The organism is Streptomyces anulatus (assembly GCF_014650675.1).
Classification (GTDB): domain Bacteria; phylum Actinomycetota; class Actinomycetes; order Streptomycetales; family Streptomycetaceae; genus Streptomyces; species Streptomyces anulatus.
Window position 1 is genome coordinate 401,323 of record NZ_BMVK01000003.1, and the last position, 56,625, is coordinate 457,947.

Below are 56,625 nucleotides of genomic sequence, written 5' to 3' on the forward strand. Positions count from 1 at the left end.
AGCAGGCGTCAGCCGTTCTTGATGCGGTTGGTCAACTCGGTGACCTGGTTGTAGATGGAGCGGCGCTCCGCCATCAGCGCCCGGATCTTCCGGTCCGCGTGCATCACCGTCGTATGGTCGCGGCCGCCGAACTGCGCACCGATCTTCGGCAGCGAGAGGTCGGTCAGCTCGCGGCACAGATACATGGCGATCTGGCGCGCCGTCACCAGGACCCGGCTGCGCGAGGATCCGCAGAGGTCGTCCACGGTGAGGCCGAAGTAGTCCGCGGTCGCCGCCATGATGGCCGGCGCGGTGATCTCCGGCGCCGACTCCTCGCCGCCCGGGATCAGGTCCTTCAGAACGATCTCGGTCAGCCCGAGGTCCACCGGCTGCCGGTTCAGGGAGGCGAAGGCGGTCACCCGGATCAGGGCGCCCTCCAGCTCACGGATGTTGCGCGAGATCCGCGAGGCGATGAACTCCAGGACCTCCGGCGGGGCGTTGAGCTGCTCCTGCACCGCCTTCTTCCTGAGGATCGCGATCCGGGTCTCCAGCTCGGGCGGCTGGACGTCGGTCGTCAGACCCCACTCGAAGCGGTTGCGCAGCCGGTCCTCCAGCGTCACCAGCTGCTTGGGCGGCCGGTCCGAGGAGAGCACGATCTGCTTGTTCGCGTTGTGCAGCGTATTGAAGGTGTGGAAGAACTCCTCCTGCGTCGACTCCTTGCTCGCCAGGAACTGGATGTCGTCGACCAGCAGGATGTCCACGTCGCGGTAGCGCTTGCGGAAGGTGTCGCCCTTGCCGTCGCGGATCGAGTTGATGAACTCGTTGGTGAACTCCTCCGAGCTCACGTACCGCACCCGGGTCCCCGGGTAGAGGCTCCGCGCGTAGTGCCCGATGGCGTGCAGCAGGTGGGTCTTGCCGAGCCCCGACTCCCCGTAGATGAAGAGGGGGTTGTACGCCTTCGCGGGCGCCTCGGCGACGGCGACCGCCGCGGCGTGCGCGAACCGGTTGGACGCCCCGATGACGAAGGTGTCGAAGAGGTACTTCGGGTTCAGCCGGGCGTGCGGCTCACCGGGACCCGGCGCGGGAGCCGGCTGGGCGCCCATCGGGCCGGGGACCGAACCACCGGTCCGGCCGGGACCGTGGCCGCCCTGGCGGGGCCCCTGGTCCTGGCGGTCGGGGCGCTGCTGCTCGTACCCCTGGTGCTCGGGAGGCCCCGACCGGTAGTCGTGCTGCGGCTGCTGGGGGCGCCCGGTGCCGTACGGCTCGCGCCACTGCTCCGGGGCCTGCTCCCGGTACTGCTCGTTCTCACGCTCCCGGTACGACTCGCTCTCGCGGTACGGCTCGCCGGAGGGCTGCTCGCGGTCCTGGTAGCCGCCGTGCCTCGGCTGCTGCCAGGAGAGGTCCTCCTGGGTGCGCGGCCAGGCGCCGGGCTCCGGGCGCTGCTGCTGGTAGTCGGGGTAGGCCGGCCGGGCCGTCGGCATCCCGTCGTCGGAGGGCCGGTGACCGTAACCGTCGTACGCGTCGCCCCGCGGAGCGTCGTCACGCTGCTGCGCCGGGTAGCGGTGGCCCTGCTGGCTCTGATGCGACTGGTGCATCGGGGGCGCCGGCGGGGAGGGCGGTTCGCCCGCGGAGTCGTCGACGGTGATCGCGATCCGGATGGGGCGGCCGCACTCGCGGGTCAGGGTCTCGCTGATGAGCGGCGCGAGCCGGCCCTCCAGGACGCGCTTGCCCCATTCATTGGGGACGGCCAGCAGTGCGGTGTCGGCGACGAGTGCCAGGGGCTGGCAGCGCTCGATCCACTGCTTGTCCTTCGGCTCGATGCCCTGCTGACCCTCCCCGAGGAGTTGTTCCAGCACTCGCGGCCACACTGCGGCAAGATCGGCAGGTACGTCAGCCACAAGGCACGCTCTCTCGCATGTCCCACGAATGTGTGGTTCTCGGGACGGGATGGGTCGGGTCGGGTGAGGCCCGGCAGTCGGGAAGGAAAAGAACCGGAGTTCAGCCACGGTAGTCAGGCCGACCCGCGTGGTTCAAGTTGTTGTCCACAGGCTGTGCACAATGAGGGGTCACGCACAGCCGGTTTGACCGGATGGCGTAGCCGCGCGTACCGTGACCAGGTCGAGTTGTCGATGGCTGCTGCCGCCTGCCTCCGATGGGCAAAGATCACGATCTGTGATTGTGAAGCGGTGCACTAAGGCGTTTACGCGAGTTCCTCGTGGGCGCACGGTGACAGCCAGGCGATGTCCCGCCAACACACGAATCATTTCTGGAGCCCCCGAGTGAGCAAGCGCACCTTCCAGCCGAACAACCGTCGTCGCGCCAAGACCCATGGCTTCCGGCTGCGCATGCGTACCCGTGCCGGCCGTGCGATTCTCGCGAACCGCCGTGGCAAGGGCCGCAGCAGCCTGTCCGCCTGATCGCTAACAGGTCCATGACGTGCTGCCTACCGAGAATCGGCTGAGGCGGCGCGAGGACTTCGCGACCGCGGTACGACGAGGACGTCGAGCCGGACGTCCACTGCTCGTCGTCCATCTACGCAGCGGTGATACGGACCCGCACGTGACGGGGGAGACTGTTCCCCCGCCGCGTGCGGGTTTCGTTGTCAGCAAGGCCGTGGGGGGCGCAGTCGTCCGTACCGCGGTGAAGCGGAAGCTTCGCCACCTGGTCCGCGACCGGCTGGCTCAGCTGCCCCCCGGTAGCCTTGTTGTCGTACGGGCGCTGCCCGGTGCGGGCGACGCCGACCATGCACAGCTGGCCCGAGACCTGGACGCCGCCCTTCAGCGGCTGCTGGGAGGGGGCGCGCGATGAAGTACCCGCTGCTTGCTCTCATCAAGCTGTACCAGTGGACGATCAGTCCACTCCTCGGGCCTGTCTGCCGCTACTACCCGTCGTGTTCCCACTATGGATATACGTCGATCGACAGGCACGGTGCCATCAAGGGAACAGCGCTGACGGCCTGGCGCATCCTGCGGTGCAATCCGTGGTCACCCGGCGGTGTGGATCATGTCCCGCCACGCAAGCGTCCGCGGTGGCACGAGCTGCTGCGTAACGCCCTGCGCGGCGAAAAGGGCGGGGAGTCCGCCGCTGATGTGCCGTCCGGGGGGTCGGTCTCCGAACCTCCGAGCCCGGCCGCAGAGACCTCGCCCAATGCTCAAGGAGCCTGATTAGTGGACACGATTGCCAGTCTGTTCAGCTTTATCACCACACCCGTCTCATGGGTCATCGTTCAGTTCCACAAGGTCTACGGGGCGCTCTTCGGCGACGACTCCGGCTGGGCCTGGGGCCTGTCGATCGTGTCCCTGGTGGTGCTGATCCGGATCTGCCTGATCCCGCTCTTCGTGAAGCAGATCAAGTCGACCCGCAATATGCAGGTGCTCCAGCCGAAGATGAAGGCGATCCAGGAGCGCTACAAGAACGACAAGCAGCGTCAGTCCGAAGAGATGATGAAGCTGTACAAGGAGACGGGCACCAACCCGCTCTCCTCGTGCCTTCCCATCCTGGCGCAGTCCCCGTTCTTCTTCGCCCTGTATCACGTGCTGTCGTCCATCGCCTCGGGCAAGAAGATCGGGGCGATCAACCAGGACCTGCTGGACAGCGCGCGTCAGGCGCACATTTTCGGCGCCCCGCTCGCCGCGAAGTTCACGGACAGTGTCGAGAAGGTCACCTCGCTCGACGCTTCTCTGATGGACGTCCGGATCGTCACCGCGATCATGATCGTGCTGATGTCGGCGTCGCAGTTCTTCACCCAGCGCCAGCTGATGACGAAGAACGTCGACCTGACGGTGAAGACCCCGTACATGCAGCAGCAGAAGATGCTGATGTACATCTTCCCGGTCATCTTCGCCGTGATGGGCATCAACTTCCCCGTCGGTGTCCTCGTCTACTGGCTGACCACGAACGTCTGGACCATGGGTCAGCAGATGTACGTGATCAACCAGAACCCGACGCCGGGCAGCAAGGCGCAGGACGCCTACCTCCAGCGGGTCCTCAAGAGCGTGACCGCCCACGAGCAGGTGCGCGGCCGCACCCGGCGCAACACCGTCAAGGCCATCGTCGCCAAGGGTCCCGACCGCAACGACATCGAGCGCAAGTTCATCACCGGCCTCGGCAAGCTGGGTCTCGCGGCCCAGGAGGACGGCACGGTGCAGAAGAGCGAGACCGCCGTCGCCGACGCCGAGGGCAGCCAGACGCACAAGCGCCAGCAGCCCAAGCGCCAGACTAAGGCGAAGCGCCAGACGACCGGTGCCACGGCCGGTGGAGCCAAGGAGACGGAGTCCTCGGACACCGGCTCCAAGACCTCGCTCGAGAAGCAGGACGCACCGCAGGACGACAAGCCGAAGTCGGCGGGCAAGCCCGCCTCCGGCTCCTCACGCCAAGCCAAGTCCGGACAGCGCAAGGGCCCGCAGCGGCCCAAGCACCCGTCCAAGAAGTAAGAAGGAGTCCATCCGTGACGGAAGGCACCACTTCCACGGCCGCCGCTGAGGCCGGCAGCGACACCCTGACCCGCCTGGAGCAGGAGGGCGAGATCGCGGCCGACTACCTCGAGGGACTGCTCGACATCGCCGACCTCGACGGCGACATCGACATGGACGTCGAGGCGGACCGGGCCGCGGTGTCGATCATCAGCGAATCGGCACGCGACCTCCAGAAGCTCGTGGGCCGCGACGGTGAGGTCCTGGAGGCGCTCCAGGAGCTGACGCGGCTGGCCGTCCACCGGGAAACGGGCGACCGCAGCCGCCTGATGCTGGACATCGGTGGCTTCCGGGCCCAGAAGCGCGAGATCCTCGCGGCGCTGGGCGCCAAGGCCGCGGACGAGGTCAAGAGCTCGGGCGAGCCGGTGAAGCTGGACCCGATGACGCCGTTCGAGCGCAAGGTCGTGCACGACGCGATCGCCGCGGCCGGTCTCCGGAGCGAGTCGGAGGGCGAGGAGCCGCAGCGCTTCGTCGTCGTACTCCCGGCCTGACCGGATCCTTGTACTGTCGGCCCCGTCTGTTCGCAGGCGGGGCCGATCTTTGTCAGCCTGATAGTCAGCCACCCACAGTGCGCTAGTGCGGTATGGAAGGACGGTCCCCGTGACGGAGGCAGCAGAGCTCCCCCAGGCACCTGCGGAGGCGCAGGCGGTGTTCGGAGAGCTCTTCCCGGAGGCTGTCCGGTACGCGGAGCTTCTTGCGGATGCCGGGGTCAAGCGAGGCCTGATCGGGCCGCGTGAGGTCCCCCGGCTGTGGGAGCGGCACCTGCTGAACTGTGCGGTGCTCTCCGAGGTCGTACCCGAGGGCGTCACCGTCTGCGATGTGGGATCCGGCGCGGGTCTGCCCGGCATCCCGCTGGCTCTGGTGCGCCCCGATCTCAAGATCACCCTGCTGGAGCCGCTGCTCCGGCGGACGAACTTCCTCCAGGAAGTCGTCGAACTGCTCGGCCTGGACCATGTGACGGTCGTGCGCGGCCGGGCCGAGGAGGTCCTCGGGACGCTTCAGCCCGTTCACGTGGTGACCGCCCGTGCGGTGGCCCCGCTGGACCGGCTGGCGGGCTGGGGCGTGCCCCTGCTCAAGCCTTACGGGGAGATGCTCGCGCTCAAGGGCGACACTGCCGAGGAGGAGCTCAACGGCGCCAGGGCCGCGCTCAGCAAGCTCGGTGTCCTGGAGACCGAGGTGCTCCACGTCGGCGAAGGCGTGGTCGATCCGCTCTCCACCGTGGTCCGTGTCGTGGTGGGAGAGAGCCCCGGCGGTGTGAGGTTCGCCGCAAAGAGGGCCAAGGCCGCTCGGACGGGGCGGACGCGCAGGCGTCGCTGAGGGCACTACGGGACCGCATCACCGTCCGGCCGGGAGTCCTGTGTGGTCGGGCGGTATGCGGAGTCTGTTGGTTCTCGCGCCGCTTAGCAGTGGTTGTACCGGAAAGTAGCGATACGCACCCCGTGCGGAGTGTCGTGGCCTGGTAGTTGCCCCGCGGGGGCATCGTGTTTCACGTGAAACGTCGCTCTCTGCTGCAGGGAATCATCGGCCGCGGTCGTGCGGCTGCCACGCCGCGCGACCGCAAGCCCGGACGGGTTGCCGAGTTGTCCACACGCACGGATTCATCCACAGAACAGCGGGCCTCGCTGGTTCACGACCCCGAAAGCATGGCAGGCTCTGTTCATTGCGAGCCTGAAGTCGAGGAGAGTGAATCCTTGCGGTCCGACGCCAACATCGCGGGACCGATGACCGACCCGGTCCCCGGTCCCCGAACCGAGTCCGTGGGTGAGGGTGTTTCACGTGAAACACCGCCGCCGATGGACGACACACCCATCGGCCGAGCCGCTCAGCTGGCGGTCGAGGCCCTCGGCCGCGCCGGCGAAGGGCTGCCCCGTCCTGACCACACCCGCGTCATGGTGGTGGCCAACCAGAAGGGCGGGGTCGGGAAGACGACCACGACGGTCAACCTTGCCGCTTCCCTGGCCCTGCACGGTGCGCGCGTTCTGGTGGTCGACCTCGACCCGCAGGGCAACGCCTCCACGGCTCTGGGCATCGATCACCACGCCGATGTCCCCTCGATCTACGACGTCCTGGTGGAGAGCCGCCCGCTCTCCGAGGTGGTCCAGCCCGTTCCGGACGTCGAAGGTCTCTTCTGTGCCCCCGCCACCATCGATCTCGCCGGTGCGGAGATCGAGCTGGTCTCGCTGGTGGCACGGGAGAGCCGACTCCAGCGGGCCATCCAGGCGTACGAGCAGCCGCTGGACTACATCCTCATCGACTGCCCGCCCTCGCTGGGCCTGTTGACGGTGAACGCGATGGTGGCCGGGGCCGAGGTGCTGATCCCTATCCAGTGCGAGTACTACGCGCTGGAAGGCCTGGGGCAGCTCCTGCGGAACGTCGACCTGGTGCGGGGCCATCTCAATCCGGACCTGCACGTCTCGACGATTCTGTTGACGATGTACGACGGCCGGACGAGGCTCGCCTCCCAGGTCGCCGAGGAGGTCCGTACCCACTTCGGCAAGGAAGTACTGCGGACGAGCATTCCGCGCTCGGTACGCATCTCTGAGGCGCCGAGCTACGGTCAGACCGTGCTGACCTACGACCCGGGATCCAGCGGTTCGCTCTCGTATCTCGAAGCAGCCCGGGAGATCGCCCTGCGGGGCGCCGGGGTGCACTACGAGGCTCAGCACGCCCACACGAGCAGTCAGAACAGCCAGCAGAACGTTTCGGAGGGCATTCAGTGAGTGAGCGTCGTAGAGGACTGGGACGTGGGCTCGGTGCGCTGATCCCCGCCGCTCCTCAGGAGAAGCAGGTGTCGGCACCCGGAGGCGGTGCGGCGTCGTCCGGCGCTGGTCCGGTTCTGACGGCGGAGCGCGGGGTGGCCGCTGCGAAGGTGACCGCGCTGCCGTCCGTCCCGGTGGTGCCGGAGCCGGCGTCCACGCCGGAGGGCCGGTCGGAGCAGGATGCCGGGACGTCCGGTGCGTACTTCGCCGAGCTGCCGATCGGGACGATCACCCCGAACCCTCGCCAGCCCCGTGAGGTGTTCGACGAGGACGCGCTGGCCGAGCTGGTCGTCTCCATCAAGGAAGTCGGCCTTCTCCAGCCGGTCGTCGTCCGCAAGGTGGGCCCGGACAGCTACGAGCTCATCATGGGTGAGCGTCGGTGGAGGGCCTGCCGTGAAGCGGGCCTGGAGCGGATTCCCACCATCGTCCGCGCCACGGACGACGAGAAGCTGCTGCTGGACGCGCTGCTGGAGAACCTCCACCGGGCTCAGCTGAACCCGTTGGAAGAGGCCGCTGCGTACGACCAGCTGCTCAAGGACTTCAAGTGCACCCATGACCAGCTGGCCGACCGGATCGGCCGCTCGCGGCCGCAGGTGACGAACACGCTGAGGCTCCTGCGGCTTTCGCCGCCGGTGCAGCGCCGGGTCGCCGCGGGTGTTCTTTCGGCCGGCCATGCCCGTGCCCTGCTGTCGGTGGACGATTCCGAGGAGCAGGACCGGCTGGCCCACCGCATCGTGGCCGAAGGGCTTTCGGTGCGCGCGGTCGAGGAGATCGTGACGCTCATGGGCTCGCACCCCACGAGTTCCGCGAAGCCCAAGGGCCCGAGGGCCGGCGGCCGTCTGTCTCCCGCTCTGACCGACCTGGCGACCCGTCTGTCCGACCGCTTCGAGACCCGGGTGAAGGTCGACCTGGGGCAGAAGAAGGGCAAGATCGTCGTCGAGTTCGCCTCGATGGAGGACCTGGACCGGATTCTCGGCAGTCTCGCCCCGGGCGAGGGCCGTGTGCTGGAGCGCCGGCTCGCCGAGACGTCCGAGGAGGACGACGAGGGCTGAGCAGCGGGACCTGGAGGAAGGGCGGGCTGTGCGCCGGTGCATACCGGAACACGGCCCGCCCTTTGCCCTCTCTCGGTGTCCGCATCACCTCTGGGTGGATACGATGCGTTCTGGGACGGCGCATCCACGGTGATCGACCTCAGAGGAGGGCGGAGGCCTTGCGAAGAGTGAGCCGCAGTCGGCTCGTCACGGTCGGGCTGGGCCTGGGCGCCGTCGGGGGGTTCGTCGGCAGTCTGTTCCATGAACGGAGCACACTGGCAGCCGCACGCGGTGCGGCGGGCGAAGGAAGTGAGGGATCGCCGTCATGGGGCGTCGGCTCGTGCCACTCACCTTGGACAACCTTCCGGACCTCCCCGAACGTTGCCGCTCGTGCGTCTTCTGGGAGCTTGACCCGGTCAGTGGGGAAGCCGCAGTAAGGGCGGGCAAGCCGGAGCTGGAGAAAGAAGCCTGGATCTCCGCGGTCCTCCTGGAGTGGGGCTCCTGCGGCCGGGTGGTCTATGTGGACGACGTGCCGGTGGGTTTCGTGCTCTACGCCCCGCCCGCGTACGTCCCCCGCTCGACGGCCTTCCCGACCAGCCCGGTCTCCCCCGATGCCGTTCAGCTCATCACTGGGCTGATCATCCCCGAGTACCAGGGCCAGGGGTTGGGCCGAGTCATGGTGCAGACGGTGGCGAAGGACGTTCTGCGCCGGGGCTTCAAGGCGATCGAGGCGTTCGGAGACGCGCGGTCCGAGCAAGCCACCTGCGTACTCCCCGCGGATCATCTTCTGGCCGTCGGCTTCAAGACGGTGCGGCCGCATCCCGTGTACCCACGGCTGAGGCTGGATCTGCGGACGACGCTCTCCTGGAAGGAAGACGTGGAGATGGCGCTCGACCGGCTTCTGGGGGCGGTGCAGAAGGAACCGGTGCTGCGGCCGCTGTGAGGCCGGGCCGCTGTCGGCCGCCATGTGAAAACGGGTCCACCCCCCGCAGGGGATGGACCCGTTTCACGTGAAACATTGCGCCGGGGCGCTGCTGTGCGGTTACGCGGTGATGAAGCCTTCGAGGTCGCGGAGGATCGCGGCCTTCGGCTTGGCGCCGACGATGGTCTTGGCGACCTCGCCGCCCTGGTACACGTTCAGGGTCGGAATGGACATCACGCCGTACTTGGCGGCGGTGGCCGGGTTCTCGTCGATGTTGAGCTTGACGATCTCGATCTGGTCGCCGTGCTCTGCTGCGATCGCCTCCAGCGACGGGGCGATCTGGCGGCACGGGCCGCACCAGGCGGCCCAGAAGTCCACCAGAACAGGCTTGTCGCTCTTGAGGACGACCTCGTCGAAGGTGTCATCCGTAACGTGCTTCAGGTCGCCGGCCACGGCGGCCTCCTTAGTCTCTCGGGGTGGTGGGGTGTGGTGCGGACGTTCAGACGGCCGGGGTCTTCTCCGGCTCGGCGGGCTCCGCGTCGGCCAGGGCCGCGAGGAAGCGCTCGGCGTCCAGGGCGGCGGAGCAGCCGGTGCCCGCTGCCGTGATGGCCTGACGGTAGGTGTGGTCGACCACGTCTCCGGCGCCGAAGACGCCGGTCAGGTTGGTGCGGGTGGAGGGGGCCTCGACCTTCAGGTAACCCTCGTCGTCGAGCTCCAGCTGGCCCTTGAAGAGCTCGGTGCGCGGGTCGTGGCCGACGGCGATGAACAGTCCGGTCACGGGGAGCTCGGACGTCTCGCCGGTCTTGGTGTTGCGCAGGGTCAGACCGGAGAGCTTCTGGTCGCCCTTGACCTCGGCGACCTCGCTGTCCCAGGCGAACTTGATCTTCGGGTCGGCGAAGGCCCGGTCCTGCATGGCCTTGGAGGCACGCAGGGTGTCGCGGCGGTGGACGATCGTGACGGACTTGGCGAAGCGGGAGAGGAAGGTCGCCTCCTCCATCGCGGTGTCGCCGCCGCCGATCACGGCGATGTCGTGGTCCTTGAAGAAGAAGCCGTCGCAGGTGGCGCACCAGGAGACGCCGCGTCCGGAGAGGGCGTCCTCGTTGGGCAGTCCGAGCTTGCGGTGCTGGGAGCCGGTCGTGACGATGACGGCCTTGGCGCGGTGGACGGTGCCCGCGGTGTCGGTGACGGTCTTGACGTCACCGGTGAGGTCGACCGCGACCACGTCGTCGGGGATCAGCTCGGCGCCGAAGCGCTCGGCCTGGGCCCGCATGTTGTCCATGAGCTCGGGGCCCATGATGCCGTCCTGGAAGCCGGGGAAGTTCTCCACGTCGGTGGTGTTCATCAGCGCACCGCCGGCCGTGACGGCGCCCTCGAAGACCAACGGGTTCAGCGAGGCGCGGGCGGTGTACAGCGCGGCGGTGTACCCGGCCGGTCCGGAGCCGATGATGATCACATTACGGACGTCGCTCACGGGTTTCTTCCTCGTTTCTGCAGACTGCCTAACTGCCTACGGGGTCGGTTCAACGACTCACACCCCACCCAACGGATCCTACGGCTGATGCATTCCCGAACGTGCCGCAGCGGTCGCGGACGGTTCTCAGGGGCGGTCGTAGGAGCGGGTGAGCAGCAGCTGCCCGGTGGACTCCGGGGCGGTGTCCACGCAGGAGGCGGCCACCACATAGGCCTGCACGCGTGAGGGGTCGCTCCGGTGCGGAAGGACGACGAGATAGGCGTCCGTTCCCTGGTACGTCCCCTCGTCGAGAGCGAGGGCCGGCGTGGTGCGGCCGGTGGCCTGCTGGACGCAGGGAGGAACGACGACGGCAGGGGCCTTCAGGGGGCTCCTGGTCGCCGCGGTGTCGGGGGTGACGGCCTCGCTCGTCGACTTGGTGTCCGCGCCCGGCGGCACCTTCTTGGCTCCGGGGCTCTCTTGGCTCGCCCTGCCGCCGAGGAGGTCCTGCACCTGGGATTCGAGCGTGCCGTCGGCGTAGGCGTGCGCGCTGCTTTCCGCGGCGCTGACTCCGCTGTCGGCCGCGGTCTTGGAGGAGTCGCCGGACGGGGCGATGGACTGGAGGAAGAAGACGCTCATCCCGATGACCGCCGCGCCGAACGCGGTGCCGAGGACCACAGCGCGCCGTCGCCGGCGGGTGGGACGGCGGCCCGGCCCGGTGGCGGCGGCGGACCGGCCCGCAGGGCGACTCGGGGCGGGCGCGCCGATGCTCCTGGAAGCGGACTCGCTCGTCGCACGGTCGGTCGTGGTGTCTTCGCCGGTCGTTGTTTCACGTGAAACAACGACCGGCTCGTCCGCGACGGGAGCGGTGGGCCGGACTTCCGCCGCGAGGGCCGCGTCGATGCGGGCGGCGATGTCTTCGGGCATCGGCTCGGGGGTGGGCATCGTTCCGAGCAGGTCTCGGATCTCTTCCAGGGAGTCCCGCACCTCTGAGCAGAGGTCGCAGCCTGCGACGTGCTGCTGTACTTCCGCCGCCCGGGAAGGGGAGAGCAGTCCCTCGGTGAGATCGGAGATCTCGGAGACCTCCGGGTGCTGAGCCGTGTCGGCCGTGGATGTCACGGGCGCCCACCTCCTCCCTTCGTAGCGGCAGGATCGCTTGCTCCTGCGTCTTTGGGTCCTGACGCAGATGGGACGGATGCTCCGGGCGTCCGGTTCCTTCCGACCGCGCCGTTCTCCCCGTCGGGGGCCCGCCCCCCGGTTTCCGCGCGCAGATGGCGGACCAGGGGGGCCAGTCTCGCCCGGCCCCGGGCACATCGGCTTTTCACGGTGCCGGTCGGCACCTCGAGGATGCTGGCTGCCTCCGCGACGGGGTAGCCCTGCATGTCGACGAGGACGAGGGCCGCCCGCTGCTCGGCGGGCAGCGTGGCCAGGGCTTCCTGGAGCTGGCGGTGGAGGTCCTGCCGTACGGCGGGCGCCTCGGCCGATTCGTGGGGTTCCAGGAGCTGATCGAGCCGTTCGGCGTCGTCCACCGGGGACGTCTTGCGGGAGGCGGCCTTGCGGACCCGGTCGAGGCAGGCGTTGACGGTGATCCGGTGCAGCCAGGTGGTGACCGCCGACTGGCCGCGGAAGGTGTGAGCGGCGCGGAAGGCGTTGACGAGGGCGTCCTGGACGGCGTCGGCCGCTTCCTCCCTGTCCCCCAGCGTGCGCACCGCCACGGCCCAGAGCCGGTCGCGGTGGCGGCGTACGAGTTCGCCGAAGGCGTCGGGGTCGCCCGCCACATGCTGGGCGAGCAGGTCCGAGTCGCTCGGTGCCTCTGGTGGAACAGAATCCACCGTGCTCCCCCTCCGAACCGGATCCGATGTCACATACGGGCCGCGCCCGGCGGAGCGGTGCGACGGGGAGAAGCCTGCCGTCACGGGTGTGACGGCCGCAACCCTTGTCGTCGAAGGCGCTCGGTGGTGCGGGCGGTCGGCCCCACAGTAACGGGCGGGTGGGACCGGTGATCACGGGCCGGTACGGGTGGGCCGCACCGGCCCGTGCATCAGCCGAGCACGGAGATGTCGGTGATGCCGCCCCGGTAGCCGCCCGTGCCGTCCGAGGGGAGTTCCGTGATGTGGATCAGGACGTACCGCGTGCGGACGGGCTCGTCGAGCTTCTCCTTGAGCGTCGACCCCGCGACCGTCCGCTTGACGATCGGCTGGTCGAAGTCGGCCGTCGTGGACGGGGACGAGGCGTCGGGGGGCGCGGCGAGGACGGTCGTCGTCTGTCCGCTGCGGTACATGGACACATCGACGCCGGAGACGTCCCGCACCTTTCCGAGGTCGACGATGATTCCGCTGCCCTGCTTGCGCTGGGGGAGGTTCCCGAAGTTGGCGAAGCCCTCGTACCGCGGGGTGACCCAGGATGTGCCCGGGCTGCCGTCGACGGAGTTCGCCACGTCCCGCTGCTTTATCCCGGAGCCGTCGGGCATGAACTCCGTGGCCCCCGCGATGTCCAGGGGTTCGGCGGACGGCGCGGGCTTCTCACCCTTGTTCTTGTCGTCCTCGTTCGGTTCGGTGACGCCGGTGTCGTCCGAGCCCTTGGTGCGGTCGAGCAACGCCTCCGCGAGCTGCCAGCTGCCGAGGCCCAGCGCGGCGATGAGGAGCGCCGAGACGGTCCACTTGAGCGCTCGGCCGGCACGGCTCTGCAACGGGGCCGGAGGGGCCGCCATCACGGGCTGGGTGACGGCGGACGGGTGGGACGACGGGCGCCCGTACGTGCCCTGCTGATAGGTCGTGCGCTGGTACGCCGGCGGCGCGGTGAAGGTGGGTTCCGGAGGAAGGATGCGCGGCATGGCCGCGACGGCCTTGGCCAGCTCGTCCGGGGTGGTGCAGGGCGGTTCCTGCCGGGATGCGGTGGCGCCGTCGTTGGCGAGCGCCCGCATGGCGAGCTCGGAGAGGCCGCGGTGGACGCCGGCCCGGACCTGGTCCGGGGCGATGAGCCCCATGTTCTTGGGAAGCCCGGCGAGCCCGTGGGCGTCGTCCCCGTACGGCCAGCGGTGGGTCAGTGCGGCGTACAGGAGGGCGCCGATGGCTTCGGTGTCCGTCCGGAGGGGGCGCTCGGCGGTGATGCCGCGCAGGGCGGCGTTCACGGCGAGGCCGCGGATGCGGTACTGCCCGGTGGAGCTGCGCAGGACCGCGCCGGGGGTGAGGCGCAGATGGGACAGGCCCTCGCGGTGGGCGGCGGCCATCGCCTGGGAGAGCTGGCTGACGAGCTGGTAGGCGTCGTGGGCCTCCATCGGCCCGGTGGCCAGCAGAGCGGTGAGCTCGGTGGCGTCCGGCAGCCATTCGTGGACCACGTAGACGAGGTCGTTCTCCTCGACGGCGTCCAGGACCTGGACGAAGCGGGGGTCGCCGAGCAGGGCCGAGGAGCGGGCTGCGGCGAGCACCGAGCGGGCCCGCGGGTGGTCCGCGGGCAGCAGGTGCACGCCCACCGCCCGGCGGAGCTTCTCGTCGACAGCACGCCAGCTGCTGAAGCCGTCCAGACGGGTGACGCACTCCTCCAGGCGGTAGCGCCCGGCGAGTTTGTGGCCGCTGTGCAGATCGGGTGACGCCGGAACGGCCTCGGAACGCTCCCCCCCACCGTCCGTGTTCTCGGTGTCCTTGGGGCTCGCGCCCTCGGTGTCCTCGGCTTGCGCCGTCCCGTCGGTCGTGGCCTCGTCCGCCTTGGCGGTCAGCGGCTCGTCGCCGCTGTTGTCAGCCACGTCGACGGCAGCCGTGCTACGTTCCGCCACCGTCGTTCCTGCCTCCCCATCCGTTGCGCGATGCCAGCCAGCTCTGCACAGTCACGCCAATTGTGCCCACACTCCGGCGCTATGCACGACACGCGGAGTGCGGCGATGGTTGTGCGGGCGGGTGCTCATTCAGCGTCCGAGCCGTCCACGGACCATGCCGACCAGGCCGTTGACCTCTTCGATGCGCATCTTCTTCGCCGCGACGAAGAAGATGCCCAGGAGGAGGACGCCGCCGCAGATCAGCGCGGCCAGCGAGCCGAGAGCACCGGTGCCGACGAGTTCCAGGATCCCGAACCCGACGGCGCCGCCGACCAGGGCGGCGGGCACCGCGGCCATGCAGAGGCGGGCGTAGGTCCGCACGATGTGCGCGCCGTCCAGATCGCCGCCCAGCCGGTTGCGCAGCCTGCGCCAGGCGACGCCGACGCCGACCGCGTAGGCCAGACCGTAGGAGAAGGCCATGCCGACGACGGCCCAGCGGGCCGGCAGGACGACGTAACAGAGCGCGGAGGCGGCGGCGTTGACGGCGGCCACGATGACCGTGTTGTAGAAGGGAGTGCGGGTGTCCTCGTAGGCGTAGAACCCGCGGAGGACGACGTACTGCACGGAGTACGGGATCAGGCCGAGCGCGAAGGCCATGAGGATGAAGCCCATGGAGCGGGCGGCCTCGGTGCCGCTGGAGGCGTACAGCAGGGTGGCCATCGGCAGGCCGAGCGCGAGGAAGGCGAAGGCCACCGGCACGATGGCGACGGCCGAGTTGCGCAGTCCCTGCGAGATGTCGTCGCGGACCGCACCCGGGTCGTTGTCATGGGCCGCCCGGGAGATGCGGGGCAGCAGCGCGGCCATGACCGAGACGGTGATGATGGCCTGCGGCATGCCCCAGATCAGCTGGGCGTTGGAGTAGGCCAGGAACCCGGTGCCGTCGTGGCCCGAGGCCGTGCCGGCCGCGGTGGCGAGCTGGGTGACGACCAGGACGCCCGCCTGGTTGGCCAGGACGAACAGCACGGTCCACTTGGCGAGCTTGACGGTCTTGCCGAGCCCGTGGCCCTTCCAGTCGAACCGGGGGCGGAAGCGGAAGCCCGTCTCGCGCAGGTAGGGAATCATCGCCAGGGACTGGACGACGAGGCCGAGCAGGGTGCCGATGCCCAGCAGCCGGACGCCCTCCGGCGGGATGGTGTCGACACCCATCCGCGACTCGGCGGAGGTGCCGTAGACCCAGATGAACAGCCCGAACGTGATGATCATGACGATGTTGTTGAGGACCGGGGTCCACATCATCGCGCCGAACTTGCCACGGGCGTTGAGGATCTGGCCCATCACCACGTGCACGCCCATGAAGAAGATGGTGGGCAGGCAGTAGCGGGCGAAGGTGACGGCGACGCTGTTGGCGGCCACGTCGTCGGCGATCGTGCTGGACATCAGCTTGATCAGCACCGGTGCGACAAGGACCGCTGCGGCGACGATCAGACCGAGCGCGACCATCACCAGGGTCAGGAGCCGGTTGGCGAAGGCCTCGCCACCGTCCTCGTCGTCCTTCATGGCGCGGACGAGCTGGGGGACGAAGACCGAGTTCAGGCCGCCGCCGACGGTGAGGATGTAGATCATCGTCGGCAGGGTGTACGCGATGGTGAAGCTGTCGCCGAGCAGCGCGGCGCCGAGTGCGGCGGTGATCACCAGGGACCGAACGAAGCCGGTGAGCCGGGAGACGAGCGTGCCGGCGGCCATGAGCGCGCTGGACTTGAGGAGTCCGGAGACCTTGCCGCCGCCGCCCTTGGCGGGTGCGGGTGCGGGAGCCGGTTCGGGCTGGGGCGGCACCGGGGGCTTCCCCGATCCCTCCTGGTCCCGGAAGAGATGGGCGAAGGCGTCCGGCTCCTGCCGGTCGTCCGACGCCTGGGTGACGAGGGCGTCGACGCCGACGAACTGCGTGGTCGCCGGGCGGTCCCCGTACGGCAGGTGCCGGGAGGGCCCCGCCGGCTCGGGGGGCGGGGTCTGGGCCCAGATGCGCGGGTCGGGAGCGTAGGGAGCGGCGGGCGGCTGCTGGTAGAGCGGCCCCGGCTCCTGGTACGTGCCGGGAGGCGGCGGCGGGTGCGCGGCGCGGTCGTACAGCGCCTCACCCACCGGGTCCTGGGAGGCCAGGTCCTGCGCCCGGTAGGGGTCGTCCTCGTAGGCGTGCTGGAGGTACGGGTCGGGCGGCACGGAGCCGTCCTGGCCCGCGCCCGGAGGAACCGGAGGCCCGCCCGGAGACGCTGCTCCGCCCGCGCCCTGCCCGCGGTCACCGTCGTACGGCGCGTTCATCGAAACCCCTACCTCATCGTCCCCGGCCGACCGGCCACGACAGACATCGCTCAACGGTCCACTTTCTCACCCGTTCCCGACGGGGCCCCGCTTTCCGGACCGGTGTCCGGGGTCGGGTCACTCGGCTGCTCGGGTCCGTCGCCGTTGCCGTCCGCCGTGTCGCTTGCCACGGTGCGCTTGCGGTGGCTGTACATCCTGATGCCCGCCAGCACCAGGAGCAGCAGGCCGCCGGCGATGACGAGCAGCACGGTGGGCGTCACCTCGGAGACCTTCACGGTGAAGGTCATCTCCTCGCCGTACTGGGTGCCGTCCTCCGTGTACAGCCGGGCGGTCACCTGGGCGCGGCCGTTGGCGCTGGTCGCCGTGTCGAACTTCACCGACTGGCTGTGCCCGCCGGCGATCCTGACCGGCAGCTCGGCCATGCTCCCGTCGTCGTTGAACTTGAGCCGGATGTTGTCCGAGGTGAGCCGGAGGACCAGTCGGTCCACGCCCTGCACCAGCTTGTTCTGCACGGTGACCGGGATCGTCGCGCTGCGCCCGGAGAGGGTGACATCGGACTTCTCGATGAGCTGCACCTCGGAGGTGAGGCTCTGCAGGTAGTCGCGGACCGCGTCCCGGTACTGCTGCGCCTCCAGGGACCGTCCGCGCCAGGACGTCGACATCGAGCGGTTGACGGCGTTGCCGAAGGGGGTCACCACGCGCTCGGGCTGCGTCAGGATCGTCTCGAAGCTGTCGAGCGAGCCCTGGGTGGTGCGGATGTCCTGGAACGCCTGCGTGGGCAGTTCCTGGGCCCGCAGCTTCTTCGGGTAGGCGGCGGCCCGGGGGACCTTGGACGTGGCCCTCGGGTCGGGCTTCACCTCGGCGGCGGCGACGAGGTCCAGGGGCTGCGTCCAGCGGTTGCCCGCCAGGCCCTCCAGAGCGCGGGCCATCGTCTGGGCCTGTGCGGCGGTGGGCATCCGTGGCGGGGCCACGACGATGCTGCGCTCGTTGTCCGGCGTCTGCTCGGTCAGAGCGAGGGTCTGGGCGAGGAACTTCTGGACCGCACGGGTGGAGGAGCCCGCCCTCGACATGTCGCCGTCGAACAAGGTCGACAGCCGGGCGTCCGCGACGACCGCGGTGGTGCCCCCACCGATCGGCCGCGCCGCGGTCGGCGTGTACGGAAGTTCCGTGGTCTCCCGGAAGCTGTCGCTGCGGGCGATCACGTTGTGGGCCCCCGCCGAGGTCGCCACATCGACGATGGAGGAGTCCACGGCGCCGTTCACGGGCCAGGCGAAGTCGGTGGACGGCTTCACGTGGAGGATGGTCTCCACGGTGGTCGCGGCCACCGCGGAGGCGTTCTGCAGATGGCTGAGCGTCCCGGAGACGTTCTTGCCGCGATGCGCGATGGAGGCCAGATCGGGGTCGGCGAACGGCAGCGCGATCACCTTGCCGTCCTCCACCACCTTCTCCAGAGCGGTGAGCCACTGCTTGGCGACGGCCTGGTTCTTGCCCGGGACGGTCGTGTCACCCGACTCGACCTCGTACTTCCCGGCCATCGCCGCGACGCTCGCCAGGAGGTCCGGGTCGACGACCCAGGTCACGGGGAGCCGGCTGCCCAGGGACACCATCTGCTCCAGCCGACCGCCGGGCGCCAGCTCCTTGGCCAGTTCGTCGTCGGTGAACACGGGGGTCTGCTGTTCGTCCGAGCGGGTCTCCGCCGTGACGTGGGGAGACGCGATCAGCGGCCAGAGGAAGGTGAGCTTCGTCCTGCTGTCGCTCGCCTCGGGCTGCCAGGGCAGGAACGAGCGCTCGATGCCCAGCACCTGCTCGTAGGGGGCGGTGGTCGTACGGCCGGAGACCGAGACACCGAGCTGGTAGACGCCCGGGTCGTCCAGGCCGAGCTTGTCGACGGGCACGGTGAGCGTGAAGTCCTGGCTGATCCCCTTGGCGAGCTTGGGGAACTTCACCGTGTACTTGTCCCCGACGGTGACCGGGTCGACGCCGGGAACGTACGCGGAGCGCTTCGAGGCGTCGTCGACCTCTCCGCGGCCGGAGAGCCGGGGGCCGACCCGCAGATCGACCTCGGCGCTGCTGATCGTCTCCTTGCCCTTGTTGGTGAGCGTTCCGGAGACGGTCAGGGTGTCGTCCTCCGCGGGAACGCTCGGGGAGAGCGTGTTCAGGGACACAGCGACCGTACGGGAGCCCGTGGGGGCCTTGGCGGGCTCGGCGGCCGGGGCGGCACCGGCGGCCGGAACGGCCAGGAGACCGGCCAGCAGCGGTGCTCCGAGCACCGCTGAGGCCGTGCGCCGGAGCCACCGGCGGGCAGGAGAGGGACGAGTCCCCTGAAAGTCTGCCGCCTCGGCCACGCGCCTACCCGTCCCTCGTCGTCGTCAGATGCTGTCGATCGTTCGGTCCTGCGTCCCCGCATGGTAACGAGGTGCGGCGGGCCGAAGTGCTGGGGTCCATCGCACATGATCGCGGGTATCCCGCAGGGTCCCCGTAAACGATGACGCCGCGACCGGTCCGTGCACGTACCCTTTTCTGTTGTGCCGAACGCCAACGAAGAGAACGCCAGTGCACTGAGCCAGGTGCAGCACCGCGCGGTGAGTGAGCTGCTGCGGGTGTCCCCGGTCGCCGACGACCTCGCCCGCCGATTCCAGGAGGCCGGATTCGGCCTCGCGCTGGTCGGCGGCTCGGTCCGGGACGCACTGCTGGGCAGGCTCGGGAACGACTTGGACTTCACCACCGATGCCCGCCCCGAGGACGTGCTCAAGATCGTCCGCCCCTGGGCCGACTCGGTGTGGGAGGTCGGGATCGCCTTCGGCACCGTCGGTTCCCAGAAGGACGGCTATCAGATCGAGGTCACGACCTACCGGTCCGAGGCCTACGACCGGACCTCGCGCAAGCCGGAGGTCTCCTACGGCGACTCCATCGAGGACGACCTCGTGCGCCGCGACTTCACGGTCAACGCGATGGCCGTGGCGCTGCCGCAGAAGGAGTTCGTCGATCCGTACGGAGGTCTGAAGGACCTCGCCGAGCGAGTGCTGCGCACCCCGGGCACGCCCGAGGCGTCCTTCTCCGACGACCCGCTGCGCATGCTGCGCGCGGCCCGCTTCGCCGCGCAGCTCGACTTCGAGGTCGCCCCCGACGTCGTGACCGCCATGACGGAGATGGCCTCGCGGATCGGCATCGTCTCCGCCGAGCGGGTCCGCGACGAACTCAACAAGCTGCTGCTCTCCCAGCACCCGCGCAAGGGTCTGGGGCTCCTGGTCGACACAGGACTCGCCGAGCAGGTGCTGCCCGAGCTTCCCGCGCTGCGCCTGGAGAGTGACGAGCATCACCGTCACAAGGACGTCTACGAGCACTCGCTGACCGTCCTGGAACAGGCCATCGACCTGGAGGAGGACGGGCCCGACCTCGTACTGCGGCTGGCCGCGCTGCTCCATGACATCGGCAAGCCGAGGACCCGCCGCTTCGAGAAGGACGGCAGGGTCTCCTTCCACCACCACGAGGTGGTGGGCGCGAAGATGACGAAGAAGCGCATGACCGAGCTCAAGTACTCCAACGAGCTGGTCAAGGACGTGTCGAAACTGGTGGAGCTGCACCTGCGCTTCCACGGGTACGGCGACGGCGAGTGGACCGACTCCGCAGTGCGTCGATATGTGCGTGACGCCGGGCCGCTGCTCGAACGTCTCCACAAGCTGACCCGGTCGGACTGCACGACCCGGAACAAGCGCAAGGCGAACGCGCTCTCCCGCACCTATGACGGGCTGGAGGAACGCATCGCCCTGCTGCAGGAGCAGGAGGAGCTCGACTCGATCCGCCCCGATCTGGACGGCAACGAGATCATGCAGATCCTCGACGTCGGACCCGGCCCGGTGATCGGCAAGGCGTACGGGTTCCTGCTGGAGCTGCGCCTGGAGCACGGACCGATGGAGAGAGAGGCCGCGGTGGCAGCGCTCAAGGAGTGGTGGGCGCAGCAGGACTGAGCCCGGCGGCTGATGTTTCACGTGAAACATCAGCCGCCGGATGTGCCGAGGGGCGTTGTTTCACGTGAAACAACGCCCCTCGGCACATCCGTGACCGGCTACCGGTAGGCATCGGTGCGTCGCCGGCGGAACATCGTGACCGCGACCACCGCGTACAGCACCGACACGACCGCCACGACGGCGACGGATCTACCGTCCGGCGGGAGCATCAGGGCTGCCACCCCTGCGGCGCTCACGAACGCGACGTTGAAGAGCACGTCGTAGAGCGAGAAGACCCGGCCGCGGAAGGAATCGTCGACCGAGGTCTGGACGACCGTGTCGGTCGCGATCTTCGACCCCTGGGTCACGATGCCGAGCACGAACGCGGCGATCAGCATCGGGACGGGAGCGAAGGAGAGGCCCAGGGCGGGCACCAGGACCGCCGCCGCGCCGGCACAGCCGACGATCCACCCGTACCGGCCGAGCTGCCCCACCGCCCACGGGGTGAGGACGGCGGCGACGAAGAAGCCCGCACCGGACATCCCGACCGCCAGGCCGAGCAGGGCCAGCCCGTCGGACTCGGTGTCCGACCACGCGTAGCGGCACAGCATGAGCACCATCACCGTGAGCGCGCCGTAGCAGAAGCGGATCACGGTCATCGCGGCCAGCGCCCCGGCCGCATGACGCCGCTGCGCCAGATGGCGCAGCCCGGCGACGAGTCCGCGCGCGGTGACGGCCAGAGCGGCCCGCACCCGCAGGGGGCTCTCGTCGGTATCCGGTCCCAGCAACGCGCGGGGCAGGCTCAGCGACGCCAGCGCGGAGAGCAGGTAGAGCATCGACCCCAACAGCACGACCGCCGCGTCGGACTCGTCGGCCACCAGCCGTACGACGAAGGCGAGGCCGCCTCCCGCGGTGGCCGCCAGGGTCCCTGCGGTGGGGGAGAGGGAGTTGGCGACGACGAGACGATCGGTGTCGACCACCCGGGGCAGGGCGGCGGAGAGACCGGCCAGCACGAAACGGTTGACGGCGGTGACACAGAGGGCCGAGGCGTAGAAGAGCCAGTCGGGCACCGAGGCGAGAATCAGCAGGGCCGTGGAACAGGCCAGAGCGGCCCGCAGGAGGTTCCCGTAGAGGAAGACCTGACGTCGGGGCCAGCGGTCCAGCAGAACCCCTGCGAAGGGCCCGATCAGGGAGTAGGGCAGGAGGAGCACGGCCATCGCCGAAGCGATGGCGGCGGCCGACGTCTGCTTCTCGGGTGAGAAGACGACGTACGCGGCGAGGGCCACCTGGTAGACGCCGTCGGCGGACTGGGACAGCAGCCGCACGGTGAGCAGGCGGCGGAAGTTCCGCAGGCGCAACAGGGTGCGCAGATCACGCGCGACAGACATGGGAGCAAGCGTCACACACGTCGGGGGTCCGCGGGCGGATTGCCCGGGGACCCCCGACGTGCGGCAGGAAGAGGTGAGCGTCTCCGCTCAGCGCTCCGGTGAGGCTGTCGACCGAGAAGGCCGGTTCAGCTCTCGGTGTCGCCGTTGATGAACTTCTCGACGTTCTCGCGGGCCTCGTCGTCGAAGTACTGCACCGGCGGGCTCTTCATGAAGTAGCTCGAGGCCGACAGGATCGGGCCGCCGATGCCGCGGTCCTTGGCGATCTTCGCCGCACGGACGGCGTCGATGATGACACCGGCCGAGTTCGGGGAGTCCCACACCTCGAGCTTGTACTCGAGGTTCAGCGGAACGTCGCCGAACGCGCGGCCCTCGAGGCGCACGTACGCCCACTTGCGGTCGTCCAGCCAGGCCACGTAGTCCGAGGGGCCGATGTGGACGTTGTCCGCACCGAGCTCACGGTCACGGATCTGCGAGGTGACGGCCTGCGTCTTCGAGATCTTCTTGGACTCCAGGCGCTCACGCTCGAGCATGTTCTTGAAGTCCATGTTGCCGCCGACGTTCAGCTGCATCGTGCGGTCCAGGATGACACCGCGGTCCTCGAAGAGCTTCGCCATCACGCGGTGCGTGATGGTGGCGCCCACCTGGGACTTGATGTCGTCTCCGACGATCGGGACACCGGCCTCGGTGAACTTGTCCGCCCACTCCTTGGTGCCGGCGATGAACACCGGGAGAGCGTTGACGAACGCGACCTTGGCGTCGATGGCGCACTGCGCGTAGAACTTCGCAGCGACCTCGGAACCGACGGGCAGGTAGCAGACGAGAACGTCGACCTGCTTGTCCTTGAGGACCTGGACGACGTCGACCGGGGCGTCCGCGGACTCCTCGATCGTCTCGCGGTAGTACTTGCCCAGGCCGTCGTGGGTGTGGCCGCGCTGGACGGTCACGCCCGTGTTCGGCACGTCCGCGATCTTGATGGTGTTGTTCTCGCTGGCGCCGATGGCGTCCGCGAGGTCGAGGCCGACCTTCTTCGCGTCGACGTCGAAGGCGGCGACGAACTCGACGTCACTGACGTGGTACTCGCCGAACTGGACGTGCATCAGACCGGGCACCTTGCCGGCCGGATCGGCGTCCTTGTAGTACTCGACGCCCTGCACCAGCGAGGCGGCGCAGTTGCCCACGCCTACGATGGCTACGCGAACCGAACCCATTCCGGTTGCTCCCTGTGTAATCGATGTTTCCGATGAAGTCGCCGCGGAGTGCGGTGACTTCACTTGGCGGTGTCGTCGGACGGATCCGGCGGGGTGTTGTCCCGATGCCGGGGCAGGCCGCCCGTCTCTCCAGGTGTTTCCTGCTGAGCAGAGCCCTCGGGCGAGGATCGTCGTCGATCCCGTCCCGACCGCTCGCTCTCGATGAGCTCGTTCAGCCAGCGCACTTCGCGCTCCACGGACTCCATGCCGTGTCGCTGCAGCTCAAGTGTGTAGTCGTCGAGTCGTTCACGGGTGCGGGCGAGAGAGGCACGCATCTTCTCCAGGCGCTCCTCCAGCCGGCTGCGCCGGCCTTCGAGCACCCGCATCCGCACCTCGCGCTCGGTCTGGCCGAAGAAGGCGAAGCGCGCTGCGAAGTGCTCGTCCTCCCAGGCGTCCGGACCGGTGTGCGACAGCAGCTCCTCGAAGTGCTCCTTACCTTCTGCCGTCAAGCGGTAGACGATCTTCGCCCGGCGCCCCGTCAGCGACGAGGAGGAAGCGGCCGAGCGCCCGGCGACCGGAGCGGTGTCCGCGGGGACACCGGCGGGCTCCTCGATCAACCAGCCGCTGGCGACCAGCGTCTTGAGGCAGGGATAGAGCGTTCCGTAGCTGAACGCACGGAAGATTCCCAGCGAGGTGTTGAGGCGTTTGCGCAGCTCATAGCCGTGCATCGGCGACTCGCGGAGCAGGCCGAGAACAGCGAACTCGAGGATGCCGGAGCGTCTGCTCACCGGTGCCTCCCTCCTCTTCCGCTGCTTCCGTCGGCACGGTCCACCGGGACCACCGGTGTACTTATGCCGTACTGATGTATCGACTCGATACATCAGCACGATAGATCGGTCTGTCCGGTTCGACAAGGGTGACCTTCGTGAACGGCGTCACATCAGCAATTCCCAGGGTTCGACTTGCGTAATTTGGGGTGAAGTTCGGCCCTAGGCGGGTTTTGACCGTGCGTAGTCTGTGCGGCATGCAGACCACCGGGAACCGCGAGGCGCTTTCGCGCGTCAGTCATCGCGGACTGCCGGATGTACTGCGGATGAGCCTTCCGCAGTGGCTTGTCCGTAATTCGGGGGGACCGGATCTCAACTGCCGCTTCCAGGCGCTCTCGCCTGCCCGAGGAGTAGTCGTTCCATGAGCGAGCACCGTCGCAAAACGCCTCAGCCACAAGGTGGCGGGCGTGCAGCGGCCAGACGAGCCGCCCAGCAGTCGACCGGACGCCGAGCAGTCCCGTCACGCAGAGCCACTTCGGCATCACCTTCCGAATCGCCGTCCGAGTCGCCCGGCGAGGAGCGCCAGTACGGCAGCCGCGCCGAGGCCCGTCGCGCGGCCCAGAGGGGCGGTCGACGCCGGGGCGCCGACGCCGGGGGCCACGGCGCGAACGGCGGTGGCCGCCGCCGCGGTGGCGGTGGTGGGTCCGACGGCCCGGGGGGCCGGGGGCGCGACCACGGCGACCCCGGCGAGAAGCGTTTTATCGACTACCCGCGCCACGGCAGGTACGGGTTCCGCCGCTGGCTGCCCTCGTGGAAGCTGGTTTCGGGGCTCTGTCTGGGGTTCCTCGGAGTGCTGATGGGCGTCGGGGGCATCTCGTACGCCTTGGTGAGCACCCCCAAGGTCAATGAGACGGCTGAGGCGCAGAACAACGTCTACTACTGGGCCGACGGTTCGCAGATGGTGGCGACCGGTGGTGCGGTGAACCGCCAGATCCTCAAGTACGAGCAGATCCCGGTCGAGATGCGCAACGCCGTCATCTCGGCCGAGAACAAGAGCTTCGAGACGGACAAGGGCATCGACCCGAAGGGCATCGGCCGTGCGCTGTTCAACATGGCCACCGGTGGTGAGACCCAGGGCGGCTCGACCATCACGCAGCAGTACGTGAAGAACTCCATGCTCACCCAGGACCAGACGCTCAAGCGGAAGTTCCAGGAACTCTTCATCACGCTCAAGGTCGCCGGTGAGGAGGACAAGGAAGACGTGATGGCGGGCTACCTCAACGTCTCCTACTACGGGCGTGGAGCCTCGGGGCTGCAGGCGGCAGCCCGCACGTACTACAACAAGGACGCCAGCGAACTGGACGCGAGCGAGTGCGCCTTCCTGGCCACCCTGCTCAAGGGCGCGAGCTACTACGACCCCGCCGGCGCCCCCGACATCGACAAGAAGAACGCGACCAAGGCGAAGAACACGGAGCGGGCCAAGGAGCGTTGGGAGTGGATCCTTGACGAGCAGGTCAAGGACAAGCGGATGACGGCGGAGGAGCGCGCCAAGTTCACGAAGTTCCCCATGCCGCGACCGCCGAAGAAGGACGCCAAGCTGGGCGGCCAGACCGGCTACCTGGTGGAGCTCGCCAAGAAGTACTTCCTCGCCAACAACACGCAAGGCATCGACGCCAAGCAGCTCGAGCTGGGCGGCTACGAGATCCACACCACCTTCCAGAAGAAGAGGGTGCAGGAGCTCGAAGCAGCGGTGAACAAGGTCTACAAGGCCAAGATCCGTCCCAAGGAGCGCCCCAAGACGGACACGCACGTCGAGTTCGGCGGAGCCTCCGTGGACGCGAAGACCGGCGCGATCATCGCCACGTACGGTGGCCAGGACGCCACCACGCACTTCACGAACAACGCGGACGCCACGGGTGCCCAGGTCGGTTCGACGTGGAAGCCGTTCGTTCTGGCCGCTGCCATGCAGTACGGCGTGCGCGACCCGTCCGGCGGGCCGGAGCAGAGCAATTCCGAGCGCACCCAGGTCTCGCAGAAGAGCATCTACAACGGTGACGACGGCCTGCGGATCAGGGACTACACGGGCAAGATCTGGCTGAACGAGAACGACGAGGAGTGGCGTCAGACCAACGACGGCAACTACGACTACGGCGAGATCGACCTCCGTACGGCCATGGAGAAGTCCGCCAACTCCCCGTTCGTGCAGCTCGGCATGGACGTCGGTACGGACAAGGTCAAGGACGTCGCCGTCGCCTCCGGTCTGAAGGACGACACCTTCATGGCGGACGCGACCGTCCCCTCGTTCTCCATCGGCACCTCGTCGCCCAGCGCCATCCGCATGGCGGGCTCCTACGCCACCTTCGCCACGAGCGGCCAGCAGAACGACACGTACTCGGTGACCGAGGTGAAGAAGGGGGGCGCGGTCGTCTTCCAGCACAAGAAGAAGCCCAAGCGCGCCCTCAGCCCCGACATCGCCGACAACGTGACCGATGTGCTGAAGAACGTCGTGGAGAACGGAACGGGTGAGCCCGCCCGTCTGGAGGGCCGTGAGGCCGCGGGCAAGACCGGCACGACGGACGGCAACCGCTCTGCCTGGTTCGTCGGGTACACGCCGCAGATCTCGACCGCGATCAGCATGTTCCGGCTCGACGACGACGAGACGAACACGAAGCGCGAGTTCGAGAAGATGTTCGGCACTGGTGGCGAGGAGAAGATCCACGGAAACTCGTTCCCGGCCTCCATCTGGCACGACTACATGACCGGGGCGATGAAGGGCAAGAAGGCCATCTCCTTCCCGGAACCGAAGGACCTCGGTGATGTCGTGTGGGGCGGTGGCGCGGTCAGCCCCAGCCCGACGCCCAGTCCCACGCCTTCGCCGACGCCCACCGAGGAGTCGTCGCCGACCCCGACGCCGACCCAGACCACTCCGACTCCTCCGACGCCGACCCCGACCAAGACCTGCGGCATCTTCGACCCGAACTGCCAGGAGGCCAACGGCGGGGCGAACGCCGGAGCGGACGGCGGGGGCGACAACGGCGGAGCCGACGGTGGGGCCGACGGTGGAGCGGACGGCGGAGCCGACGGTGGAGCGACCGACGGCAGTGACAACGGCGGAGCCCAGGGAGCCAGCGGCAACCCGGGCGGGACCGGCTCCATCTGGGGCAACTCCGGGTAGCCGGACCGCCGGCCGGGCCCCTCGCGGGCCTGCCCGGCACAGCGGCGAGGGCCGCCGTACCCACCCGGGTACGGCGGCCCTCGCCGTGTTCCCGGCGGCTGTGTGCGGCATCCCGGCTCTGTGCCCGTGTCCCCCGGGCGGTCCTTGCCCCGGGCACAGCCCCGTACGGCAGGATGTGCGGCATGCCAAGCCCCAGCGCAGAAGACACGAGCGTGCACCAGGAGCGGCCCGTCGTGCGGCCCACCGATCAGGATGAGGTCGCGGCGGCCGGCAGCGAGCTGTTCGGTGGCCGGGTGGGACGCTGGGCGCGGCTCGGCGACGGCCCGCTCACGCCTGTCCGCGTCGTCGCGCTGGTCATGATCGGGATGTTCGCCCTCGGCATGGTGCAGAAGATCCCCTGCTACGAATGGGCCTGGTTCCGCGGGGCCACCTCGCAGTACACGCACGCCTGCTACTCCGACATTCCGCACCTCTTCATGGGACGCGGCTTCGCCGACGGCCTCGTACCGTACTTCGACCGGCTGAGCGGCGATATGCAGTACCTGGAGTACCCCGTGCTGACCGGGGTGTTCATGCAGGTGGCTGCCTGGTTGACGCTGACGCCCGACAGCGACCCCATCCAGCAGCGCGAGCAGATGTACTGGATGGTCAACGCGGGCATGCTGATGATCTGCGCGGTGGTCATCGCCGTGTGCACCGTCCGCACGCACCGCCGCCGCCCCTGGGACGGCCTCCTGGTCGCGCTGGCCCCCGCGTTCGTCCTCACCGCGACCATCAACTGGGACCTGCTGGCCGTCGCGCTGACGGCCGCGGCGATGCTCATGTGGTCCCGGGGCCGGGTGCTCGCGTTCGGCATCCTCATCGGCCTGGCGACGGCCGCCAAGCTCTATCCTGTTCTGCTGCTCGGCCCGCTCCTGGTGCTCTGCTGGCGGGCGGGCAGGTATCGCGAGTTCGGGACGGCCCTGCTGGGCGCGGGGGCGGCCTGGCTGGTGGTGAACCTGCCGGTGATGATCTTCGCCCCCGAGGGATGGCGGAAGTTCTACACCTTCAGCCAGGAACGGCCCATCGACTTCGGCTCGTTCTGGCTGATCATCACCCAGCGCACCGGCAAGCCCATCGACGTGGAGACGGTCAACACCGCGTCGGTCGTCCTGATGGCCGTGTTCTGCGCGGGCATCGCGGGCCTGGCGCTCTCCGCGGCCCGCCGACCGCGCTTCGCCCAGCTGGCGTTCCTGGTGGTGGCCGCGTTCATCCTGACGAACAAGGTCTACTCACCGCAGTACGTGCTCTGGCTGATCCCGCTGGCCGTCCTGGCCCGGCCGCGCTGGCGCGACTTCCTCATCTGGCAGGCCTGCGAGGTCATGTACTTCCTCGGTATCTGGTTCTACCTCGCCTACACCAGCAACGGCGACAAGCACCAAGGGCTGCCGCAGGAGGGCTACCAGGTCGCGATCGCCCTGCACCTGCTGGGCACGCTGTACGTGTGCGCGCTGATCGTCCGGGACATCCTGCTGCCGGAGAAGGACCCGGTGCGCGGGGACGGGTCGGACGACCCGTCGGGCGGGGTCCTCGACGGGGCTCCGGACGCGTTCGTGCTGGCGCCCGAGGGCCGTTCGTCCGAGTACCGGGCTCCGGCGGTCACGGGGCCTCAGGTGGAGTGGGGCGCGGCGCCCACCCGGGAGGGCTGACCCGGGGCCCGGCGCGGCCGTTCAGGGCCGCGCCGGGGCGCCTCAGCGGTCGACGAGCCGGTCGTACTGCGTGGTGGTGTGGCGCAGGTGGGCGACCAGCTCGTCGCCGACCCGCGGCTCCTGGGCGTCCGAGGGCACGAACAGGATCGACACCTGCATGTGCGGCGGCTCGGCGAACCACCGCTGCTTGCCCGCCCAGACGAACGGCGACAGATTGCGGTTGACCGTGGCCAGGCCCGCGCGGGCGACGCCCTTGGCCCGCGGCATCACTCCGTGCAGCGCCTTGGGCGCCTCCAGACCGACCCCGTGGGACGTACCGCCGGCCACGACGACCAGCCAGCCGTCCGACGCGGCCTTCTGCTGGCGGTAGCCGAACCGGTCGCCCTTGACCACGGGGGTGACGTCCAGGACGGCCCCCCGGTACTCGGTGGCCTCGTGGTCGCCGAGCCAGAGCCGGGTGCCGATGCGGGCGCGGAAGCGGGTCTGCGGGAACTGCTGCTGGAGACGGGCCAGCTCCTCGGCGCGCAGATGGCTGACGAACATGGTGTGCAGCGGGAGCCGGGCCGCGCGCAACCGGTCCATCCAGCCGATGACCTCCTCGACGGCGTCGGAACCGTCGGTACGGTCCAGCGGCAGGTGCAGGGCGAAGCCTTCGAGCCGTACGTCCTCGATCGCCGCGTGCAGCTGCCCGAGCTCCTCCTCCTTGACGCCGTGGCGCTTCATCGAGCTCATGCACTCGATGACGACACGGGCGCCCACCAGCGCGTGCACCCCGTCGACGGAGGAGACGGACCGGATGACGCGGTCCGGAAGCGGTACGGGCTCCTCACCGCGCCGGAACGGGGTCAGGACGAGCAGGTCGCCGCTGAACCAGTCCTTGATCCGGGCCGCCTCGTAGGTCGTCCCGACGGCGAGGGTGTCGGATCCGAAGCGGATCGTCTCGTCGGCGAGGCGCTCGTGGCCGAAGCCGTAGCCGTTGCCCTTGCAGACGGGTACGAGACCGGGGAACTGGTCGATCACGGACTTCTGGTGCGCCCGCCAGCGCGCGGTGTCGACGTAGAGGGAGAGCGCCATGGCCGGCCCGGAACCTTTCTGGTGGCTGCGGTGGATCAGGAACGAACGGTGTGTGCCCGGATGTGCGGTGGAGCGGTGGAGCGGATCAGCGACGCGACATATAGATGTCGAGTGCCTTGTGGAGCAGCTTGTTGAGCGGGAAGTCCCACTCGCCGACGTACTCGACGGCCTCGCCGCCGGTGCCGACCTTGAACTGGATCAGGCCGAAGAGGTGGTCCGTCTCGTCCAGCGAGTCGCTGATCCCGCGCAGGTCGTAGACGGTCGCGCCCATCGCGTAGCTGTCGCGCAGCATGCGCCACTGCATCGCGTTCGACGGCCGGACCTCGCGCCCGATGTTGTCGGAGGCGCCGTAGGAATACCAGACGTGTCCGCCGACGACGAGCATCGTGGCCGCGGAGAGGTTCACGCCGTTGTGCCGGGCGAAGTAGAGCCGCATCCGGTTGGGGTCCTCGGAGTTGAGGACGGTCCACATGCGCTGGAAGTACGAGAGCGGGCGAGGCCGGAAGTGGTCGCGCACGGCGGTGATCTCGTAGAGCCGCTGCCACTCGGCCAGGTCCTCGTAGCCGCCCTGGACGACCTCGACGCCGGCCTTGTCGGCCTTCTTGATGTTGCGGCGCCACAGCTGGTTGAAGCCCTTGAGGACGTCCTCGAGCGAGCGGTTGGCCAGCGGCACCTGGAAGACATAGCGGGGCTGTACGTCACCGAATCCGGCGCCGCCGTCCTCGCCCTGCTGCCAGCCCATCTTCCGCAGCCGGTCCGCGACCTCGAAGGCGCGCGGCTCGATGTGCGTGGCCTCGACGTCGCGCAGGCGCTTCACGTCCGGGTCCTGGATGCCGGACTTGATGGCCGCCGAGTCCCAGCGGCGGATGACCACCGGCGGGCCCATCTTCACGGAGAAGGCGCCCTGCTGCTTGAGGTGCGCGAGCATCGGCTGGAGCCAGTCGTCCAGGTTCGGTGCGTACCAGTTGATGACCGGGCCCTCGGGGAGGTACGCCAGGTAGCGCTTGATCTTGGGCAGCTGGCGGTACAGGACCAGGCCGGCGCCGACGATCTCGCCGTTCTTGTCGAACCAGCCCAGGTTCTCCGAGCGCCATTCGGTCTTCACATCAGCCCACGCCGGGACCTGGCAGTGACTGGCCGAGGGCAGGCTCTGGATGTACGCCAGATGCTGCTCTCGGCTGATGGTCCTCAGGGTCAGGCTCATGCGGGGCGCTCCTCGGCAGGTGTGTCCCCATCGGTCAGGGGCTCCGGCTCTCGCGCCGAAGCCTACTGTGACCGAGGGGCGCCCGGCCTGGCCCCGGGGGCCCGGAACGCACGGCGGACCGGCGCGGGCGCCCGGGCACCCGCGCCGGCCGGTGCCCCGGCCGGTGCTCCGGCCGGTGCTCCGGTCAGGTGATCACGCCGCCGAAGAGACCTCCGTGGGCCATGCCGAGGAAGAAGCCGACGGCGGACGCGCCGAGTCCGATGATCAGGCCGAACCGTTCTCCTGTGGTCCTGGAGACGTACATGCCGTACCCACCGGTCAGGATGCCGACGAGCCCGGCCCACGAGCTGATCAGGTGCAGGTGGTGGAACATCGCCGTCACGAAGGCGAGCGCGCCCAGCACGAGGGTCACGGCGAGCAGGGTGTCCTGGAGCGGGTGCGGCCTGCCGTCCGACGCGAAGAGCGAGCCGGTGGCGGGTCGGATGGTCTGTGCCATGGAGTACCTCCTGGCCGGACGGATGGGCGGGTGGTGCCGGCGCCATTCGCACCGCGGCGGGTGTAGCGCCTCTCACACCGCATCTGTCTCGATTGTGCCCTCTGAGCTCCTGATTTCAACCGGAAGCCGGTCTACGGGTAGTCTGTACGGTCTGCACCGGTGTCTGCCCAGGCCAGCACGGCGAGCCTCCCCCCGAACCCCGTATCCGGGATCGTTCGGGAGCGGATTGTCAGTGCTGGGTGTTCTCCTCGGGAACACCGTTGCAATACGCATCACGACCCTCCTGCCACGGAACGACCGTGGCCGCTGAGTCCAAAGGAGGTGGGTTCCACATGCGTCACTACGAGGTGATGGTCATCCTCGACCCCGATCTCGAGGAGCGAGCAGTCTCCCCGCTGATCGAGAACTTCCTCTCCGTCGTCCGTGAGGGCGACGGAAAGGTGGAGAAGGTCGACACCTGGGGCCGTCGTCGGCTCGCCTACGAGATCAAGAAGAAGCCCGAGGGCATCTACTCGGTCATCGACCTGCAGGCCGAGCCTGCGGTCGTCAAGGAGCTCGACCGCCAGATGAACCTGAACGAGTCGGTCCTCCGGACCAAGGTCCTCCGTCCCGAGATCCACTGAGCATCTAGCTCAGCGGTTTTCGGGTCCGAGTAGCAGCAAGCAGCCAGAAGCAATCCCCGCCGAGAGGTTCACCCATGGCAGGCGAGACCGTCATCACGGTCGTCGGCAATCTCGTCGACGACCCCGAGCTGCGCTTCACCCCGTCCGGTGCGGCGGTCGCGAAGTTCCGTGTCGCGTCCACTCCCCGCATCTTCGACCGGCAGACCAATGAGTGGAAGGACGGCGAAGGCCTGTTCCTCACCTGCTCGGTCTGGCGTCAGGCGGCGGAGAACGTCGCGGAGTCGCTTCAGCGAGGCATGCGCGTCGTCGTGCAGGGCCGGCTGAAGCAGCGGTCCTACGAGGACCGTGAGGGCGTCAAGCGCACGGTCTACGAGCTGGACGTCGAGGAAGTCGGCCCCAGCCTCAAGAACGCCACGGCCAAGGTCACCAAGACCACCGGTCGCGGTGGTCAGGGCGGCCAGGGTGGATACGGCGGCGGCCAGCAGGGCGGCGGCAACTGGGGCGGCGGTCCCGGTGGCGGTGGCCAGCAGGGCGGCGGCGGTGCACCCGCCGACGACCCGTGGGCGACCGGCGCGCCGGCAGGCGGCCAGGGCGGCGGGGGACAGCAGGGCGGCGGAGGCGGCTGGGGCGGAAGCTCCGGCGGTTCCGGCGGTTCCGGCGGTGCCTCTGGCGGCGGCTACTCGGACGAGCCTCCCTTCTAGGGCTGCTCGTACCCCCACTTCTTGATCACACAGGAGAAACACCATGGCGAAGCCGCCTGTGCGCAAGCCTAAGAAGAAGGTCTGCGCGTTCTGCAAGGACAAGACCCAGTACGTGGACTACAAGGACACGAACATGCTGCGGAAGTTCATTTCCGACCGCGGCAAGATCCGTGCCCGCCGCGTCACCGGCAACTGCACGCAGCACCAGCGTGACGTCGCCACGGCTGTCAAGAACAGCCGTGAGATGGCGCTGCTGCCCTACACGTCCACCGCGCGATAAGGGAAGGGTGACAAGAGCATGAAGATCATCCTCACCCACGAGGTCTCCGGCCTCGGCACCGCCGGCGACGTCGTCGACGTCAAGGACGGGTACGCCCGTAACTACCTGGTTCCGCGTGGCTTCGCCATTCGCTGGACCAAGGGCGGCGAGAAGGACGTGGCGCAGATCCGCCGCGCCCGCAAGATCCACGAGATCGCGACGATCGAGCAGGCCAACGAGATCAAGGCCAAGCTCGAGGGCGTGAAGGTCCGTCTGGCTGTTCGCTCCGGCGACGCCGGCCGTCTCTTCGGCTCGGTCACCCCGGCCGACGTCGCTGCGGCGATCAAGGCTGCCGGTGGTCCCGACGTCGACAAGCGTCGCGTCGAGCTCGGCTCGCCGATCAAGACGCTCGGCGGACACCAGGTGTCCGTCCGTCTGCACCCCGAGGTCGCAGCGAAGCTCGGCGTCGAGGTCGTTGCTGCCTAAGGGCAGAGCTCAGCTGAGTCAGTGAAGGGCCGCACCCGTTGGGTGCGGCCCTTCCTGTCTTTCGGGGCTTGTCTTTCGGGATGCGCGGTGTTTCACGTGAAACAGGCAGCCTGTTTCACGTGAAACACGCCGTGCAGCGTGCGGATCAGCGCGTGGCTCCGGTGACGATCCACCGGCCCGACCGGGTACGCAGCCAGAGCGTGACGAGGCGGACGGCCATCATCAGCGTCATCGCCCACCAGAGCGCGGTGAGCCCGCCGCCGAGGGAGGGCACAAGGAGGGCGACGGGCGCGAAGACGGCGAGCGTCACCAGCATCGCCCAGGCGAGATAGCGCCCGTCACCGGCTCCCATCAGGACGCCGTCCAGGACGAAGACCACGCCGGCGATCGGCTGGGAGACCGCCACGACCAGGAGCGCGGGCAGCAGGGTGTCCTTCACCGAGGGGTCGCTGGTGAAGAGCGGGATGAACAGGGGCCGGGCGAGCACGATCAGGATGCCGAGGGCGATGCCGCAACCGAGGCCCCACTCGACCATGCGGCGGCAGGCCTCGCGCGCGCCCTTCTCGTCGTTCGCCCCCAGATAGCGGCCGATGATCGCCTGCCCGGCGATGGCGATGGCGTCCAGAGCGAAGGCGGTCAGGCTCCAGAGGGAGAGGATGATCTGGTGCGCGGCGATGTCGACGTCCCCGAGCCGTGCGGCCACGGCGGTGGCGATCATCAGGACGGCGCGCAGGGACAGGGTTCGGATCAGCAGCGGTACGCCTGCCTGCGCGCTGGCCCTGATGCCGGCCGCGTCCGGGCGGAGGGAGGCGCCGTGCCTTCGGGCCCCGCGGATCACCACGACGAGATAGGCGGCGGCCATACCGACCTGGGCGATCACCGTTCCCCACGCGGATCCGGCGATGCCGAGCCCGGCGCCGTAGACGAGGGTCACATTGAGGGCGGCGTTCACCGTGAAACCGCCGATGGCGACGTACAGCGGGGTGCGGGTGTCCTGGAGGCCGCGCAGTACGCCGGTGGCGGCGAGCACGACGAGCATGGCCGGGATGCCGAGGATGGAGATCCTCAGATAGGTGATGGCGTACGGGGCTGCCGTGTCGGACGCGCCGAAGACGTCGACGAGCCAGGGAGCCGTCGGGACCGCGAGGGCGACGACGGCTGCTCCGAGCAGTAGGGCGAGCCAGATGCCGTCCATGCCCTGGCGGATGGCGGCGGGCAGATCGCCCGCCCCGACGCGGCGGGCGACGGCCGCCGTGGTCGCGTAGGCGAGGAAGACGAAGATGCTCACGGCCGTCATCAGGAGGGCTGCGGCGATGCCGAGGCCGGCCAGTTGCGGGGTGCCGAGGTGGCCGACGACGGCACTGTCGACCATCACGAACAGGGGCTCGGCGACGAGGGCGCCGAATGCCGGGACGGCTAGGGCGATGATCTCGCGGTCGTGCCGTCGGCGGCCGTTCTTCGGGGTCGCGGGGGCCTTGGTCATGGGGGTCAATCTAATCTTCCACAGGTAAGAGATGCAATTGGTCTACGGCCCTTACTTTCGTCCCCGTGGGGCGTTCCTCTCCGCGCCGTTTGCGGTGATCTTGAAATGAGTGCGAAAGTTTTTCTCCCCCACAGTCAGTGGATGGAGAATGCCCAGGTCAGAGTGGTCACGCCGCAGTCGCTATGAGTTTGTCCACAGTGCTGTCCCCCGGTCCGTGCACAGGTTCGGCAGGGTTCTCCACAGCATCTGGTCCGTCGTCCACATGCCCTGTGGATAACCAGATTGGCTGACGGTGCGGAGGGGCCTACCGTGGTGCGGCGCCCGCACTCCGTTCCGGCACCGGAATCCACCGAACCAGATGCTCCGGAAGTGGAGTCGGGCGACCTGTTTGTCGGTGCCGTGCCGTAAGAAAGAGTGGCACGGCTAGGTCCGCGATGCGGACGGGAGGAGGCGGCCCGGTGAGCATTCCCGAGCCTTTGGACGACCCCTGGACCGAGACCGGCCCCGGGGACCGTCTGCCTGTCTCCCGGCAGCGTCGCGGGGACCGCAAGGGGCGTGAGGACCGCCACGACCGCGGCTCGGACGAGGCCTGGGAGGGCGGCTCCCCCGGGTTCGAGCGGGTGCCGCCCCAGGATCTCGACGCCGAGCAGTCGGTCCTCGGCGGCATGCTGCTGTCCAAGGACGCCATCGCGGACGTCGTGGAGATCATCAAGGGGCACGACTTCTACCGCCCCGCCCACGAGACCGTCTACACGGCGATCCTCGACCTCTACGCCAAGGGCGAGCCGGCCGACCCGATCACGGTCGCCGCCGAGCTGGTCAAACGCGGAGAGATCACCAAGGTCGGCGGAGCGCCGTATCTGCACACCCTGGTGCAGTCCGTGCCCACCGCGGCCAACGCCTCGTACTACGCGGAGATCGTCCACGAGCGGGCGGTGCTCCGGCGGCTGGTCGAGGCGGGCACGAAGATCACGCAGATGGGATACGCGGCCGACGGGGACGTCGACGAGATCGTCAACTCCGCGCAGGCCGAGATCTACGCGGTCACCGAGCAGCGCACCAGCGAGGACTACCTCCCCCTCGGCGACATCATGGAGGGCGCGCTCGACGAGATCGAGGCCATCGGTTCGCGCAGCGGTGAGATGACCGGTGTGCCGACGGGCTTCACGGACCTCGACGCCCTGACGAACGGCATGCACCCCGGCCAGATGATCGTCATCGCGGCCCGTCCGGCCATGGGTAAGTCCACGCTGGCGCTGGACTTCGCGCGCGCCGCGTCGATCAAGAACAACCTGCCCAGCGTCATCTTCTCCCTCGAAATGGGGCGCAACGAGATCGCGATGCGTCTGCTGTCGGCCGAGGCGCGGGTCGCCCTGCACCACATGCGGTCCGGCACGATGACGGACGAGGACTGGACGCGGCTAGCGCGCCGGATGCCCGAGGTCTCGGCCGCCCCGCTCTACATCGACGACTCCCCCAACCTGTCGATGATGGAGATCCGTGCGAAGTGCCGCCGGCTCAAGCAGCGCAACGACATCAAGCTCGTGATCATCGACTATCTGCAGCTGATGCAGGCCGGTGGGTCGAAGCGGTCCGAGAGTCGTCAGCAGGAGGTCTCGGACATGTCCCGAAACCTGAAGCTGCTGGCCAAGGAGCTGGAAGTCCCGGTGATCGCGCTCTCGCAGCTGAACCGTGGTCCCGAGCAGCGCACGGACAAGAAGCCGATGGTGTCCGACCTGCGTGAGTCCGGCTCCATCGAGCAGGACGCCGACATGGTCATCCTGCTCCACCGCGAGGACGCGTACGAGAAGGAGTCACCGCGCGCCGGCGAGGCCGACATCATCGTCGGCAAGCACCGTAACGGCCCGACGGCCACCATCACCGTGGCGTTCCAGGGCCACTACTCGCGCTTCGTGGACATGGCGCAGACCTGACGGATGCCCGTGCCCGCGGTTGGACGTCGCCCGCCGGACGGCGAAAACTCGTTCGACAGGCCGGGGCCGAGTCGTCATGATCCGCACTTGTGACGACTCCGAAGCAGCTCCTGGTCCTGGCCGCCGCCCGCAACAACGCGGAGTGGTGCACGGCGATGAGCCGAACGCACGGCTCGACGGGTGAGTTCGGGGCACATGCCTGGGCCGCTGCGTCTCGCACGCCGCTGTACTACCCCGACGCGGTGACGCTGGCGCCGGGCGCCGACCGGGCCGCGCTGGTGTCCCGGATCGACACCGACGCACCCGGCGCCTCCGTCAAGGACAGCTTCGCCGATCTCGACCTGACGGAAGCCGGCTTCGAGGTGTTGTTCGAGGCGCAGTGGATCCATCGCCCGGCAGGTGCGCCCGTCCCGGCGCCGGACCTTTCCTGGGATGTGGCGGGCGATCCGGACGCGCTGCGCGCCTGGGCGCTCGCCTGGGACGACGGGGACGGCCACGCGGACCTCTTCCGGCCCGGACTTCTCGACGACCCGGCCACCTTCGTGCTCGCTGGACGCTCCGCCGACGGGCGGGTGGTCGCCGGAGCGGTGGCGAGCCGCAGTGACCAGGTGGTCGGAATCTCCAACGTCTTCGCGCCGGACGGCGGCCCCGACACGGCCTGGCCGGTCGTGCTGGACGCCGTGAACAAGCTGTTCCCCACCCTGCCGGTGGTCGGCTACGAGCAGGGGGAGGACCTGGCTGCCGCCCTCCGCCACGGCTTCGAGCCGGTCGGGCCCCTGAGGGTCTGGCTGCACGGCCGGTAGCCACACCGGAACAGAACACTCCGACTGCCGGACGCGCAGCCCGGTCGAGGGGCATCGGTCGGAAGCGTTCCGGACTCTCAGCCGTTCGCCAGGGTGCGGGCGAGGAGAGGGAGCAGCCGGTCCCAGTGGAGCCGCAGTCCGGCCGGGTCGAAGGCGTCGGTGTCGGACATGGTGAAGCCGTGGACCGTGCCGGGGTAGATCTCGGAGGTGTAGCCGACCCTCGCGGCGTCCAGCGACCGGTTGAGTCCGCCGAGTGCCTCGGGCGTGATGTCCGTCGCCGCGTGGCCGAAGTGGATCTCGGCGGTGAGACGGCGCAGGCTGTCGGGCCCGTCGGCCGCGACGGGGGCGTGGAACGCGGCGAGGGCGGCCACCTGCCCGGGGTGGGCCGCGGCGGTGCGTGTCGCCAGGAGGCCGCCGATGCAGTAGCCGGTCACCGCGACCGGTCCGGTGCTCACCTCGGGCTGGGCCGTGAGGAACGTGAGGTAGGAGTCGGCGTCACGCAGGACGCGTTCGGCTGTGAGTGCCTCGATCAAGGGCATCAGCCGGCCGACGAGCGCGGGCCGGTCCTCTTCTCCGATGTGCTCGGGAAGGTCGATGAGCGGTGTCGGCCCGTCCCTGTAGAAGAAGTTGGGGACGAGCACGTAGTACCCGTGCCCGGCGAGTTCGCGGGCCATCTCCCGCAGTGCGGGCCGGATGCCGAAGGCGTCCGCGTACATCAGCACCCCGGGGTGCCGCTCGCCGTCTTCGGGGAAGGCGGCGAAGGCGTCCGCCGAACCGTCCGTCGTGGGGATCTGCATGGTCTTGGTGGGAATGGCGGATCGTCCTTCCTGAGGGAGTTCGCCGGGCCGACGTCTGTGGGGCCCACGCTTTCAGCGTGATCGTCCGCACGCAAGTGGTCTTCGCCGTAGCGGGACTTCGCCGTACCCGCCTCGCTGCTGGAGTACGGGCGGGGCCTTAGCCGGCGGGGATGATCCGGGTGACGACGGCCTCCACCAGGTGGTCGAGGCCGTCGTCACCGAGCATGTCCGGGAGAGTGAAGTGCTCCAGGAGGACCCCGGTCATGGCCAGGTAGAGGACCAGAACGGCGTCGGGGTCGCCCGGAAGGCCGCGGTCGCGGTGGAAGGAGAGGCTCTCCTCGAAGCCGGCGCGCACGGTTCGGGTCAGCTGGGTGCGCAGGTCGGGGCGGCGGGTCGCCTCCAGGCGGAGTTCCAGCATGGCCAGATAGCCGGTCCGGTCGTCGGTCATCCGCCGGATCAGCCAGTGCATCAGCTCGGCGACCAGCTCCCGGGAGGGGGCGGCGAGCATGATCTGCTCGACCTGGGCCGGATCCGGTGTCATCCGGCTGCTGATGCGGGCGCCGGTCTGCATCATGAGGTCGTCGCGGCTGCTGAAGTAGTTCGACGCGGTGCCCACCGGTACGCCGGCCCGGGCGTCCACGGCGCGGAAGGTGAGCCCGCGGGCGCCTTCGTGTGCGAGGACGTCGACCGCCGCGTCCGTGAGCATGACCCTGCGTTCGGGGTTCTTCGCCATCAGCGTTCTTCCTGCTTGTCCGGCGTCGGAAAGCGGCTTGCGCAACCACTACATGTGAAGCACTATACGTGACGTGGTTGAGGTGCGGCACCGAGCAGTCGTGGTGGTCGCGCCGCCCGGGCCGTCCGGCCCGTGCCCATCGACGGAACGGGGAACTCATGCGCAAGCTCACCTACTTCATCGCCTGCTCGATCGACGGCTTCATCGGGGATTCCAGTGGCGACGCCTCGGCGATGATGGCCTTCGTCAGCGAGGAGTTCCTCGGTTTCCTGAAGTCGGAGTACCCGGAGACCATCTCGGTCGAGGGCCGCGACATGCTCGGGTTCCACGACGCCGAGAACCAGCACTTCGACACCGTGGTCCAGGGGCGGCGGAGCTATCAGCTGGCGTTGGACGCGGACATCACCAGCCCGTACGGCCACCTTCGGGAGGTCGTGGCCTCCCGGACGCTCGCGGAGTCCCCGCACCCGAATGTCGAGCTGATCGGCGAGGACCCGGTTGCCCGGATCAGGGAGCTCAAGGCCGAGGACAGCGAGCTGGACATCTGGCTCTGCGGCGGATCCCAGTTGGCGGGGGAGCTGCTCGACGAGATCGACGAGCTCGTGATCAAGACCTACCCGGTGGTGTACGGGGTCGGCATGCCGATGTTCGGGTCCGGTTCCGGGGTCCCCGAGTTCACCCTTGAGGGAGTGCGGACCTTCGAGAACGGCGCACTGGTCCGGACGTACCGCCGCAAGCGCTGAACCGCGGAAAAGGGTTCGTCACGCGGTGGCCCGTCGGGTAGGGGTTGGACCATGACTTCCATCGACGAAGACCTGCTTCCCAGTACCCGACGCGCCCTGTTGCACCGCATCGCCGTCGCGCAACGGGACGGCCGCGCGCCGTCCCTGGTGGCCGCGGTGCGGCGACAGGGGCGTACGGCCTGGAGCGGGGCGCGTACGTGCGTCGAGGGGCATGCTCCCGACGCCGATACGCAGTACCGGATCGGTTCGATCACCAAGACGTTCACGGCCGTTCTGGTTCTGCGGCTGCGGGACGAGGGCCTGATCGACCTGGACGATCCTCTGGAGAAGCACCTCCCCGGCACAGGGGCGGGCGGGGCGACCGTCTTTCAGCTGCTGGGCCACAGCGCGGGGCTGGGCGCCGAAGCACCCGCCCCTTGGTGGGAGCGGACGCCCGGCAGCCTGCGGCCCGAGATCGCCGACGTGCTGGGCGACCGGCCGCAGCCGCACCCTGCCGGGCATCGCCATCACTACTCCAACCCCGGTTACACCCTGCTCGGTTCCCTGGTGGAAGCGGTACGCGGCGTCTCCTGGGAGGAGGCGCTGCGCCGCGAGATCCTGGAGCCGCTGGGCATGCACCGGACGACGAGCGGGCCCGTGGCGCCGCACGCGGGCGGCTGGGCCGTCCACCCCTGGGCCGACGTCATGCTGAGCGAACCCGCCGAGGACCTCGGGATCATGGCGCCCGCCGGTCAGCTCTGGTCCACCGCGGCGGACCTGCTGCGGTTCGCCGGCTTCCTGACCGAGGGCGACGACCGGGTCCTGTCGGCCTCCTCCGTGCGGGAGATGCGGACGCCCGCCGCACCGGCCGAGACGGGCGCCAGCGGCTACGGTCTCGGACTCCAGATCGTCGGGGGCGAAGAGCGCGTGCTCTTCGGGCATTCGGGATCGCTTCCCGGGTTCGTCGCCGGCCTCTGGGTCAGCGAGGAGGACGACGTGGCCGCGGTCGTTCTCGCCAATGTCACCTCGGGGCTGCCCGCCGCGATGGTGGCCGCCGAACTCCTGGGGATCGTGGCCGAAGCCGAGCCACGGATCCCGGCGCCCTGGCGTCCGCTGCCCGAGGTGGACGACGACCTGCTCGCGCTGACCGGGATCTGGCACTGGGGCACCCACCCGGTCACGCTGAGGCTGACGGAGGACCGGGGCCTGCAGCTCACGCCGCTGGGAGGCAAGGGACGCGGCGCGGCCTTCACGTACCGTCCGGACGGCACCTGGACGGGCCAGAACGACTACTACGCGGGGGAGACCCTGCGCGTCGTACGCAAGGCCGACGGCTCGGTGGACCACCTCGACCTCGGCTCGTTCGTCTTCACCCGGGAGCCGTACGAGGCGGGAGCGGCCGTGCCCGGAGGTGTGGACGCGGAGGGCTGGCGCGGGCTCGGCAACTGAGCTTCTCGCCGGATGGCGGGTGGGTGTTTCACGTGAAACACCCACCCGCCCACGTTCGTCAGAGCGCCAGTTTGAAGCCCACATGGCTGGCCGTGAAGCCGAGCCGCTCGTAGAAGCGGTGCGCGTCCTCCCGGGTGATATCCGAGGTCAGCTGCACCAACTGGCAGTTCTGGCGGCGGGATTCGTCCACCGCCCACTGGATGAGCTGGGTACCGAGGCCACTGCCGCGTTCGTCGCCGTGGATGCGGACGCCCTCGATGATCGAGCGGGTCGAGCCGCGGCGGGACAGTCCCGGGACGATGGTCAGCTGCAGCGTGCCGACGACGCGGTCCTCGCGAACGGCGACTACCACGTGCTGGTTCGGGTCGTCGGCCAGCCGCTGGAACGCCTCCTGGTAGGGGGTGAGGTCGTCCGGCGACTCGCGCTGTGCGCCCAGTGGGTCGTCGGCGAGCATCGCGACCACCGCGGCCAGGTCGTCCGGGAGGGCGGGTCGTATGGCGAGATCACTCATGATCAGCATCCTAGGACGGCTCCAGGGGACGTCTCGTCGAGCAGGGAAGGTCAGACCGGGACCTTCAGCTCTTCGACGGCCCTGACCAGAGGAGCGAGCTCCGGGTTCTCCGCAGCCTCGTCCAGGGCCGCCCGCAGCGCGCTGTCGTTCGTCGGCCGGGCGGCCTCCAGCAGCGTGAGCCCGGCCTCGGTGACGTCGGTGTAGATGCCCCGGCGATCCGTGTCGCACAGATAGCGGGTGAGCAGCCCACGGTCCTCGAGCCGGGTGACGAGCCGGGTGGTGGCGCTCTGGCTGAGAACGACGGCGTCGGCGACCTGCTTCATCTGGAGATGCCCGCCGGTGCCGTTGTGCTGCCGGCTCAACACGTCGAGCAGCGAGTACTCGCGTGCGCTGAGTCCGTGGCCGGCCTGGAGGGCCCGTTCGACGCGGGCCTCGATCTTCCCGTGGAGCAGGGAGAGTGCGCACCAGCTCTGGGCGATGGCGGTCAGGGCGGGGTCGGTCGCTGTCATGTCTCTCTCCTCCGTACGGGAGCTGCGTGACTCCAGGATAGGGGACGTCTGCAATAGCCCGCGCTTGCAATTAGTCGGCGTCTGCAATTATTGTGGACGCTCGTAAGGCGCAGACGCAACCTTTAGGGAAGGTGGAACCCATGCCGCTCGCGCTCCTCGCCCTCGCCATCGGGGCATTCGGGATCGGAACGACCGAGTTCGTGATCATGGGGTTGCTCCCCGAGGTCGCCGGTGACTTCCAGGTCTCGATCCCGACCGCGGGCTTCCTGGTGACCGGCTACGCGCTCGGTGTGGTTCTCGGCGCCCCGCTGATGACGCTGCTCGGCACCCGTGTCACCCGCAAGCGCATGCTGATGCTCCTCATGGGGCTGTTCATCGTGGGCAACGTGGTGTCCGCGCTCGCCCCGGTCTTCGGCGTCATGCTCGCCGGACGGGTGATCGCCTCCCTCGCGCACGGCGCCTTCTTCGGCATCGGTTCGGTGGTCGCGGCCGATCTGGTCGCCCCGCAGAAGAAGGCCGGGGCGATCGCCATGATGTTCACCGGGCTCACCGTCGCCAACGTCGTCGGCGTACCGCTCGGCACCCTCATCGGACAGACCGCGGGCTGGCGGACCACGTTCCTTCTCGTCGCCGTTCTGGGCGTCGTGGGACTGCTCGGCGTCGCGAAGCTCGTACCGGACCAGCCCAGGCCGGAAGGTGTGCGCATCCGCCACGAGCTGGCCGCGTTCCGCAACGTCCAGGTCCTGCTGGCGATGGCCATGACCGTCCTGGGCTTCGGCGGAGTCTTCGCCGCGATCACCTACATCACCCCGATGATGACCGGGATCGCCGGTTACTCGGCCTCGTCGGTCACCTGGCTGCTCGTCCTCTTCGGCCTCGGCATGGTGGCGGGCAACCTGATCGGCGGCAGGTTCGCCGACCGCCACCTGATGCCCATGCTGTACGTCTCGCTCGGCGCGCTCTCCGTGGTCCTCGGCCTGTTCACCGTGACCGCCCACAACAAGATCGCCGCAGCCGTCACCATCGTCCTGATCGGCGCCCTGGGCTTCGCGACCGTGCCGCCCCTGCAGAAGCGGGTCCTCGACCAGGCGGCGGGTGCGCCGACACTGGCTTCCGCGGTCAACATCGGGGCCTTCAACCTCGGCAACGCCCTCTCCGCCTGGCTCGGCGGTCTCGTGATCGCGGCCGGGCTCGGCTACACCGCCCCCAACTGGGTCGGCGCCGCGCTCGCCGCGTCGGCCCTGGTCCTGGCCGTGTTCTCCAGCCTGCTGGAGCGCCGGGAGACCGGCAAGGGCCGGATCGTCGCCGGGAGCAGTCCCGAGCCGGCCTCCGTGGTGGCGGCCCGGCACTGAGCCACCGCTCCCCAGGGGCCTCGTATCACGAAGCAGCCGCACCGCCCTCGTGGCGGTGCGGCTGCTTCGCGTCAGCCCGTCGCGAGGGTGAGCGGGGCGAACCTGCGGGCGGCGTCGCCGGGCAGGTCCGGGATGCCGTACGTCATCACGGTGGTCCCGGGGGAGGACTTCAGCCCGCTTTCCAGCAGCCAGCCGAGCAGTTCCTTGTGCCGGGAGTCGACATCCGCCCGCAGCGGCCGGTCCGTCGTGGCGGCCAGGGCCGCGATCAGGGCCTGTGCGGTGACCGTGTCCCGGGCGATCAGCGGCCCGACCACCTCGGTCTGCCCGCTCGGCCAGAGCGCCGCGTAGCCGACCAGCTCGCCGTCCTCCTCGGCGACCTGGAGCCGGTCGGAGAAGGCGGGCAGCCGGGCGAGCAGATGCGTCCGGTCGGCGCCGAACACGGGGAGGTCGAGCCGGACCAACGCCTGCAGGTCGTCCGCCGCGGCCGGGCGTGTGGTCACGGACGGGCGGGTGGTCGTGTTCGGGCGGGAGGGGGAGCCGTCGGGGCCGCCCGCTCCGAAACGGCCGCCGACACGTTCGGCCCGGCCCACGGGGGAGAAGCCGAGGTCCTCGTAGAGCGGCTGCCCCAGCTCGGTGGCGTACAGGGCGAGCGGGGTGTCCCCCACTGCTTCCATCACGTGCAGCATGAGCCGGCGGGCGAGCCCTCGACGTCCGTAGCGTTCGGCGACGAGCAGCATGCCGACCGCGATGAGGTCGGATCCGTACGGCATGGTCAGGCAGGTCGCCGCCAGGCCCTTGCCGTCCGGGGCGTCGATCCCGTACCCGGTGCCGGCCGAGAGGAGCAGCCCCCACCGGTGTTCGTCGCGCGGCCAGCCGCGGTCCTCGCAGAGATCGGCGCAGGGGACCAGGTCTCCCCGGTCCAGGCGCCGGATCGGCAGGTCGACAAGGGAGTGGGGTGATGGGCTGTGCATGGGGTCAGGCTGTCTGACGGGGTGATCGCGCGTCCACCGATTTCGCGGAACTGGCCGAGATCCGCAGCCGCCTGCCGCGCCGGGTGAGCCCCCAGGGCTTGAGCACCGAGATCGCGGTGATGAAGAGATAGGTGGCCGTGGCCACCGACGGCGCGATCACGAGGTCGATGTCCACCACTCCGTCGGCGGCCGCTGCGTTGATGCCGGGGCGCAGGGAGAAGATCGACAGGCCCGTCGTGACCAGAGTCAGCCAGAACTTGGTCCACACCCAGCGGTGCCGGGCCAGACCCCACGGAGTGCCCAACGACAGCACCAGGCCGCTCACCAGGGAGAGCAGGGCCACCGGGACCACCAGCCAGTCGCCGAAGATCTTCATGGACCGGGTGGCGGCCTCCGCGGTGGCCGGATCTCCGGAGACGAACGCGGTGATACCGAGCGTCAGCAGGCCGACGGTCAGGCCGAGCCAGCTGACGGAGACGGCGACATGGGCGACGAGGATCCCTCGGCGTACGGGGCGCATGAGTGGTTTCACGTGAAACACGATGCCGAGCGGGACGCCCCGGAGCGTCCCGCGGCGGGAGTATCCACGGGTACCCGCTGGGGAGTACGCCCGCCTGCGGGGCCGGGGCGTCTGCCCGCCGCGGGGGACGTCAGCCCAGGTCGGGGGCGTGCATCGCCCGTACGCCTTCGATGTTGCCGTCGAGGTAGTGCCGCAGGGACAGCGGAACGAGGTGCACGGCCGCGATCCCGACCCGGCTGAACGGCACCCGGACGATCTCGTACTCCCCGGTGGGTTCGTCGATCTCCGGGCCGTGCCGCAGGGAGACGTCCATCGACACCAGTCGGCAGACGAAGAAGTGCTGGACCTTCACTCCCGTCACGCCGCCGTCCGCGATGTGCTCCACGGTGTCGACGAAGCACGGGACCACGTCGACGATCTTGGCGCCCAGCTCCTCGTCGATCTCGCGGTGGAGCGCTTCGACGACGGTGGCGTCCTCCGGCTCGACCCCGCCGCCGGGCGTGAGCCAGTACGGATCGACTCCCGGCTTCGTGCGCTTGATCAGGATGAGATCGTCGCCGTCGAGCAGGACGGCGCGTGCGGTGCGCTTGACCACAGGACGTTCGGTCATGGCAAGAGAGTGGCCCGTGGAGGGCCGTCTGAAACTCCCCCGGCCTACCGGACCACCGTGTCCAGTGCCTGTTCGACGTCGGCGAGCAGGTCCTCGGGGTCCTCCGCGCCGACCGAGAAGCGGATGAATCCCTCCGCCACGGCGTCGCCGCCCCAGCGTCCCCGGCGCTCCGCGGTGGACCGGACACCGCCGAAGCTCGTCGCGTCGTCGACCAGGCGCAGCGCGGACAGGAAGCGCTCCGCGGTCTCCCGGTCGGCCAGCTCGAAGGACACCACGGACCCGAAGCGCCGCATCTGGCGCCCCGCGACGACGTGTGACGGGTCGGTGGGCAACCCCGGATACCGCAGCCCGGTGACCTCCGCGCGCCTCGCCAGCGCCTCGGCGAGAGCGAGGGCGGTGGTGCACTGCCGGTCGACCCGTAGCTGAAGAGTGGCCAGCGAACGGTGTGCGAGCCAGGCCTCCATCGGCCCCGGAATCGCCCCGACGACCTTGCGCCAGCGCCGTACGTCCGCTGTCAGACGCGGATCGCGGCAGGTCACATGGCCGAGCAGGATGTCGCCGTGCCCGGTCATGCCCTTGGTGTCGCTGGCGACCGAGAAATCGGCGCCCAGCTCCAGCGGGCGCTGGCCGATCGGGGTGGCCAGGGTGTTGTCGACGGCGACCAGCGCGCCCGCCGCGTGTGCCGCCCCGACCAGCCGCCGGATGTCGCAGACGTCCAGACCCGGGTTGGACGGGCTCTCGATCCACAGCAGTTTCGCCCCGGTCAGCAGGGCCAGCTGGGCATCGCCGCCGGTCGGCGCGGTCCGGACCTCGACCCCGTACGCCTCCAGTTGCTCCCGTACGAGCGGCAGCGCCTGGTAGCCGTCGTCGGGCAGGACCACGGCGTCGCCCGAGCGGACCTGGGAGAGCAGCACCGCGGTGATCGCCGCCATGCCCGAGGCGAACACGGTCGTGCCCACCTCCTCACCGGGAGCCTCCAGCTCGCCGATGGCCCGCTCCAGGTGGGTCCAGGTCGGGTTGCCGTCCCGGCCGTAGGTATAGGGGCCCACCGGCTCGCCGGAGAGGTGGAAGTGGGCGGCGAACACCGGGCCGGGCAGGGTGGCCCCGAACTGCTCCGGTTCGGGAAGCCCGGCGCGTACCGCACGCGTTCCGTCGCCCATGGTGCTCATGCCTGCTCCTTCGCTGCTCTCCCCGGTGGTGGACCGGTGTCCTCCGCACTCTTCCAGAGGCCCGGGGCAGCGTTCCCGGAGGTCCGGAATCTGGAATGCCGGAATCAGTTCTCGTCGGGCAGGACGACATTGAGCGCCCAGGACACGACCGAGATGATCAGCCCGCCGAGCACCGCCGTCCAGAACCCCTCGACATGGAAGCTGAGATCGAACACGCCGGCCAGCCAGGAGGTCAGCATCAGCATCAGGGCGTTGACCACCAGGGTGATCAGCCCCAGGGTCAGGATGAACAAGGGGAACGTCAGCAGCTGGACCACCGGCTTCACCAGGAAGTTCACCAGCCCGAAGATCAGCGCGACCAGGATCAGGGTGAGGGCCTTGCGGCCCGTGCTGCCGCCCTCCAACGTGATGTTGCCGATGAGCCAGATGGCAACGGCCAGCGCACCCGCGTTGGCGATCGTCTTGACTACGAAATTCTTCATGTGTCTGATCGTGGCAGACATGATCGGTGGTGGACACCGGCAGTGCAGGCACAACCGACAGCGTGGGTACAAGGGGCGGGACGGGCCATGAAGGCATTCAGACTGGATGAGCTGGAGGCGGAGCGGGCCGCCAACGACGGCGCCTATCTGCAGTTCGTGCGGGAACGCAACATGTCGGTCGGCCTGTACGCCCTGGACGCGGGAGCGCTCGATCCGCAGCAGCCGCACCAGCAGGACGAGGTCTACTTCGTCGTCAGCGGGCGTGCGTCGATCACGGTGGGGATGGAGACGACGCAGGTCGGCAGGGGAAGCGTCGTCTACGTGCCCGCGGGCACGGCCCATAAGTTCCACCACATCACCGAGGATCTGAGGGTGATGGTCGTCTTCTCGCCGCCCGAGAGCTGAGCTTCCGTCCCGGGGTTCCCTAGGGGCTCGATCAGGGGTCTTCAAGGGCTGCCCGGCCCCCGCGGAGGGCCTTCGCGCCTTTAGCATCGAGGCAAGGACTCAGAGAGACGAGGTAGAGGCGATGGCCGTGCGGGAGATATTCGCGGGAATGCCCTGGTGGGTGAAGTGGATCGCGGTGCCCGTCGTTGCGATCTTCGTGTTCGGCGGGCTGATCGCCAGCGTGATCGGATTCGTGGTCGGCCTGCTCTTCAAGGTGCTGGTCTTCGTCGTCCTGGTCGGCGGGCTGATCTTCGTCGTTCGCAAGTTCATGTCGTCGTCGTCCTCGCGCGGTGACTGGTAGTACACGGAACGCGGGCCGGTGCGGGGGCCGGCCTGTTCCGTCCGGCCCGTCCGGCCGTCCGGCCCGGGTCCGCGGGCTGAGACACGGTCAGCTCCGGCGGGTGCGGATTAGCCCAGCAGAGCTAAGTCCCGAAGGAAACCACCCGTCTGCCGCAGGCGGCCGATACAGTGGCAAACCGCTGCCGCCATCCGGAATGTGACCTTCCGTCACCATATCGATCGCCTGATCGGTCCTGGGTACGACAGTCCGGTCGTTGGCCTTCGATCGCCGGCGCCCGGACCGGTCCTCGCCGGTCACGGGCCGGATCTCCGGCCCCCTCCGGTCCTCGGGATCGCGGCAGGCCCGTGGGGGCGGCCCCCATGGGAGGGCCGACGGCCCGTCACCATGCCTGGGGGTGGCCCTTGACCACGGCATCGAGCACCGCTGTCCCGACGTTGATCGGTTCGGTTCAGCGGGCGTTGAGGCTGCTGGAGGCTGTGGGCACCCATCGGGACGGGGCGCCTGCCAAGCAGCTGGCACGCGAGGCGGGGCTTCCCCTTCCGACCGCGTACCACCTGCTGCGCACCCTCACCCATGAGGGCTATCTGCGCCGCGAGAACGGCGTCTTCCTCTTCGGCGCGGCCGCCGAGAACCTGACCGCCGCCCCCGGAGTCAGGGGCCGCCCGCGCCCCGCGTCCGTCGCCGACTCCCTCGGGCACTGGCGGGACGTCATCGGTGCCCCGGTGTACTGCGCCGTCTACTGCGACGGCGAGATCGATCTCATCGCGGTCGCGGACGCTCCCGACACCCCGGCGGTGGAGGAGTGGGCCTCGTTCCGGGAAACCGCCCACGCACACGCCATCGGTCAGTGTCTGCTCGCCCAACTCGACGAGAGGGCCCGCGAGGACCACCTCGACCGCCACCCCGTACGCCCCCTCACCCGTTACTCAGTGCGAGATCGCGCCACACTTCTGGAACGGCTGCGAACCCTCCGACGAGGTGAACCGGTCATCGAACGCCAGGAGTACGCACTGGGGACCGTGTGCGCCGCGATTCCCGTCACGGCCGGTGCCACCATTGCGGCGATGGCCATTTCCGTGCCCCTGGACCGGGAAGATCGGTTGCTGCCCGCAGTCGAACAGCTACGTGGCGAAGTTGCCAGCCTCTTGCGTTCGTTCGTGTTCTCTATCAGTATCTGAAAAATCACTCCTTGTGATCTGCTATCGCGTGCACCACGATGGCGTCAATAGGGCCATGGGGGATCATTCCTGGCCAGATTCATCTACTGCGGGGTTGAACGATGCGCGAGTCGGTTCAAGCAGAGGTCATGATGAGCTTCCTCGTCTCCGAGGAGCTCTCGTTCCGTATTCCGGTGGAGCTCCGGTACGAGGTCGGCGATCCGTACGCCATCCGGATGACGTTCCACCTGCCCGGCGATGCCCCTGTGACCTGGGCGTTCGGCCGCGAACTGCTGCTGGACGGGCTCAACAGCCCGAGCGGCGACGGAGATGTGCACATCGGTCCGACCGAGCCCGAGGGCCTCGGCGATGTGCACATCCGGCTCCAGGTCGGCGCGGACCGTGCGCTGTTCCGGGCGGGGACGGCGCCGCTGGTGGCGTTTCTCGACCGGACGGACAAGCTCGTGCCGCTCGGTCAGGAACACACGCTGGGTGACTTCGACGGGAACCTGGAGGATGCGCTCGGCCGCATCCTCGCCGAGGAGCAGAACGCGGGCTGACCGGGTGCGCCCCGTGGCCCGTCACCCCTTCCTGCGACGACGGCCCCGGCCGGTCCGCGCGGGTGCGGCCGTAGCCGCCTGTGCGCCGCCGGACCCCGACCGGTCCGCGGAGACGACCAGCGCGGCGAGCACCGTGGTCACCGGCACCGAGGCGACCAGACCGATCGACCCGACCAGCGTGCGGACGATCTCCTCGGCGACCAGCTCGCTGTTGGCCACCGTCCCCACACTGCTCTGGGCGATGGAGAAGAGCAGCAGCAGCGGCAACGCCGCGCCCGCGTACGCCAGCACCAGGGTGTTGACCACCGAGGCGATGTGGTCCCTTCCGATCCGGATACCTGCCCGGTACAGCCCCTTCCAACCCATCTCCGGGTCCGCCTGGTGCAGTTCCCAGACGGCGGAGGTCTGGGTGACCGTCACATCGTCGAGCACCCCGAGCGAACCGATGATGACGCCGGCCAGCAGCAGACCGCTCATATCGATGTCCGGGTAGAGGCCGTGGATGAGGCCGGTGTTGTCGTCGGTGTTGCCGCTCAGGCTCGCCCAGCCGATGAACAGGGAGCCCAGCAGCCCGATCAGCAACAGTGAGATCAGCGTGCCGACGACCGCGACAGACGTACGGGCCGTCACCCCGTGGCACAGATAGAGGGCCGCCAGCATGATCGCGCTGGCCCCGATCACTGCCACGACCAGCGGGTTCGAGCCCTGCAGGATCGCCGGCAGGATGAACAGGGTCAGCACGGCGAACGACACGGCCAGCGCCACCAGCGCCATCACCCCGCGCATCCTGCCCACCAGGACCACCGCCAGTGCGAAGATCCCGGCCAGCACCGCCATCGGGATCTTCCGGTCCACGTCGGTCACGGAGTACTGGAGGTCGCGCGGCGCGTCGGGGGCGTACGCCACGACCACGCCCTGACCCTCCTTCAGCTGTCGGGGCGCGTCCGGCTGGACCACCTCGACGAAGGTGCGGCCCTTGTCGTCGCCGCTGGTCACCTCGATGGTGGCCTTCGCGCACTCCCCCTCCTGCTCGTTGACGGCTTCCCGGCCGGAGGGCGTGGAGGTGTCGCCGGTCGGGGGAACCTGCGCGGCGTTGACGTCCGCGCAGTCGACCTGGACGACCTGGACGACCTTGCCGTCCTGCGTCTGCCGGTCGAATCCGACGCCGGTGCGCTCGTGGTCGGGCGCGCCGCCGGGCCAGAACGCGATCAGGCCGACGACGACCGCCGTCGCGAACGGGATCACCACGGCGGCGATGACCTTGCGCAGATGCCGGGAGACCGGAGCGGCCGGCCCGTGACTGTGGGTGTGGCCGTGGCTGTGGCCCTGGGGCGGCTGGGGTGCGGGGTCGCTTTGGGGGGAGGTCACGGGGCGATCATCGCAAGAACAGGAGGGCCCTCTGGTCAGCTCGCCGGAAAGGACGCTAGCGTGGAGGCACCTTTGCACACGCGGGAGCTCGGAGCACCGGGCTGAGAGGGCGCTGATCGCCGTACATCCGTACGGGAAACGCTGCGCCGACCGCCGAACCTGTTACCGGGTAATGCCGGCGTAGGGAGTAGGTCTCATGACCACAGCGGACGCACGCACGCCTGCCTCGAAACAGAACGACGAGTCTCGCACCGACGAGACGCCGAACGACGAGGCCGGGAAGTCCATCGGCTGGCACAAGGGGTACGTCCAGGGCTCGCGCCCGGACCTCCGGGTGCCGGTCCGACAGGTGCACCTCACCAACGGCAAGGACGTGACGCTGTACGACACGTCGGGGCCGTACACCGATCCCTCCATCGACACCGATGTCCGCCGCGGCCTCGCGCCCCTGCGGGAGAACTGGATCATCGCCCGCGGCGACACCGAGGAGTACGCGGGCCGGCCGGCCCGCCCCGAGGACGACGGGCTCAAGCACACCTCGCCGCGCGGCGGACTGCGCAACCTCGACGCCGTCTTCCCCGGCCGCCCGCGCCAGCCGCGCCGCAGCCGCGACGGACGCCCCGTCACCCAGCTCGCGTACGCCCGGCGGGGGGAGATCACCCCGGAGATGGAGTACGTGGCGATCCGGGAGAACGTGGCGGCCGAGGTCGTCCGCGAGGAGATCGCGGAGGGCCGGGCGGTGCTGCCCGCCAACGTCAACCACCCCGAGATCGAGCCGATGATCATCGGCAAGCGGTTCCTGGTGAAGGTCAACGCCAACATCGGCAACTCGGCCGTCACCTCCTCCATCGAGGAGGAGGTGGACAAGATGACCTGGGCGACGAAGTGGGGCGCGGACACGGTCATGGACCTGTCCACCGGCCGCAACATCCACACCACCCGTGAATGGGTGCTGCGCAACTCCCCCGTGCCGATCGGCACCGTCCCGCTCTACCAGGCCCTGGAGAAGGTCGACGGCCGGGCCGAGGAGCTGACCTGGGAGATCTACAAGGACACCGTCATCGAACAGGCCGAGCAGGGCGTGGACTACATGACGGTGCACGCCGGTGTGCGTCTGCCGTACGTTCCGCTGACGGCCCGCCGCAAGACCGGCATCGTCTCGCGCGGCGGCTCGATCATGGCGGCCTGGTGTCTCGCCCACCACAAGGAGTCGTTCCTCTACGAGCACTTCGAGGAGCTCTGCGAGATCCTCGCGACGTACGACGTCACCTACTCCCTGGGCGACGGACTGCGGCCCGGGTCGATCGCGGACGCCAACGACGAGGCGCAGTTCGCCGAGTTGCGCACGCTGGGCGAGCTGAACACGATCGCCAAGCGGTTCGGCGTCCAGACCATGATCGAGGGCCCCGGGCATGTCCCGATGCACAAGATCAAGGAGAACATCGACCTCCAGCAGGAGATCTGCGAGGAGGCGCCGTTCTACACGCTCGGCCCGCTGACCACGGACGTCGCGCCGGCCTACGACCACATCACCTCCGGTATCGGCGCCGCGATGATCGCCTGGTGGGGCACGGCGATGCTCTGCTACGTCACGCCCAAGGAGCACCTGGGACTGCCGAACCGGGACGACGTGAAGACGGGGGTCATCACCTACAAGATCGCCGCCCACGCGGCCGACCTGGCCAAGGGGCACCCGGGTGCGCAGGAGTGGGACGACGCCCTCTCCGACGCGCGGTTCGAGTTCCGCTGGGAGGACCAGTTCAACCTGGCCCTCGACCCGGACACGGCGCGGGAGTTCCATGACGAGACGCTGCCCGCCGAACCGGCGAAGACGGCGCACTTCTGCTCGATGTGCGGGCCGAAGTTCTGCTCGATGAAGATCTCCCAGGACATCCGGCGTCAGCACGGCGGTTCGCAGGAGGAGATCGAGCAGGGCATGGCCGAGAAGTCGAAGGAGTTCGCGGCCGCCGGCAACCGGGTCTACCTGCCCATCGCCGACTGACCTGCCCATCGCCGATCGACCCGTCCCCGGCCGCCGGATCCTCCCCGGCGGCCGGGGGCGAATCGCGTTCAATGGGTAACTTGCGTCAGTTCACTGCTCTTTGGCCTGATTGATTGCCTTGTTAAGCGACAGTATGGACACAGTCGTGTGGCAGCTCTATGTACGTTTGGCCCGCAGCTCACATGCGCTTGACCCCTTCCTTATCTGTGGCTTACTTTCCGGCTTGCTTGGCTTGATTGGTGTGCCCTCGGAACGGGGGCCGGGGAGGGAATCACAGTGAACTGGTACCTGGACGTACTCAAGAACTACGCAGGCTTCAGCGGACGCGCGCGCCGCAAGGAGTACTGGATGTTCGTGCTCTTCAACTTCATCGTCGCCGTGGTGCTGTCGGCCATCGGCGCGGCGATCAGCACGCAGATCCCGTACTACCTCTACCTCGCCGCGACCATCGTTCCGTCGCTGGCGGTCATGGTGCGTCGTCTGCACGACACCGGCCGCTCGGGCTGGTGGTTCTTCATCTCGTTCGTCCCGCTGGTCGGCTTCATCATCCTGATCGTCTTCCTCGCCTCGGAGGGCAAGCCGGAGGCGAACCAGCACGGCGCCAACCCGAAGCTGGCTCCGCAGGGCCTCTGATCCACCGCTCCGGTCCTTCCGGAGCATCCCCCGGGCCGGGCGCGGCAGTTGCCGCCCCGGCCCGCGGTGTGTCCGGAGCCGTGACGGAGCCCGTGCCCGGGGCCCGGCCTCAGTCCGGCTGGTGTTCGGGGCCGCCGAAGTCCGGGCTCGTGAAATCGGGGCTGGTGAAGGTCGGCCGGGGACCGGCCGCCGGGCCGTCGTCGGGGCCGGAGAAGTCCGGCCTGCTGTACCCGACCTTCGGGATGCGGTTGGGCGAGCGGTGCGGGGTCCGCGCGGCGGGCCCCGCGGTGGGGTCGGCCAGGGCGTCCCGGAGGAACGGGAGGATGCCGCGCTCCAGCAGGGCGTGGCGCCACGCCTCCCTGGCCCGTGCGACGTCCTCCGGAAGCTCCTGCTCCTCGTTCTCGGCGGCCAGCGACGTCGCGCCGTTGCGGAGTGCGGTGACGAGCAGCCCCACGGCCGCGACCAGGATCGCCGCGGCGGCGACCGCCGCGAAGAACCACCCGGCCGCGACCAACGAGCCGCCGAACGTCACCGATGGGCCGACCGCCTTCAGCAGGTAGCCGACGAGCAGGAAGATGACGGCCGCGGAGCCGGCCAGCAGCGGGGTCAGGACCGTGATGACCGCGCCTATGCCGGCGCCCGATCCGGCCGCCGTGCTCTGCGGCCCGTCCGGGGCCGGGGCGCCGTCGGCCCCTTCCGCGGTCGCCGCGCGGCGCAGCTCGCCGCGGGCCTTGACGTAGTGCTCGTACTCGGTGGCCGCGGCCGCGGTGATCAGCGCCGTGGCGCTGAGCGCCATGGTGCGCAGCTGTTCGGTGTTGAGCCGGTCCCCGACGCCCTCCAGGTCCGGGCGTTCATGGGCGTGGCGCAGTGCGTCGCCCAGGATCCGCTCGTACTCGGGTCCGTCCTCGGCCAGCAGGTGCGGAGCGCTTGTCATCTGCATCCCCCGATGCTCCGTCGGTGCCCGGCTGCCCGCGTGGACCGGGCGATCGGGCGGAAACGGAGGAGAGCCTGCCACTGATACGCCGATGGTAGAGCGCTCACGGCACGGGGTGACAGGGTGTTTCCAGAATTGGGCCCGGTGACGGGCCCGTTGATCGGCGAGGTCGGCGCAGGCGGAACCTGAAGCGCCTTCCCCGCCGACGGTCAGTCATGCAGCGGGAGCTGAACCACCAACAGCTTTCCGGCCATGGTCACTCCGCCGTCCATGGCGATGGCGAGGTCGTCCGCGTAGACGTGCGGTCCGTTGATCACGGGCCCCGTGCTGTCCTCGCCCTCCTCCGTGCCGACCTCGCCCAGGAGGTACGGAATGGGGCTGTGACCATGGACGACGCGCTGTCCGCCGTACGTCGTCAGCAGCTCGCGCACCGCTTGGGCGCCGCCCTCGTCCCGGAAGGCGAACCGCTTGGTGAGCTTGCGGAAGAGGTCCCAGCACTCGTCGGCGTCATTGCGCGTGAGAATGGCCGTGATCGTGTCATTGACGTCCTCGATGGTGGACCCGTAGTCGAGGTAGGCCGTCGTGTCGGAGTGCATCAGCAGATGCCCGTCCTCCTCGACGACCGCGTCGAGCCGGGACATCCACTGGAGGTGGACGTCCTGGAGGCGCTCCATGTCGGTCTTCTGGCCGCCGTTGAGCAGCCAGGCGGCCTGGAAGGTGGCGGTGCCGGCCCCGGAGTTGACGGGGGTGTCGGCGAACCGCTTGGCGCCGATCAGCAGCAGCTCGTGGTTGCCCATCAGGGCCTTGCAGTAGCCGCCGGCCGCCGCCGCCTCGGCGGAGAGCCGCATGACCAGGTCGATGACCCCGATGCCGTCGGGACCTCGGTCGGTGAAGTCGCCGAGGAACCACAGCCGGGCGTTGCCCGCGGCCCAGTTCCCGTCGGCGTCGATGAGGCCCTGTTCGCCGAGGGCGGCGATCAGCTCGTCCAGGTAGCCGTGGACGTCGCCGACGACGAAGAGCGGTCCCCGGCTGCCCTCGGCCACGGGGCGCGGTTCGGGAACGGTCTGCACCTGGACCGTGTCGCCGCGACGGATGACCGGGAGGTCCCGCTCGGTCGGCGTGTAGCCCTCCGGCTGCTCGTCGCCCACGACGGCGTTGCCGGGATGCGGTGCACGGGGCGGCGCGGGAGCGCGCGGCGGCACCGGCGCACCGGGTGCCGGGGGCACGGATGCGCCCGGTGCCGGCGGGTTCGGTTCCGGCACGTGCGGCGGCACCGGGGAAGGAGGTGCCGCCTGTGCCTGCGGTGGCACGGGTGTCTGCGCATACGGCGGAACCCGGAAGTCACGCAACGTCGCCGTCCGCACCACGGGTTCCTGACCGGCCCCCTGAGTCATCGACCCCTCCACCACCGTCGCGCCGCCGTACACCTGACGGGCCCTGCCTGGTAGAGGTGGTCCGCGGTGTCGTGCGCCCATCATAGGAATGCGGATCGATCTGTGTGACGCACCAGGG

At 69.3% G+C, this 56,625-nt stretch carries 54 protein-coding genes; 27 read left to right on the forward strand and 27 right to left on the reverse strand.

The annotated features are described in order from the left end of the window. Positions 1 to 8: 8 nt before the first annotated feature. A complete protein-coding gene (gene dnaA / locus IE272_RS10235; protein WP_190006685.1) occupies positions 9 to 1,877 on the reverse strand; it encodes a chromosomal replication initiator protein DnaA in 1,869 nt (622 codons plus the stop codon). A gap of 381 nt (positions 1,878 to 2,258) precedes the next feature. Here dnaA and rpmH point away from each other — a divergent pair, with 381 nt between their 5' ends. From rpmH to IE272_RS10280, 9 genes are all read left to right on the forward strand, one after another. Further along, positions 2,259 to 2,396, forward strand: a complete 138-nt coding sequence (rpmH, locus tag IE272_RS10240) for a 50S ribosomal protein L34 (RefSeq protein WP_003967884.1) — start codon at positions 2,259 to 2,261, stop codon at positions 2,394 to 2,396. 19 nt (positions 2,397 to 2,415) lie between these two features. Then, positions 2,416 to 2,787 carry a ribonuclease P protein component gene (rnpA, locus tag IE272_RS10245; protein WP_007447378.1) on the forward strand — a complete coding sequence of 124 codons (372 nt, stop codon included), beginning with the start codon at positions 2,416 to 2,418 and terminating at the stop codon, positions 2,785 to 2,787. Further along, entirely contained in the window at positions 2,784 to 3,143 is a 360-nt protein-coding gene (yidD, locus tag IE272_RS10250; RefSeq protein ID WP_006125986.1) for a membrane protein insertion efficiency factor YidD, read from the forward strand. The genes rnpA and yidD overlap by 4 nt, the downstream gene beginning before the upstream one ends. Before the next feature lie 3 nt (positions 3,144 to 3,146). After that, positions 3,147 to 4,412 carry a membrane protein insertase YidC gene (gene yidC / locus IE272_RS10255; RefSeq protein WP_190006686.1) on the forward strand — a complete coding sequence of 422 codons (1,266 nt, stop codon included), beginning with the start codon at positions 3,147 to 3,149 and terminating at the stop codon, positions 4,410 to 4,412. Between the two features lie 14 nt (positions 4,413 to 4,426). Next, positions 4,427 to 4,942: a Jag family protein gene (locus IE272_RS10260; protein ID WP_007447383.1), complete on the forward strand. Its 516-nt coding sequence runs from the start codon at positions 4,427 to 4,429 to the stop codon at positions 4,940 to 4,942. Between the two features lie 109 nt (positions 4,943 to 5,051). Then, entirely contained in the window at positions 5,052 to 5,768 is a 717-nt protein-coding gene (gene rsmG / locus IE272_RS10265) for a 16S rRNA (guanine(527)-N(7))-methyltransferase RsmG (RefSeq protein WP_050359852.1), read from the forward strand. Positions 5,769 to 6,094: 326 nt separating this feature from the next. Further along, complete coding sequence (locus IE272_RS10270; RefSeq protein WP_073740982.1) at positions 6,095 to 7,171, forward strand: ParA family protein; 1,077 nt, start codon at positions 6,095 to 6,097, stop codon at positions 7,169 to 7,171. Next, on the forward strand, positions 7,168 to 8,262 hold the full coding sequence (locus IE272_RS10275) for a ParB/RepB/Spo0J family partition protein (RefSeq protein WP_073958277.1): 1,095 nt from the start codon (positions 7,168 to 7,170) through the stop codon (positions 8,260 to 8,262). Before IE272_RS10270 ends, IE272_RS10275 begins: the two co-directional genes overlap by 4 nt. Positions 8,263 to 8,566: 304 nt before the next feature. Next, positions 8,567 to 9,184 (forward strand): GNAT family N-acetyltransferase, encoded by a 618-nt coding sequence (locus tag IE272_RS10280; RefSeq protein WP_032790327.1) that lies wholly within the window; start codon positions 8,567 to 8,569, stop codon positions 9,182 to 9,184. Between the two features lie 99 nt (positions 9,185 to 9,283). Here the strand turns inward: IE272_RS10280 and trxA are convergent, their stop codons facing one another. From trxA to IE272_RS10315, 7 genes are all read right to left on the reverse strand, one after another. Beyond that, positions 9,284 to 9,616: a thioredoxin gene (gene trxA, locus IE272_RS10285; protein ID WP_007447388.1), complete on the reverse strand. Its 333-nt coding sequence runs from the start codon at positions 9,614 to 9,616 to the stop codon at positions 9,284 to 9,286. Between the two features lie 46 nt (positions 9,617 to 9,662). Then, positions 9,663 to 10,634 carry a thioredoxin-disulfide reductase gene (gene trxB / locus IE272_RS10290; protein ID WP_032790329.1) on the reverse strand — a complete coding sequence of 324 codons (972 nt, stop codon included), beginning with the start codon at positions 10,632 to 10,634 and terminating at the stop codon, positions 9,663 to 9,665. A 126-nt stretch (positions 10,635 to 10,760) separates the two neighbouring features. Further along, entirely contained in the window at positions 10,761 to 11,729 is a 969-nt protein-coding gene (locus IE272_RS10295) for an RsmA family anti-sigma factor (protein WP_056702139.1), read from the reverse strand. Then, positions 11,726 to 12,442 (reverse strand): RNA polymerase sigma factor SigM, encoded by a 717-nt coding sequence (gene sigM / locus IE272_RS10300; RefSeq protein WP_057664403.1) that lies wholly within the window; start codon positions 12,440 to 12,442, stop codon positions 11,726 to 11,728. The genes IE272_RS10295 and sigM overlap by 4 nt, the downstream gene beginning before the upstream one ends. A 209-nt stretch (positions 12,443 to 12,651) precedes the next feature. Then, complete coding sequence (locus tag IE272_RS10305; protein ID WP_190006687.1) at positions 12,652 to 14,382, reverse strand: protein kinase family protein; 1,731 nt, start codon at positions 14,380 to 14,382, stop codon at positions 12,652 to 12,654. A 129-nt stretch (positions 14,383 to 14,511) separates the two neighbouring features. After that, positions 14,512 to 16,674 (reverse strand): murein biosynthesis integral membrane protein MurJ, encoded by a 2,163-nt coding sequence (gene murJ / locus IE272_RS10310; protein WP_050359858.1) that lies wholly within the window; start codon positions 16,672 to 16,674, stop codon positions 14,512 to 14,514. 50 nt (positions 16,675 to 16,724) lie between these two features. Continuing rightward, positions 16,725 to 19,019: a DUF6049 family protein gene (locus IE272_RS10315; protein WP_073958281.1), complete on the reverse strand. Its 2,295-nt coding sequence runs from the start codon at positions 19,017 to 19,019 to the stop codon at positions 16,725 to 16,727. Between the two features lie 180 nt (positions 19,020 to 19,199). Between IE272_RS10315 and IE272_RS10320 the strand changes: the two genes are divergently transcribed. Next, positions 19,200 to 20,642 (forward strand): CCA tRNA nucleotidyltransferase, encoded by a 1,443-nt coding sequence (locus IE272_RS10320; RefSeq protein ID WP_057664397.1) that lies wholly within the window; start codon positions 19,200 to 19,202, stop codon positions 20,640 to 20,642. A gap of 98 nt (positions 20,643 to 20,740) precedes the next feature. On the opposite strand, the gene IE272_RS10325 is transcribed toward IE272_RS10320, so the two are convergent. The 3 genes from IE272_RS10325 to IE272_RS10335 all read right to left on the reverse strand — a co-directional run bounded on the left by IE272_RS10325 (position 20,741) and on the right by IE272_RS10335 (position 23,984). Next, entirely contained in the window at positions 20,741 to 22,009 is a 1,269-nt protein-coding gene (locus IE272_RS10325) for an MFS transporter (protein ID WP_050359861.1), read from the reverse strand. Between the two features lie 125 nt (positions 22,010 to 22,134). Next, positions 22,135 to 23,217, reverse strand: a complete 1,083-nt coding sequence (locus IE272_RS10330; RefSeq protein WP_050359862.1) for an inositol-3-phosphate synthase — start codon at positions 23,215 to 23,217, stop codon at positions 22,135 to 22,137. A 59-nt stretch (positions 23,218 to 23,276) separates the two neighbouring features. Beyond that, complete coding sequence (locus tag IE272_RS10335; RefSeq protein ID WP_007447404.1) at positions 23,277 to 23,984, reverse strand: PadR family transcriptional regulator; 708 nt, start codon at positions 23,982 to 23,984, stop codon at positions 23,277 to 23,279. Between the two features lie 400 nt (positions 23,985 to 24,384). Here IE272_RS10335 and IE272_RS10340 point away from each other — a divergent pair, with 400 nt between their 5' ends. After that, positions 24,385 to 27,138 (forward strand): transglycosylase domain-containing protein, encoded by a 2,754-nt coding sequence (locus tag IE272_RS10340; protein ID WP_229897258.1) that lies wholly within the window; start codon positions 24,385 to 24,387, stop codon positions 27,136 to 27,138. A 173-nt stretch (positions 27,139 to 27,311) separates the two neighbouring features. After that, on the forward strand, positions 27,312 to 28,826 hold the full coding sequence (locus IE272_RS10345) for a glycosyltransferase family 87 protein (RefSeq protein ID WP_190006688.1): 1,515 nt from the start codon (positions 27,312 to 27,314) through the stop codon (positions 28,824 to 28,826). A gap of 42 nt (positions 28,827 to 28,868) precedes the next feature. Here IE272_RS10345 and IE272_RS10350 read toward each other — a convergent pair whose 3' ends face one another. The 3 genes from IE272_RS10350 to IE272_RS10360 all read right to left on the reverse strand — a co-directional run bounded on the left by IE272_RS10350 (position 28,869) and on the right by IE272_RS10360 (position 31,600). Then, positions 28,869 to 29,900 carry an alanine racemase gene (locus tag IE272_RS10350; RefSeq protein ID WP_003967862.1) on the reverse strand — a complete coding sequence of 344 codons (1,032 nt, stop codon included), beginning with the start codon at positions 29,898 to 29,900 and terminating at the stop codon, positions 28,869 to 28,871. Between the two features lie 85 nt (positions 29,901 to 29,985). Then, positions 29,986 to 31,104, reverse strand: a complete 1,119-nt coding sequence (locus tag IE272_RS10355; protein WP_030077277.1) for a lipid II:glycine glycyltransferase FemX — start codon at positions 31,102 to 31,104, stop codon at positions 29,986 to 29,988. 184 nt (positions 31,105 to 31,288) lie between these two features. Beyond that, on the reverse strand, positions 31,289 to 31,600 hold the full coding sequence (locus IE272_RS10360) for a hypothetical protein (protein ID WP_007453799.1): 312 nt from the start codon (positions 31,598 to 31,600) through the stop codon (positions 31,289 to 31,291). A 332-nt stretch (positions 31,601 to 31,932) separates the two neighbouring features. Here IE272_RS10360 and rpsF point away from each other — a divergent pair, with 332 nt between their 5' ends. From rpsF to rplI, 4 genes are all read left to right on the forward strand, one after another. After that, positions 31,933 to 32,223: a 30S ribosomal protein S6 gene (gene rpsF, locus IE272_RS10365; RefSeq protein WP_018957345.1), complete on the forward strand. Its 291-nt coding sequence runs from the start codon at positions 31,933 to 31,935 to the stop codon at positions 32,221 to 32,223. Between the two features lie 74 nt (positions 32,224 to 32,297). Continuing rightward, on the forward strand, positions 32,298 to 32,924 hold the full coding sequence (locus IE272_RS10370; RefSeq protein WP_018957346.1) for a single-stranded DNA-binding protein: 627 nt from the start codon (positions 32,298 to 32,300) through the stop codon (positions 32,922 to 32,924). A 43-nt stretch (positions 32,925 to 32,967) separates the two neighbouring features. Further along, the gene (gene rpsR, locus IE272_RS10375; RefSeq protein ID WP_003967857.1) at positions 32,968 to 33,204 is read left to right on the forward strand and encodes a 30S ribosomal protein S18; all 237 of its coding nucleotides are present in this window, start codon (positions 32,968 to 32,970) and stop codon (positions 33,202 to 33,204) included. 18 nt (positions 33,205 to 33,222) lie between these two features. Next, positions 33,223 to 33,669 carry a 50S ribosomal protein L9 gene (gene rplI / locus IE272_RS10380; protein ID WP_003967856.1) on the forward strand — a complete coding sequence of 149 codons (447 nt, stop codon included), beginning with the start codon at positions 33,223 to 33,225 and terminating at the stop codon, positions 33,667 to 33,669. Between the two features lie 145 nt (positions 33,670 to 33,814). Here the strand turns inward: rplI and IE272_RS10385 are convergent, their stop codons facing one another. Further along, a complete protein-coding gene (locus IE272_RS10385) occupies positions 33,815 to 35,152 on the reverse strand; it encodes an MATE family efflux transporter (protein ID WP_050359864.1) in 1,338 nt (445 codons plus the stop codon). A 458-nt stretch (positions 35,153 to 35,610) separates the two neighbouring features. On the opposite strand from IE272_RS10385, the gene dnaB reads away from it, so the two are divergent. Both dnaB and IE272_RS10395 read left to right on the forward strand, forming a co-directional pair. Beyond that, a complete protein-coding gene (gene dnaB, locus IE272_RS10390) occupies positions 35,611 to 37,086 on the forward strand; it encodes a replicative DNA helicase (protein WP_026290418.1) in 1,476 nt (491 codons plus the stop codon). An 89-nt stretch (positions 37,087 to 37,175) separates the two neighbouring features. Next, positions 37,176 to 37,889 carry a hypothetical protein gene (locus IE272_RS10395; RefSeq protein ID WP_098891030.1) on the forward strand — a complete coding sequence of 238 codons (714 nt, stop codon included), beginning with the start codon at positions 37,176 to 37,178 and terminating at the stop codon, positions 37,887 to 37,889. 77 nt (positions 37,890 to 37,966) lie between these two features. Here IE272_RS10395 and IE272_RS10400 read toward each other — a convergent pair whose 3' ends face one another. Further along, positions 37,967 to 38,686, reverse strand: a complete 720-nt coding sequence (locus IE272_RS10400; protein ID WP_190006689.1) for a dienelactone hydrolase family protein — start codon at positions 38,684 to 38,686, stop codon at positions 37,967 to 37,969. Between the two features lie 157 nt (positions 38,687 to 38,843). Continuing rightward, positions 38,844 to 39,419, reverse strand: a complete 576-nt coding sequence (locus IE272_RS10405) for a TetR/AcrR family transcriptional regulator (protein ID WP_050359867.1) — start codon at positions 39,417 to 39,419, stop codon at positions 38,844 to 38,846. 158 nt (positions 39,420 to 39,577) lie between these two features. Between IE272_RS10405 and IE272_RS10410 the strand changes: the two genes are divergently transcribed. Beyond that, on the forward strand, positions 39,578 to 40,162 hold the full coding sequence (locus tag IE272_RS10410; protein ID WP_050359868.1) for a dihydrofolate reductase family protein: 585 nt from the start codon (positions 39,578 to 39,580) through the stop codon (positions 40,160 to 40,162). 51 nt (positions 40,163 to 40,213) lie between these two features. After that, positions 40,214 to 41,590, forward strand: coding sequence for a serine hydrolase domain-containing protein (locus IE272_RS10415; protein WP_190006690.1), 1,377 nt, complete (start codon positions 40,214 to 40,216; stop codon positions 41,588 to 41,590). A gap of 58 nt (positions 41,591 to 41,648) precedes the next feature. On the opposite strand, the gene IE272_RS10420 is transcribed toward IE272_RS10415, so the two are convergent. Together IE272_RS10420 and IE272_RS10425 are read right to left on the reverse strand one after the other, a co-directional pair. Continuing rightward, a complete protein-coding gene (locus IE272_RS10420) occupies positions 41,649 to 42,101 on the reverse strand; it encodes a GNAT family N-acetyltransferase (RefSeq protein ID WP_050360021.1) in 453 nt (150 codons plus the stop codon). A gap of 50 nt (positions 42,102 to 42,151) precedes the next feature. Next, positions 42,152 to 42,610: a MarR family winged helix-turn-helix transcriptional regulator gene (locus tag IE272_RS10425; RefSeq protein ID WP_007453823.1), complete on the reverse strand. Its 459-nt coding sequence runs from the start codon at positions 42,608 to 42,610 to the stop codon at positions 42,152 to 42,154. Positions 42,611 to 42,750: 140 nt separating this feature from the next. Between IE272_RS10425 and IE272_RS10430 the strand changes: the two genes are divergently transcribed. Then, the gene (locus tag IE272_RS10430) at positions 42,751 to 43,962 is read left to right on the forward strand and encodes an MFS transporter (protein WP_190006691.1); all 1,212 of its coding nucleotides are present in this window, start codon (positions 42,751 to 42,753) and stop codon (positions 43,960 to 43,962) included. Positions 43,963 to 44,033: 71 nt separating this feature from the next. On the opposite strand, the gene IE272_RS10435 is transcribed toward IE272_RS10430, so the two are convergent. From IE272_RS10435 to IE272_RS10455, 5 genes are all read right to left on the reverse strand, one after another. Further along, positions 44,034 to 44,933: a GNAT family N-acetyltransferase gene (locus IE272_RS10435; RefSeq protein ID WP_057664383.1), complete on the reverse strand. Its 900-nt coding sequence runs from the start codon at positions 44,931 to 44,933 to the stop codon at positions 44,034 to 44,036. A 4-nt stretch (positions 44,934 to 44,937) separates the two neighbouring features. Further along, positions 44,938 to 45,465 (reverse strand): DUF2269 domain-containing protein, encoded by a 528-nt coding sequence (locus tag IE272_RS10440; protein WP_190006692.1) that lies wholly within the window; start codon positions 45,463 to 45,465, stop codon positions 44,938 to 44,940. 118 nt (positions 45,466 to 45,583) lie between these two features. Next, positions 45,584 to 46,063 carry an NUDIX domain-containing protein gene (locus IE272_RS10445; RefSeq protein WP_050359873.1) on the reverse strand — a complete coding sequence of 160 codons (480 nt, stop codon included), beginning with the start codon at positions 46,061 to 46,063 and terminating at the stop codon, positions 45,584 to 45,586. 44 nt (positions 46,064 to 46,107) lie between these two features. Next, entirely contained in the window at positions 46,108 to 47,232 is a 1,125-nt protein-coding gene (locus IE272_RS10450; RefSeq protein WP_056702165.1) for a cystathionine gamma-lyase, read from the reverse strand. Positions 47,233 to 47,336: 104 nt separating this feature from the next. Further along, complete coding sequence (locus IE272_RS10455) at positions 47,337 to 47,714, reverse strand: phage holin family protein (RefSeq protein ID WP_007453829.1); 378 nt, start codon at positions 47,712 to 47,714, stop codon at positions 47,337 to 47,339. A gap of 87 nt (positions 47,715 to 47,801) precedes the next feature. Here IE272_RS10455 and IE272_RS10460 point away from each other — a divergent pair, with 87 nt between their 5' ends. The 4 genes from IE272_RS10460 to IE272_RS10475 all read left to right on the forward strand — a co-directional run bounded on the left by IE272_RS10460 (position 47,802) and on the right by IE272_RS10475 (position 50,176). Next, the gene (locus tag IE272_RS10460) at positions 47,802 to 48,119 is read left to right on the forward strand and encodes a cupin domain-containing protein (RefSeq protein ID WP_007453830.1); all 318 of its coding nucleotides are present in this window, start codon (positions 47,802 to 47,804) and stop codon (positions 48,117 to 48,119) included. 127 nt (positions 48,120 to 48,246) lie between these two features. Then, positions 48,247 to 48,459 (forward strand): DUF5326 family protein, encoded by a 213-nt coding sequence (locus IE272_RS10465; protein WP_032792922.1) that lies wholly within the window; start codon positions 48,247 to 48,249, stop codon positions 48,457 to 48,459. A gap of 401 nt (positions 48,460 to 48,860) precedes the next feature. Continuing rightward, positions 48,861 to 49,637: an IclR family transcriptional regulator gene (locus IE272_RS10470; RefSeq protein ID WP_229897259.1), complete on the forward strand. Its 777-nt coding sequence runs from the start codon at positions 48,861 to 48,863 to the stop codon at positions 49,635 to 49,637. A 101-nt stretch (positions 49,638 to 49,738) separates the two neighbouring features. Further along, positions 49,739 to 50,176 carry an SsgA family sporulation/cell division regulator gene (locus IE272_RS10475; RefSeq protein WP_024263706.1) on the forward strand — a complete coding sequence of 146 codons (438 nt, stop codon included), beginning with the start codon at positions 49,739 to 49,741 and terminating at the stop codon, positions 50,174 to 50,176. Positions 50,177 to 50,197: 21 nt separating this feature from the next. Here IE272_RS10475 and IE272_RS10480 read toward each other — a convergent pair whose 3' ends face one another. After that, positions 50,198 to 51,544, reverse strand: a complete 1,347-nt coding sequence (locus tag IE272_RS10480) for a YibE/F family protein (protein ID WP_073958291.1) — start codon at positions 51,542 to 51,544, stop codon at positions 50,198 to 50,200. A gap of 196 nt (positions 51,545 to 51,740) precedes the next feature. On the opposite strand from IE272_RS10480, the gene thiC reads away from it, so the two are divergent. Together thiC and IE272_RS10490 are read left to right on the forward strand one after the other, a co-directional pair. After that, positions 51,741 to 53,546 (forward strand): phosphomethylpyrimidine synthase ThiC, encoded by a 1,806-nt coding sequence (thiC, locus tag IE272_RS10485; RefSeq protein ID WP_050359877.1) that lies wholly within the window; start codon positions 51,741 to 51,743, stop codon positions 53,544 to 53,546. 276 nt (positions 53,547 to 53,822) lie between these two features. Next, positions 53,823 to 54,179 (forward strand): DUF805 domain-containing protein, encoded by a 357-nt coding sequence (locus tag IE272_RS10490; RefSeq protein WP_190006693.1) that lies wholly within the window; start codon positions 53,823 to 53,825, stop codon positions 54,177 to 54,179. 109 nt (positions 54,180 to 54,288) lie between these two features. On the opposite strand, the gene IE272_RS10495 is transcribed toward IE272_RS10490, so the two are convergent. Both IE272_RS10495 and IE272_RS10500 read right to left on the reverse strand, forming a co-directional pair. After that, positions 54,289 to 55,119 (reverse strand): hypothetical protein, encoded by an 831-nt coding sequence (locus IE272_RS10495; RefSeq protein ID WP_050359879.1) that lies wholly within the window; start codon positions 55,117 to 55,119, stop codon positions 54,289 to 54,291. Positions 55,120 to 55,322: 203 nt separating this feature from the next. Then, positions 55,323 to 56,522, reverse strand: coding sequence for a metallophosphoesterase (locus IE272_RS10500; protein WP_268254164.1), 1,200 nt, complete (start codon positions 56,520 to 56,522; stop codon positions 55,323 to 55,325). Positions 56,523 to 56,625 lie beyond the last annotated feature (103 nt).

Bases quoted from the DNA above. Each gene is read 5' to 3' on its own strand.
- yidD (WP_006125986.1), top strand. From the start codon at position 2,784: ATGAAGTACCCGCTGCTTGCTCTCATCAAGCTGTACCAGTGGACGATC.
- IE272_RS10495 (WP_050359879.1), bottom strand. From the start codon at position 55,119: ATGCAGATGACAAGCGCTCCGCACCTGCTGGCCGAGGACGGACCCGAG.
- IE272_RS10475 (WP_024263706.1), top strand. From the start codon at position 49,739: ATGCGCGAGTCGGTTCAAGCAGAGGTCATGATGAGCTTCCTCGTCTCC.
- IE272_RS10340 (WP_229897258.1), top strand. From the start codon at position 24,385: ATGAGCGAGCACCGTCGCAAAACGCCTCAGCCACAAGGTGGCGGGCGT.
- IE272_RS10400 (WP_190006689.1), bottom strand. From the start codon at position 38,686: ATGCAGATCCCCACGACGGACGGTTCGGCGGACGCCTTCGCCGCCTTC.
- rpsR (WP_003967857.1), top strand. From the start codon at position 32,968: ATGGCGAAGCCGCCTGTGCGCAAGCCTAAGAAGAAGGTCTGCGCGTTC.
- thiC (WP_050359877.1), top strand. From the start codon at position 51,741: ATGACCACAGCGGACGCACGCACGCCTGCCTCGAAACAGAACGACGAG.
- rplI (WP_003967856.1), top strand. From the start codon at position 33,223: ATGAAGATCATCCTCACCCACGAGGTCTCCGGCCTCGGCACCGCCGGC.
- IE272_RS10420 (WP_050360021.1), bottom strand. From the start codon at position 42,101: ATGAGTGATCTCGCCATACGACCCGCCCTCCCGGACGACCTGGCCGCG.
- IE272_RS10410 (WP_050359868.1), top strand. From the start codon at position 39,578: ATGCGCAAGCTCACCTACTTCATCGCCTGCTCGATCGACGGCTTCATC.
- IE272_RS10330 (WP_050359862.1), bottom strand. From the start codon at position 23,217: ATGGGTTCGGTTCGCGTAGCCATCGTAGGCGTGGGCAACTGCGCCGCC.
- IE272_RS10325 (WP_050359861.1), bottom strand. From the start codon at position 22,009: ATGTCTGTCGCGCGTGATCTGCGCACCCTGTTGCGCCTGCGGAACTTC.
- IE272_RS10345 (WP_190006688.1), top strand. From the start codon at position 27,312: ATGTGCGGCATGCCAAGCCCCAGCGCAGAAGACACGAGCGTGCACCAG.
- murJ (WP_050359858.1), bottom strand. From the start codon at position 16,674: ATGAACGCGCCGTACGACGGTGACCGCGGGCAGGGCGCGGGCGGAGCA.
- IE272_RS10415 (WP_190006690.1), top strand. From the start codon at position 40,214: ATGACTTCCATCGACGAAGACCTGCTTCCCAGTACCCGACGCGCCCTG.
- IE272_RS10460 (WP_007453830.1), top strand. From the start codon at position 47,802: ATGAAGGCATTCAGACTGGATGAGCTGGAGGCGGAGCGGGCCGCCAAC.
- IE272_RS10455 (WP_007453829.1), bottom strand. From the start codon at position 47,714: ATGAAGAATTTCGTAGTCAAGACGATCGCCAACGCGGGTGCGCTGGCC.
- IE272_RS10450 (WP_056702165.1), bottom strand. From the start codon at position 47,232: ATGAGCACCATGGGCGACGGAACGCGTGCGGTACGCGCCGGGCTTCCC.
- IE272_RS10270 (WP_073740982.1), top strand. From the start codon at position 6,095: ATGGCAGGCTCTGTTCATTGCGAGCCTGAAGTCGAGGAGAGTGAATCC.
- IE272_RS10445 (WP_050359873.1), bottom strand. From the start codon at position 46,063: ATGACCGAACGTCCTGTGGTCAAGCGCACCGCACGCGCCGTCCTGCTC.
- IE272_RS10435 (WP_057664383.1), bottom strand. From the start codon at position 44,933: ATGCACAGCCCATCACCCCACTCCCTTGTCGACCTGCCGATCCGGCGC.
- IE272_RS10430 (WP_190006691.1), top strand. From the start codon at position 42,751: ATGCCGCTCGCGCTCCTCGCCCTCGCCATCGGGGCATTCGGGATCGGA.
- IE272_RS10360 (WP_007453799.1), bottom strand. From the start codon at position 31,600: ATGGCACAGACCATCCGACCCGCCACCGGCTCGCTCTTCGCGTCGGAC.
- IE272_RS10425 (WP_007453823.1), bottom strand. From the start codon at position 42,610: ATGACAGCGACCGACCCCGCCCTGACCGCCATCGCCCAGAGCTGGTGC.
- rpsF (WP_018957345.1), top strand. From the start codon at position 31,933: ATGCGTCACTACGAGGTGATGGTCATCCTCGACCCCGATCTCGAGGAG.
- IE272_RS10385 (WP_050359864.1), bottom strand. From the start codon at position 35,152: ATGACCAAGGCCCCCGCGACCCCGAAGAACGGCCGCCGACGGCACGAC.
- IE272_RS10280 (WP_032790327.1), top strand. From the start codon at position 8,567: ATGGGGCGTCGGCTCGTGCCACTCACCTTGGACAACCTTCCGGACCTC.
- IE272_RS10405 (WP_050359867.1), bottom strand. From the start codon at position 39,419: ATGGCGAAGAACCCCGAACGCAGGGTCATGCTCACGGACGCGGCGGTC.
- IE272_RS10350 (WP_003967862.1), bottom strand. From the start codon at position 29,900: ATGGCGCTCTCCCTCTACGTCGACACCGCGCGCTGGCGGGCGCACCAG.
- IE272_RS10355 (WP_030077277.1), bottom strand. From the start codon at position 31,104: ATGAGCCTGACCCTGAGGACCATCAGCCGAGAGCAGCATCTGGCGTAC.
- IE272_RS10370 (WP_018957346.1), top strand. From the start codon at position 32,298: ATGGCAGGCGAGACCGTCATCACGGTCGTCGGCAATCTCGTCGACGAC.